The following is a 57,671-nucleotide window of genomic DNA, read 5'->3' as shown; positions in this document are numbered from 1 at the left end:
TACCTGAAATTATCTTCTCCAAACTTCTGTATCATTACAATCCCCTCTCCGAGATGCAATGCTGTAGACAGAGACTTCTGAATTCTCGCTTCAGAAGCAGCCTCTCCTATAATCAGGCGGTCCACAACAATTTCTATATCGTGAGTTTTATATCTGTCCAGTTTTAGATCAGGTTCTATATCGATTAATTCACCATCTACTCTGGCCTGTAGATATCCTTTTTTGGAATATTGAGCAAAAAGCTCACGGTAATGCCCTTTTCGGGATCTTACAACCGGAGATAGTAACAGTATTTTTTGACCGTTATAGCTTTCACGGATAGCTTCCAGAATTTGTTCTTCGGAGTAACCAATCATTTTATCTCCTGAATCTGCCGAATAAGCATCCGAAACTCTTGCAAAAAGCAAGCGGAGATAATCATACAGTTCGGTAACCGTACCTACTGTAGAACGCGGGTTTTTAGAAGTTGTTTTCTGTTCGATGGCAATAACCGGAGATAAACCTTCTATTTTGTCAACATCAGGTCTTTCCAATCCACCTAAAAACTGTCGGGCATAGGCCGAAAAAGTTTCGATGTATCTTCTTTGACCTTCTGCAAATATTGTATCAAAAGCCAGTGATGATTTTCCGCTACCGGAAAGCCCTGTAATAACGACTAATTCGTTACGTGGAATTTTTACGTTAATGTCTTTCAGGTTGTGCTCGCGGGCACCATACACTTCAATGAAATCTGTGTTTTCCATAAGGTTACAAAGATAATGATGATTTGTGAAATTTCAGGAAAGAGATGAATTTAATTAAAACAAAATGAAGATAAAGATTAAGGAATATTTATTTTTTTAATATAGTACTCAAATCACTGATTTGCATGATTATAATGTTGTAAAATATTATAATATTTAACATAATATTTAATATAAAGTGAGATTTTTTGATTTTTATTTTTTTATGAAATTTAAAATTTTATCTTTGCCAGAAAATTCACTAAACGGTGAAATAAAATAAAATTATGCTATAACTTACTATTCAAATAACATGAAAAAAGCATTATTCATTTTTAGTACAATTATCTTTTTAACGAGTTGCTCAGCGACTGTAAACTCTGCTTTCAGTGACTCTGGAAAGCCTTTAACAATAAATGATAAAGTTGCATTTTTAGATACAACACATAAAGTTCCTGAAGGAGCAAAAAAAATGGGGACAGCCAAATTTGGAGATTCCGGATTTTCTACAGATTGCAGCTTTAATTCTAATTTAATACAAGCTCGCCAACTTGCAAGACAGAACGGAGCCAATATTGTAAAAGTTGCAGAAAAAAGAGAACCTGGTTTATGGAGTACCTGTTATAGAATGAAGATTGAATTTTATTATTACCAGGGTGACGTAACCTCTTTACCTCAATATCAATTGCAAATTAATTAAGCTATAATTTATATGAAAAAAAATTACTTTATTTTAGCCTTTTCGGCTTTGTTTCTTACAACAACTAGTTGCGCTACAATTATTTCAGGAAGTAAGCAGGCAATTAAATTTACGAGTACTCCTAGCGAAGCAACTGTATTTATTGATGAAGTTGAAGTGGGAAAAACTCCTTTTGAAACAAAACTTGAAAGGAAAAGAGGATATAACGTAATGATAAAATTAGAGGGGTATAAACCATATGAAACTAAACTTACTAAAGAATTCAATGCTTGGTATTTAGGTAATATTTTATTTGGTGGGATCATAGGACTGGTTATAGATCCCATTACTGGAGCAATTTATAATTTAACACCTAAACAGATTAATGCTCAATTGGGAGAAGGAACGGCCTTTAAAACCTCTAAAAATGGAATTAATATTGCCGTATCTTTAAAAATTGATGAAAACTGGAAAAAAGTCGGACAAATGGTAAAACTATAATTTAAGATAATTAAGTACAATTTGTATTAAATAAAAATCCCGGACTTGCCGGGATTTCTATTTTGATTATAGATATGTTATTAATTAACAAATGTATTGTAACTGGAAATAATAGAGTCATAGTAGTTGTCCAGTGTTCTCATATCGCTATCAGATATTTTTCCGGAACCCTTAGCATCTCTCATTAACTTTCTCAGATTGTCCATATAATTTCCTACATTCTTATTAAGGTTATCATAGCTTGTACCTTTATATTTGCTTTGTGCATCACTGGTTTCAAATTTTAGAGCCTTATTGGCTTCCCATAATTTGTTTACTTCATCATATGCTTTCTGACTTTCAGCCTCGTTATATTTTCCATCAGTAAACTGCTTATTAAAGGCTTCATAGGAATTGTCGATACTGTTAAGCATTGATTTGGAAGACAGAATATATTTTTTTAGAGGATGATCTTTTAATGTGATTTCCTCAGCAGCATCAGCAGCTGGTTTTATTTTAACCAGAATTCTTTCAGCAGCATCAACAAAATCTTTTGCACCTGCTTCTATCTCTGTCTGAATTTTTTTTGCTTTAGCTCCTTTGTCATCTTTATAGTCTTCAGCAGACATATAAGACTTTAATTCTTCATACTTACTTTTGATAGAAGCACTAGTCTCACTGAAAATTTTAAAATCTTTTTCGATATCACCTTTCACTTTACCAAAGCCAGCAGGAACAGCATCAATCTTATCCATTGCACTTTCGAATGATGGAGATACCATAGACATAATTAATACATCTCCACCACTTGATTTTTTCACAGCATCATTAGCGTATTTTATAATACTTTCTATGCTACTTGTACGGCTTTTATACTGCTTAAGAAACTTATTGTTAAAGTCTATTACAGCATTGGCATCATCCTCTTTTACTTCAACCGTACTGTTTTTAGAGCCCGTAGCGTCTTTTTTACAACTTGTCATAAACAAAGGTAATGCAGCTAAAACAGCTATGGTTATGGTCTTTTTCATAATGGAATTTGTTTTGTGAGAGCCAATCTACAAAAAAACTTCGTCAAAAGAAAATTTACACAGATAAAGAAAAATGAAAATAAAATAAAAAAGTTGTAACCTTTTTGTTATTCCATACGTATATATAATTGTAGCCCATAATTCGTGGGTGAGTATTTATACTATGAGACAACTTAAAATTACCAAGCAGGTTACCAACAGGGAAACTGCATCGTTGGACAAGTACCTTCAGGAAATCGGAAAAGTAGAATTGATTACAGCTGATGAAGAGGTAGATTTAGCACAGAAAATTCGCGCAGGAGACAGAGTAGCTTTAGAAAAACTAATTAAAGCTAACCTTCGTTTCGTGGTTTCTGTATCTAAGCAATACCAGAATCAGGGTCTTTCTCTTCCCGATTTGATTAACGAAGGGAATCTTGGTTTAATGAAAGCTGCGAAACGTTATGACGAGACCAGAGGGTTTAAGTTTATTTCTTATGCAGTATGGTGGATTCGTCAGTCTATTCTTCAGGCATTGGCAGAACAGTCAAGAATTGTTCGTCTTCCTTTAAACAAGATTGGTTCTATTAATAAAATTAATAAGGCCTACGCTCACTTAGAACAGGAAAATGAAAGACCGCCTTCACCAGAAGAATTGGCAGAAGTACTGGATATGAGTGAAGAGGATATTAAAGAATCCATGAAGAACTCGGGTCGTCACCTTTCTATGGATGCTCCATTAGTTGAGGGTGAAGATTCTAACCTTTACGACGTTCTTCGCTCAGGTGAATCTCCTTCTCCGGATAAAGATTTGATGCTTGAATCTCTACAGATTGAAATAGAAAGAGCATTGAATACTTTAACACCAAGAGAAGCAGATTTAGTAAGATTGTACTTCGGGTTAAACGGTAAACACCCTATGACTCTTGAAGAGATCGGAGAAACATTTGATCTGACCAGAGAACGTGTGCGTCAGATTAAAGAAAAAGCTATTAAGAGATTAAAGCATAACAGCAGAAGCAAAATTCTTAAATCTTATTTAGGAAAGTAATTCTGGCTGAAACAATGACAAGATTGTAAATTTAATATGGGACAAAGTTTTTAATAAGCTTTGTCCTCTTTTTTATCTAAGAATATAAATAAGTAATAAGTAAAAATGAAAAACAAACTAATTGCTCCGTCGGTACTTTCAGCAGACTTCGGAAATCTGCAGAGAGATATTGAAATGATTAACAACAGCGAGGCAGACTGGTTTCATGTGGATGTAATGGACGGACGTTTTGTACCTAACATTTCTTTTGGTTTTCCTGTAATGAAGGCTATTAAAAAGCATGCTAAAAAGTTTATCGATGTGCATTTAATGATCGTAGAGCCTGAAAAGTATGTAGAAGAGTTTGTGAAAGAAGGTGCAGATTTGGTTACTGTTCATTATGAGGCATGCACTCATCTGCACCGAGTAATTCACCAGATTAAAGATTTAGGAGCAAAAGCTGGTGTCGTATTAAATCCTGCTACTCCGGTATCTGTTTTGGAAGATATTATTGTGGATGTAGATTTAGTACTTTTAATGAGTGTAAACCCTGGTTTCGGAGGGCAAAAGTTTATAGAAAATACTTACAAAAAGATCCATCAGACAAAAGCATTGATTGAGAAATATAATTCTAAGGCTTTAATTGAAATTGATGGCGGTGTAAACAAAGATAATGCAGCTAAGCTTTTTGAAGCCGGAGCTGATGTATTGGTTGCCGGAAATGCTGTATTCTCTGCGGAGAACCCTGCAGCTATGATTGAAGAGCTGAAGAAGTAATTGTTGACAGTATATATGTCTTTATGACATAAAAAAACCGGAAGAGAACATTTCTTCCGGTTTTTTTTATACTTTTAAATACTACCAGTCGTTGCTTACAAAGTTTCCGTTAGCATCAAAGCTTAACTTGATGTTGGTTGTAAGTTTAACAAAGTAACCTTTTACATTTTTGTTAATGTACATAATGTCCTTAGAAGGATAATTTGTTTTTACATAAGAAGAAATATTTGCAGGTACAGCAGTTGCAGGAACTGCTTTTACTCTGCTATCAATTGTTACCCAGTCTCCGTTTGTATCGAAGTCCAGTCTGCTGCCATCTGCTAATTCAACGGCGTAGAAAAACTTGTTATCCCCCAAATCAGCTCTTCTTACCTCTTTAACCTGAACATCCGAATAAGATGTATTAATAAGCGCCTGAGCCTTTGCTGGCAGATCAGTTGTTTTTACCACCTGAGTTTCGATAGCAATATCTCCGCCATCATTGCAGGAAATAAATGCTGTACTTAGGGTAAAAACGCTTAAAAGGGTCAAAAATACTTTTTTCATAATTCTAATTTTAATGCTTTTTTATACAGATATAACATTATTTAATGCTTTTTATTGTGCAGAATATTGAAAGAGTATTAAAATAAACGACAAAAAATTAAAGAAATAAAAAAAACGACCTCATAATGAGATCGTTATTTTATTTTTTCTGAAAGAAATTAATTAGAAAATTTCTCTTCCAGCAAAGTGGAAAGAAGCTTCAATTAAAGCATTCTCATCAGAATCTGATCCGTGTACTGCATTTTCACCAACTGATCTTGCAAACATTTTTCTGATTGTTCCTTCAGCAGCTTCAGCAGGGTTTGTAGCACCGATAAGTTTTCTGAAGTCTTCTACAGCGTTTTCTTTTTCAAGAACAGCAGCAACGATAGGTCCAGAAGACATGAAGTCTACTAATTCTCCGTAAAAAGGTCTTTCTGCGTGTACTTCATAGAATTTTTTAGCATCAGCAATAGTAAGTTGAGTTAACTTCATTGCTTTGATCTTAAATCCTGCTTCTGTAATTTTTCCTAAAATTGCTCCGATGTGGCCGTCTGCTACTGCATCTGGCTTAATCATCGTAAAGGTAATTTGTCCTGACATTGTGTATTAAATTTTACAGGGCAAAAATACAAAAATCATTTATTTTTTGGCGAATAAAATTCTATTAGGGAAAGAATAATAAATTTTTTGAAAATTATTTTTTTATTGGCACAAATTTTGTTAATTTGTACTCGATTCTCATGTTTAATTTGAGTTTTCATGGTTATTAGTTTTTACCCTGGCTTCGGCCAGGGTTTTTTGTTTTTATAAGGCATTAAAAAAGAGCCTTTTAAAGGCTCTCTCTTATTATTTTATCTTTATATTTTTCTTATTTCTTTGTTTTTAGCTTCAGAAAACGGATAAATATTAACCCAATTCCAAAGAAGATTGTCATAGAAAGAGCCGCAAATCTCATATTATTATACTTTTCTATAAGCGTAGCAAATATAAAAGTACCTAAAATGATCGCCACTTTTTCCAGTACATCATAAAAACTGAAGTAAGTTGTATTCTCCATACTATCCTGTGGCAATAGCTTACTGAATGTAGAACGGGACATTGCCTGTAGACCTCCCATTACAAGCCCTACAATTCCGGCAACGCCATAGAACTGATATTCCACATTTGGGTTTTCTTTGTTCAGATAATAAGCAGATAAACATGCTACCATCCATAATATAACAGCAATACTGATTACATTCTTATTTCCTATTTTTCTGGACAGCCATGAGAAGAATATAGCTCCTATAATGGCTTCAATCTGTATAACAATAAGGGTAAGAATTAATTTTTCCTGAGAAAGGTTAATTTCGCTTTTACCAAATAATGTTGCCATTAAAAAGATTGTCTGCATTCCTACACTATAAAAGAAGAAACTTATAAGGAAGTATTTCAGGTTGGGTGTTGTGAACAGCTTATTCCCTGCTCTGAACAATTCTCTGAAGCTTTCTTTTGTAATCTCTTTATAGAAAAGAATATTTTCCTTTACAACATGGGCATAACCCCCGTTATCTTTATGGGTCTTAAAGAAGTTTTTGATATTAAGCAATACTATATCTTTTGGCAGCTTGTCTGTTAGTTTCCCAAATTTTGGAAGATGCTTAAAAGTGTATTGAGAGAAACCAAACCACCATGCTCCGGTTAGAAGGAAGCTGATCCGTGTAAGTATCATCGCCTGTTTCGGCGTCTGTGCTACTACCATAATTAGTAATAAACAGATTACAACAAGGATTACTGAACCTATATAACCATAGATATATCCTTTAGCGGAAAGTGCATCCTGCTGATCAGGTGTTGCAATATCCGGTAAGAATGAATTATAAAATACCAAGCTTCCCCAGAAACCTACACTGGCTGTAATACTGAATAGTAATCCAAGAAAAACAGTGTGCATACTGGTAAACAATGCCAATCCCATACATGATGTTGCTCCCAGATAACAGAAGAACTGCAGGAAAGATTTTTTATTCCCTATAGTATCGGCTAAAGCTGATAAAATAGGTGATAACAATACCACGATCAGAAATGATATGGTAAGAGAATAGCCGTAAACAGCATCCGGGTGGTATTCATTGCCGAAAAGTTTAATGGTATTCCTTACCGGAACTTTTATCCATTTATGGCTGGCTGCAACATATTCATTTTTCTCATATGCTGTTGTAAGAATAGCATAATAAATGGGAAAAATAGTTGATGTTATAACTAATGAATATACTGAATTTGCCCAATCATAGAAGGCCCAGGCCTTCATTACCTTTTTGTTGTTTTTGGTATTCTCTGTTATCATGGAATAGTTTATAATTTGATAATTTTAGATGTTCTCTATAACAATAGCAGATGCTCCGCCTCCACCGTTGCAAATAGCAGCAGCTCCATACTTAGCATTGTTTTGTTTAAGTACATTGATAAGGGTTACAATAATTCTGGAACCTGAACTTCCCAGCGGGTGTCCTAGTGCTACTGCTCCGCCATTTACGTTTACTTTAGCAGCATCCAGACCTAAGATTTTATTATTGGCCAAGCCTACGACAGAAAACGCTTCATTGAATTCGAAGAAATCGATATCATTAATTGTTAAGTTAGCTTTTGCTAAGGCAATTGGTAAAGCTTTTGCAGGCGCTGTAGTAAACCATTCAGGCGCCTGTGCGGCATCAGCATAAGAAACTATTTTTGCCAAAGGCTTAAGACCTAAGCTTTCCATTTTTTCCTTGGACATTAATACTAAAGCTGAAGCACCATCATTTAATGTAGAAGCATTAGCTGCTGTAACGGTACCGTTTTCTTTTTGGAATACAGTCGGTAATGTAGGAATTCTGTCAAATTTTACATTTTTATATTCTTCATCTTCAGCGAAGATTATCGGCTCTCCTTTTCTTTGCGGAATACTAACCGGAACAACTTCTTCTTTGAACTTCCCTTCTGACCATGCTTTTGCAGAACGCTCATAAGACTGAATAGCAAATGCATCTTGTTCTTCACGGGTAATATTGTATTCTTTAGCACACAATTCGGCACAGTTACCCATATGTTGTTTGCTGTATACATCGGTAAGACCATCTTTCAGAAGGCCATCCTGTAGTTTGATATCCCCCAGTTTTACACCATTTCTTCCGTCGATATAATGTGGAACCTGAGACATATTCTCCATACCTCCTGCTACGATAGCCTCAACGTCTCCAGCTTTTACAGCCTGCGCAGCCATCATAACTGCTTTCATACCAGAAGCACAAACTTTATTTACTGCTGTAGTTGGTGTTGTATTCGGAAGACCTGCTCCTAATGCAGCCTGTTTTGCAGGTGCCTGTCCCTCTCCTGCCTGTAATACATTTCCCATGTATACATCCTGAATTTCTGCAGGATTTAAATTTATTTTATCTAAAGCTCCTTTTATGGCTACTGCTCCCAATTGAGTGGCAGGAACACCTGAAAGGCTCCCCATAAAACTTCCCATAGGAGTTCTTACTGCAGATACGATGAATACTTCTTTCATTACTATTTTATTTTTAGGGTTTATAAATTTTGATTTTATATCTTGTTATTTTTCGCTAAAAGCATAAGCACGGCTCCTGAGAATTCAAAAAGCCATCCCCATGACAATTTTACAATTCCTGCCATAGTATTTTGGAGTCCTTTAAAAGGAATAAAGCTGAAAAAATTCAGTGATTTGGCTTTTATAGCAAATAATGTGATAGCGAAAAGGAATAATAAAATTATTGCCAGAATGCGGGGAAGTTTTACCTTATTGAATATTATACTTGCAAGTGCAATAGATGAAACAGACCATACCATAATGGCCATGGTGTGATCCAACTTCCAGTAACCCCAGTTGCCTACGAGAGGGATATGAACCAAGGGAAGAAAACTACCTGCAAATACTAATAAACAACCTACTAAAGGCACATTCTTCATAGCTAAATTTATCCCACTAAAATACAAAAAATACTTATTTGTCAGGTATAGTGTTTCTGTCCGGATTAAATGGTATGTTATAAAGAAAGCATTGCGCTATTGCACAATGCTTTCCGTGGTAGATAAATTAAACTTAAATTTTATTTTGAATGAATCAGAGTTTATACAAAGACACCAAATATATTCATCACGCTACCGAATGATTATGCTCCGGAAAAATGATTCATTTTTAGTTTGGTCTTTGGAAGCAGTCATCTCTTTATTCTAATGTTGTTTGATAAATGCTTTTACCTGCTGAAAATCTACAGGGAACAGGTCTGCTACTTTTTCCTTTTTTCCAAAAGCTGAAAGCTTTTCCGGTACTTCAATCCTTTCCAAAATGCTTTCTTCCACAGTTTCTATAAATTTTGCAGGATGAGCAGTTTCTAGTAAAATACCATTAAAATCTTCCTGTTGTTCTTTTTGGTATTGTACTAATCCAAGATAGGCAACAGCGCCGTGCGGATCTAAAAGATAACCGGATTCTTTATATACTTTCTGAACTGTAGTTTTTGTCTCTTCATCGGTAAAGTAATAGCCAGATATAATCTTTCTGAATTTAGCAACATCTTCCTGAAACAAATCTTTCATTCTTTCAAAATTGCTTGGATTCCCTACATCCATAGCGTTGCTGACAGTAGAAAGAGATGGTCTGGCTTCGTATGTGCCACTCTCCAGATACTGAGGCACAACATTGTTGATATTGGTAGAAGCGATAAAGCGATCCACCGGCAATCCCATTCTATAAGCGAGTAGTCCCGCTGTAAGATTCCCGAAGTTTCCGCTTGGTACACTAAAGACAATCTTTTTATTCTCTTTTTTTAGTTGTGCATAAGCCCAGAAATAGTAAAAGCTCTGTGGGATAAGCCTTGCAATATTAATACTATTGGCAGAAGTTACCTGATGTTGCTGTAATTCTTCATCGGCTAAAAGTTGTTTGGCAAGCGCCTGACAATCGTCGAAAGTTCCCTCGATTTCCAATGCTTTTATATTACCCCCCCATGTTGTAAGCTGCTTTTCCTGCAATGGACTTACCTTACCTTTAGGGTACAGAATATATACATTAATTCCTGGTACATTATAGAAACCTGCTGCAACAGCACTACCCGTATCTCCGGAAGTTGCTGCAATTACCTTCATAACGTTTCCATTTGCATAATAGGACATCAGTCGCGCCATAAACCTTGCCCCCACATCTTTAAATGCTAACGTAGGACCATGGAAAAGCTCTAAACTGTAAATGTTATGATGAACCGGCACTACCGGAATATCAAAGTTGAGAACCTCATCGATCATTTCTTTTAAAACTTCATCCGGAACGGAATCTTCCAAAAATAACTTTGCTACTTCAAAGCCAATTTCCGGTAAAGATTTATTCCCGATGTTTTCAAAAAAAGATGCAGGTAACTGCGGGATATATGCCGGCATATAGAGCCCGCCATCATCTGCCAAGCCATTGAGTACGGCTTGTTGTATAGTGACACTGTGTTTTCCTCTTGTGGAATAATATTTCATTGTTATTTAGTTTGGTGGTTATAGTATTACAGCTCCTTCATTGTTGATTTTAGTAACCAGAGATTCACAGCTGATATTCTGAGCAGAAAGAAGTTTGTGAAGTTCGATAGCAATTTTTTCCGCTTCATCTTTATTCTTACATAAAGCAAATACAGAAGGGCCTGAGCCTGAAATTCCAAATCCAATTGCATTATGATTAAGCGCTGTTTGCTTCATTTCAGCAAAATAAGGAATCAGCATAGAGCGAATCGGCTCTATAATTACATCTTTCATGCTGCGGCCGATAAGATCAGCATCATTTGTGCAAAAACCTGCCACGAGACCTGCTACATTTCCCCACTGTTCCACGGCTTTCTTCAAAGGAACCTGTTGGCGGATAATTTTTCTGGCTTCTCCTGTTGGTACATCGACATGCGGATGTACAGACACAACATGCAGATCCATTTCGACAGGAAGTTTTACAACATCCAGAGGATCATAACTGCGAATAAGAACCAAGCCTCCTAATAAAGAGGGTGCAACATTGTCTGCATGAGCATTTCCTGAAGCAAGCCGCTCTCCTTCCATAGCCAACGGCAGAAGTTCCTGTCGGGATAAAGGATTGTCAAATAATTCGTTCACGGCTACTAATGCTCCTACACTACTGGCAGCGCTGGAACCAAGACCACTGTTCAGAGGCATCTTTTTGTATAATTCTATATCAACACCCTGATTGGAGTTTATTTTTTCTAAGAACAGATTCACCACGTGTCCAACCACATTTTTTTCGGCATCAAGCGGTAACTTTCCCTGGTCGCCTTCTATTTTTGTAATTACCGTTTTATTATTGTTATTGAATGATACAATAACTTCATCTCCCGGATTATCTATAGCAAAGCCTAATATATCGTAGCCACATACTACATTGGCTACAGTTGCAGGGGCATAACATTTTATTTTTTTCATTTGAATAGTCTGTTTTATTTAAACCACATAGGACCTATGCAGAGTATTTTGTTATATTTTCTATATGCTTATAATGTGGTAACTCTTACTAAATCTGCAAAAACGCCAGCCGCTGTAACCGAAGCTCCTGCACCCGGACCTTTAACTACTAAAGGAGTATTCTGGTATCTGGCAGTTGTAAACGATATAATATTGTCACTACCGGAAAGATTGAAGAACGGATGAGTATTGTCTACCAACATCACTTCAACTTTTATTTCATTATTTTCCAAAATACCAATCAGCCTTAGTTTTTTATTCTCTTTAGCAGCCTGCTCTTTGTATGCTGCAAAATGTGGCTCACTATTTTTAAGCTCTTTATAAAAGTCTTCTACAGAATCTGCTTTTAGACAAGCCTCCGGAAGAAAGCTACTGATGTTGACATCGGAAAGTTCCAATGGTAATCCATTTTCTCTGGCAAGGATCAGCATTTTTCTGGAAAAGTCCAGCCCATTAAGATCATCTCTTGGATCCGGTTCTGTATAGCCTAGCTCCTGAGCTTCTCTTACAACCTCTTCAAAAGTCCTGTCACCAACATAATTATTGAATATATAAGATATAGTTCCGGAAAGTATAGCCTCTATTTTTACAACCTCATCTCCGCTTATCACCAGGTCATTAAGTGTTTTTATAATAGGTAATCCTGCTCCAACATTGGTTTCATATAAAAAGCTGACACCATTTTTAGCAGCCAGATGTTTCAGATTTAGATACTGAGCATAGCTTTCGGAATTACTGATCTTGTTACAGGTAACCACCGATATATTATTCCTAAAAAGATTTTCGTATTCTTCTACTACAAACTTGCTGGAAGTATTATCTATAAATACAGTATTGGGTAATTCGTATTTTTTTACTTCCTGTATAAAGGTTTTTAAATCGGCCTGCAATCCTTTTTCTTCAAGCTGGTCTTTCCATCCGGCAATATTAACAGGACTGCCATTTGCTAAAAGCATTTTTCGGGTATTGGCTATTCCCAATACTTTGATTTCTATTTTATGCTTTTCAATCAGATTATCTGCTTCCTGACAGATCTGTCCCAGGAATTCCTGACCAATATTCCCTGTACCTGCACAGAAGACGTGGTAAGTTTTAACAGGTGATAGTAAAAAGGCATCGTGAATTACATTCAAAGCTTTTGTAAGATCATCTTTAGAAATAACCGTAGATATATTAAGCTCCGAAGAACCTTGTGCTATTGCTATAATATTGATGCTGTTTTTCCCAAGAGTACTGAATAACTTGCCACTAATACCTTTTGTTTTTTTCATACGCTCCCCTACAATAGCCACAATACTGATATTGGTATCGATTTCCGGATGCTGCAGCTTCTCAGTTGTAATTTCAGAATGGAACTCTTCTTCTATTGCCAATCGGGCTTTGGCAACATCTTCTGATGCAACTACAAACGAAATACTATGTTCAGAACTTGCCTGTGTAATCAGGATAATATTGATGTCATGACGGGATAAAGTACCAAATAATCTGGCACTGAAGCCTTTCAGACGAATCATGGTTCCCACAACATTAACAAGTGCCACATTATTGATGGAAGAGATCCCGGTAATCAATGCTTTGTCATGAGCTTCTCTTTCTACATGGATCATAGTACCCTGATGTTCTGGCTCGAAAGTATTTTTAATCCATATCGGAATTTCTTTGGAGATAACAGGTACTAATGAAGGCGGATAGATTACTTTAGCACCAAAATATGAAAGTTCCATAGCTTCCTGATAGCTTAAATACTCCAGAGAATAAGCATTTCTTACCAATCTTGGATCAGCGGTCATAAAACCATTGACATCTGTCCATATCTGTACCTCCTGAACATTGAGTGCTGCACCAAGAATAGCCGCAGTATAATCTGAACCCCCTCTTCCCAGTGTAGTTGTTATTTTATCTTTATCAGTGGCTATAAAACCAGTGACAACATATACTTTGTTTTCCAGATTTTGCGCCCATTGCTGAATATTCCGATTGGTTGCATCAAAATTAACCTCAGCTTTCAGATAGTTGGAATTGGTATGGATTAAGTCTCTTGAATCTTTAAATTCTGCAGGCATAGAGGTATTGAGGTATGCAGCTATAATTGGACAGGATAGCTGCTCGCCCAATGAAACAATTTTTGCTTTTGTTCTGTCGGAAAGCTCCCCTAAATGTGCAACACTGGAAAGTAAGTCTTCCAGAATATTAAAATTGCCTTTAACGAGCATAAGTAAAGGATTTTGAACCGATACAGGCAGTGTTTCTTTTATCATGTCATAATGACGCTGCTCTATACCATCCAGAATACTTTGATAGTCACGGTTGTATAATGCTTCTTCAGTTGCTTCCAGTAAGGAGTTGGTAGTCCCTGAGAATGCTGAGCATACAACAAACAAAGGTTTATCATTTTCCTTTTCTCTTTCAACAATAAACCTGAGGTTTTTTACGGCTTCTGTACTTCCGACTGAAGTACCTCCAAATTTTAAAACTTTCATATCAATATCTATGGTTATCAGGAATAAAAAAAGGCCTTTCTGAATCTCAGAAAGGCCTTGTGTAATTTATATTTTTTGTCGTCAAATACTAATACAACCCTTCTGCGGCAATTGAATAATTGTCGTTGTGGAAGTGGATGTAATAATAGTATTTACTCTCATTTGTTCTCTAAAAACAGTGTAAATGTATAGACAAAAAATTAATCCGCAAAATATTTATCTGAAAAAAATAAAAATTTAATGTTTTTTAATTTTTCAGTATATAACTCAATATTAGTTATATCCGGGGTTTTGAACCAGTTTGGAATTCACCTGCATTTCTCTTAATGGTATGGGGAAAACTAGTTTGTCACTACTCCATGGTAAAGAGCCTACACTACCTGCTGTTCTCTTTATATCATGCAAAAGAAAACCTTCAAAAGCTAATTCTTTCCTTCTCTCCATTAGGATATCATCTAATGATACTGAACTTAATATTGAAGCTTTGGCCCTGTTTCTTATCGTATTGATATCATCTAAAGATGTTGCCCCTAAAGAAGTATTTTCTCTGAAATTAGATTCGGCTCTTATAAGGTATATTTCAGCAAGTCTTATTACATGGAGATTCCCAAACCTATTAGTGTATTTACTGGTAAGTTTATCATCGTAGGGATTAATATAATAAAATGATCCTCGTACATCATTTGCTTCAAACAGATTGAGGAATTCATCTTTCAGGGCAATATCTCCCCCACGCCCACCATTGGCTTCAGATGCATAAAATGTTATAAGATCATTTGTCCCCGACTGTGATGTGACTTGTATGGCAAATAAATCTTCGGGTGTATTCTGAGAAGTATTGAATACATCGTTGTAGTCAGGCATCAGGCTTTTTCCGCTGTTAGTGATTACATCATTGGCCATATCCCGGGCTTTTTTATAATCTCCTTTTTGTAGGTATACTCTGGTAAGCAACGCTTTTGCAGAATAAACATCGGCGTAATAAGAATTATTTATAGGTAGCACAGTAATAGCCTCTGTAAGGTCTTTTATAACCTGAGTGTATATTTCTTCTACTGTATTTCTGGCAACCGACAGATTTCCGTTATAATTAATTTTACCGGACAGAATCAAAGGTACACCTGGTTGTGTATTATTGGCTCCGTTTATATATGCTTTACTATAGCAGCGCACCAGTTCGAAATAATTTAAGGCGCGAAGGAGCTTTGCTTCACCTTCTGTTCTTTTTTTATCATTTTCGATAGTTATTATATTCAGATTTTCCAGGATCAGATTCGTTTCAAATATAACTTTGTAAGCAGTACGCCATGTATCTCTTACATAAACATTATCAGATACTATATTTTTACTATAAATAGTACGCAGATCCGGATAAGTTCCGAACCACGAAACATAACCGGAATCTCCCAATAAGTCCGCATACATTTGCAAATTACCACCCAACAGATCCGACTTGCCGGTATTGGCATATGCACCTATCAGGATATTGTTTATATTTTCCGGAGTAGAGACCGCCTTTTCAGTTGTTATGCTTTGTTCGGGGTTTATTTCCAGCTCCTTATCGCATGAGATTACTGATAATAGTCCGCATAAACCTAATATGATATATTTAATTTTCATTTTTTTTGTTTTTAGAAGTTAACATTAAGACCAAAAGTAAATGTTCTGGCAGGCGGAGCTGAATAAAAGGTAGCGCCACCTCCGCCTCTTCCTGTATCTGCTAAAGCTTCAGGATCATAGCCGCTGTATTTAGTAAATGTCAGAAGGTTAATTGCAGATACATATATTCGCAGCTTACTTACACCCAATGATTTCATTAAATCTTTATTAAGGGTATAACCCAGGCTAAGATTTCTTAGCCTTACAAAGTCTCTTTTTTCAAGGTATCGGGTAGATTCCTGTGTGCCATTTTCTTCACCCAACCTTGCCTGAGGTACATTGGTAATATCCCCGGGTTTTTGCCATCTGTTCATCTGATCAGCGGTCTGATTATCGAACCAGCTGCCCGCTGTAGACATAAATTTTCCTCCGGAATTATACATACTGGCTCCAAATTCTCCGTATAAGGTAAAGGATAAGTCAAAGTTTTTATATTCCAGTGTATTGGTAAGACCACCAATCCAGAGCGGGGTAAAAGTACCGGCAACAATTCTGTTCGCCTGGCTGTATTGATTGGTAGTAGTTTTATCTAACGTACCATCAGGCTTTAATGTGTTTTTATAATACAAAGCATCTCCGTTTGCAGGATCTACACCTGCGTATTCTGTCAGATAAAAAGAGGCTGATCTTTCTCCTACTCTCAGGATAGTATTTCCTATAATCTGATCGGCATTGTTGTCTGGTAATGCTGTTATTTTATTATCATTTCTTGCAATATTAAAGCTTGTGTTCCATGTAAAGTTCTCTTTTCTGAAATTTTGAGTATTCAGTACAATTTCAAAACCTTTATTGCTCATATCCCCTATATTTCTGTATATATTGGCATAGCCTGAGGTATATGGAATATTCTGCTGAAATAGCAGTCCATTTGTCTTTTTGTTATACAGGTCTATTTCTCCGGATATTCTGTTACTAAATAGACCAAAATCTAAACCTATATCGGTCTGATTAGATTTCTCCCAGGTTAAGTCTGGATTAGCAGGTTGTAAAGGTTCTATCCCCGGTAACTGTTTATATTTAGTGGCCTGCCACTGGTCTCTTGCAGCAAAATCTCCTATCTCGGCATTTCCGGTTTTTCCCCAGCTTGCTCTTATCTTTAATAAAGAAATAGTATTAGATTCTGACAGAAAGTTTTCTTTGGAAATTACCCATCCGGCGGAGAAGGCTGGAAATACACCATAACGATTTGCCTGCCCGAATCTGGATGAGCCATCTCGGCGTATAGAGCCTTTTAATAAATATTTACCTTTATAATCATAATTTACTCTGGCAAAATATGAGAAGAATGTATATTCACTGGTTTCACCTTTTCCCTCTGTAATCTCTCCTGCGCTATTTATATTCTGAAAATCATCTGAGGGGAATCTTATGCCGGTTACACTCCCGAATTCTCTTCTGTTTTTATTGTATTCGGTACCTGCTACTGCAATGATGTTATTGGAACCTAATCTAAGATTATAGCTAAGATAATTGGTGAAAACTAAATTTTCTGTATCTACCCAGGAATTATAAGCATAACCATCTGTAGACATTTGCGGGACTTTCCTTCCTCTGTAGTTCTTCTCCTTCTGATTGTAATAATCATAGCCCAAGTCTGAATTAAAAGTCAGATTTTTCAGAATTTTATATTCCGCAGATAACTTACCCGTTAATCTTTTTATTAATGTATTATAATTCGCATATTTATCTTCTAACAAAAAGTTGGCATAAGGCGTTCCTGCGAAAGGTTCTCCATCTATAAAAGCAGGCGATATTGGAGCCTGTGCTACAGCCTGCATAGGGGTGACAAAAGCATTATCATTTGCAACCCTATCTATGCTGGTTCTGGAGAAACCCAGATTCATACCCAGTTTTAGTCTGTCAGTAACCTTAGCACTTATATTAAGTCTTGCAGTATTCCTTCCTAAATCATTTCCTCTGATAATACCTTTACTGTCATTGTTGGATGCAGTGAACATATAGTTGTAATTATCATCTCCACCCGAAACAGAGAAGTCCGCATCCCTTACAGAGCCTTGCCGGAAAATATATTTCTGCCAATCGGTATCTATGGCTCCGTTTCTCCAGTCAGTATTATTTGAATATCTGTTGAATCTGCGGATTACAAAATCTTCATCGTTTACATTTCTACCGGCTTCCAGTAATAATTCTACATATTCTTTGGCATTTAGAAATTTCACTTTATTGGTAGGACTGCTAAATCCTTGTGAGATGTTAAAACTAAGTCTGGGTTTTCCCTTTTTCCCGGTTTTAGTAGTAATAAGTACAACACCATTGCTTCCGCGGGAACCATATATAGCGGCTGAGGAAGCATCTTTCAGAATTTCTACTGACTCAATCTCTGAGGCGCTTAGGGTAATTAATGGATTGACCGGAGCACTATTTGTAGATTCATCGCGGTTAATCATGGGAATTCCGTCTATTACATACAAAGGACCAGTACCTGCGCTTATACTTGCCGATCCACGGATATTAACATTGAACCCAGCTTCCAGTTTGCCGTTGGTTTGGCTAATTTGTACACCAGCAGCTTTACCTACCAATGCATTCTGAAAGTTAGCATTAGGAATTTCTTTAATAGATTCTGCGCTTATCTTAGCAACATTATCTGTCATTCTGGATTTGGTTGACTTTCCATAGCCAACAACTATTACTTCATCAATTTTATTTTCTTTAGGCAGGGTGTCTTTTTTCTGGCTATAGACACACACTCCCATAAAAAATAATGATGCAGTAAATACTTTGTAATTTACTTTCATATCAAGTGATTTTTATTGTGTTAATTAGTATACAAACAACAAACAGCCGGATAACGGCTATGAAATAAGTATGCAGTTACCTTCTATACAATTAATATCTTCTGTAGTCACACAGAAAATATTGGTCAAAATGTTATAAAACAGTGATTATAACTTAAATCGTTCTCCGTTCAGGTAAATGTCTAATGTGATAGCTCTTGCTCCGGGTTTATCTTTTAAGCTGGTCTTGTATTGTCCGGGATTTTTAAAGACAATTACCTGTGCTTTTCCTACAACTTCAGCTTCTCTGTTTTTTATAAGTATTGCAGTAGACTCATCTATACCAATTCCTTTTAATTTAGGATGGTCTATAATCAGAGATAGCAGTCTGTTGTATCTGCTTCTTATAATAAAGTGCTGATCGATCACAGCAGAAGTAATAAATCCAAGTCCTTTTTGAGTCTCGATATTATTGTTTTCAATATTATCGAAAGTACTGTTGTATTCTTTGTGTTTGAGCTGATTTCCGGTGATCATAATGTCACTCATTACAGCTGCTCCGGCACTGGTTCCTGCAATCATGTTTCCGTTGAAGTAAGATGTCTTTATTATGTCCTTTACTTCCGGATATGAATTAATAAGTTCCATGAATTTAGTCTGATCGCCGCCACTAATGAAGATAAGCTTCGCTTTCTTCAGGGAATCTAGTCTGGGCTTTGGAAGCTTCTCACCCTTATTAAAATAACAATTAAGGGTTTTCAGGTTTCTTTTTTCAAAATCTTCGGAAGTATAAATAAATGAAGAATCAGGAATGGAGCTGGCCTGTGGGAAAATGGCTACATATTCTCCCTTTTTTAGCCCTGCTTCTTTTACCATTCTGTCGATAAGGAAATCCGGACTGTCTCCACCGCCAATTATTAGCAGCTTACCCTTAGGAATCTGAGCTGATACGAATCCGAAAATTACAATAAGCATTAAAATAAATGTATTTTTCATAGTGTGTTTATTTATAAATTTCCACTTCGATTTCACCATTACTGGTTATAGCGCCTCTGTACATTCCTTCGGTATTAAAGCTCATTGCCATATTTCCGTTTTTATCCAAGGCTATTATACCGCCATCACCACCCATATTTTCTATTTCAGACATTACTTCCTGCGTGGCAGTTTTTACGTCTTTATTCTGATACTCATATTTTGCAGATACAGTTCTGGCTGCTGAGGTTCGAATATAGAACTCGCCCCAACCAGTCCCTGATATTCCAATATTTTTGTCAGCGTATGTACCAGCCCCTATAATCGGTGAATCACCTACTCTTCCATATTTTTTATTAGTCATACCTCCGGTTGAGGTACCAGCTGCCAGGTTACCATCTTTATCTAATGCTACACAGCCTACAGTACCAAACTTTTTGTCAGTCAGATAATAGGCAGGATATCGTTGATTAACAGCATTTGGCTGATTGGCTTTTAGTTCCGCTTTTTTTACCTTTTGCAAAGCATCCCATCTGTGCTGTGTCCAGAAATATTTGGGATTTACAATTTCTAATCCCTGTGCCTTTGCAAAGTATTCTGCACCTTTACCAATCAATATCACATGTTCGGATTTCTGCATAACAGCAACAGCAGCCTTTATAGGATTTTTAATTGTAGTAACTCCGGCTACAGCACCTGCGGTCCTATCTTTACCATACATAATGGAAGCATCCAATTCATTTCTTCCTTCGCTGGTGAAAACAGCACCTTTGCCAGCATTAAAGAGCGGGCTATTTTCCATTACAACAATTGCTGCTTCTACGGCTTCGATGGCGGTTTGCCCTTGCTGTACTTTTTCATAAGCTTTGTATAAAGCTTCTTTTAGTTTTTCTTTGTATTGCCGCTCTAGTTCAGGTGGCATGTCTTTTTTTAGAAGAGTGCCGGCACCACCATGAATGACGACAATGTATCTTTTTTGTGCATGAGAAAGCAGTGAAAGATAACACACAAATAGTAATGTAACTTTTTTCATTAGTATAGTTTAAGTTATGTTTATAAATAATTCTATTGACTTAAATAGAATATGTTTTTATTCTCATTACTTGTTTGTGCTTAATAAATATAGTTACAAAAAATGAACTGTGAAAATTTTGATATAAACATTTCTTTTACATGAATAGTTTATATAATAAAAAAGCCTTTCTGAATCTCAGAAAAGCTTTTATTATTTTTAATGTTTGTTATAAATTAATGTCCTGCATCTTTTATTTCCTGCGGATCATGTTTATGCTTGAAGAAAATAGCAAACAATACAGCAATTACAAGAGAATAAGCCGCAAAAGTCAACCAGATATCATGCCAGTCACGCAGCATAACAGGCTGAGACAATATGCCATCAGCTAATACATCTATTTTTTGTTTAGATAAGAAACTTAAAAAATGAGAATTATCTGCGGTTGTATCCAGATGTTGAGCCAGATCAGAAACCTTATTGTAGCTCTGAGTAAAGTATTTGTCAATTAGCCATCCTGAGGTTAAGCTTCCGAATACAGCACCAAAACCATTAGTCATCATCATAAACAGGCCTTGTGCAGACGAACGCATTTTAGCATCTGTATTGGTTTCTACGAATAAAGATCCTGAAATATTGAAGAAGTCAAATGCCATTCCGTATACGATACATGATAATATAATCATCCATAGTCCTGTAGATGGATCTCCTAATCCAAATAGGCCGAAACGCAATACCCATGCAAGCATAGAAATTAGCATAACCTTTTTAATACCATATTTTTTCAGGAAGAAAGGAATTGCAAGGATAAAAAGCGTTTCCGAAACCTGAGAAATAGACATGATAATGGTAGAATATTTCACGACGAAAGATTCAGCAAATTTTGGATAGTGCTTGAATTCATCCAGGAAAACATCTCCATAAGCATTGGTTAGCTGTAATGCGCCACCTAGAAACATAGAGAAAAAGAAGAATAAAGCCATTTTGTAATTTGCAAATAGCTTAAAAGCATCTAATCCTAATGTCTGGAAAATATTAGCGTTCTTATCCAGAAGCTTTTTAGGAGGACATTTAGGCAGGGAAAAAGCATAAAGTCCTAAAAGAAGAGCCGATGCACCAGCTATATAGAATTGGTATTCATTTGCCTTGCTTCCTGTAAGGTTGGTAATCCACATTGCTGCGATAAAACCGATTGTACCCCATACACGAATTGGTGGGAAATCCTTAACAACATCTTTTCCTTCATTTTTTAGAATAGTATAAGATATAGAGTTGTTCAGGGCAATTGTAGGCATGTAAAAACACATAGCTATAAGCATTACCCAGAAGAAAGTTCCCGGATCCGCTACCTGAGGCAGAAAAAATAATACTGCTGCATACAGTATTTGTAATATTCCGTAAAGACGTTCTGCATTAATCCATCTGTCGGCAATGATACCGGAAAGTGTCGGCATAAAAATAGAGGCAAATCCCATAGTACTGAAGACAGCGCCAAACTTGGTTCCGTCCCATTGTTTTGTACCGAACCAATAATTGGCAATGGTAATTAACCAGGCACCCCAAACAAAAAATTGGAAAAAATTGAGTAGGGTTAATCGTAATTTTATATTCATAAGTTTATTAATAGGGCAGAATATTGAAATTAATCAATATTCTTTTTTCGTTTCTTTATTTCTTGCTGAAGTTCAAGAGCTGTATCGAAGTCCTCTTCCTGAACTGCTTTGTCTAGCATTTCCTGGATTTCTTCAAGCGTGTATACTTCATAACCTTTTATCTCAGGAGCCTCTTCTTCGTCTTCAGCTTTGTATTCTGTTTTATCGTCATTGTCTGACAATTCCAACATAATACCTGCTTCTGTAAGAACTTCGTCTGTGGTATAAATAGGTGCATCAAAACGAACTGCCATAGCAACTGCATCGGATGTACGCGCATCCAGAATCAGTTTTTCGTTCTGATCGTTTTTAAGAATTAAATTGGAGAAGAATACTCCGTCTATGATCTGATAAATGATAATACTCTCCAATGCATAACCTACAGTGGTGATAAATTTTGAAAAGAGATCATGGGTTAAAGGTCTTGGTGGCTGAATGTCTTTTTCTAGCCCCAAAGAAATAGATTGTGCTTCATAATTACCTATAACAACAGGCAGTTTTATTCCTGTTTCTTCCTGTTCCAGGATCAGTGCATAAGCTCCCATTTGGGTTTGGCTGTATGAAATGCCTCTTATGATTAGTTTCTTATAATCCATAGCTACAAATATAAAAACATCGTAGCAATAAGCCACGATGTTTTATATGATTTTGAAATTTTTACCTCAAAATTATTATCCTTTGAAAGCTTTTAACTTTTCAGTTAAAGCTGGAACAATCTGGAAAGCATCTCCAACTACCCCGTAATCAGCAGCTTTGAAGAAAGGTGCTTCAGGATCGTTGTTAATAACTACAATTGTTTTAGAACCATTAACACCCGCTAAGTGTTGGATTGCACCAGAAATACCTACAGCAATGTAAAGATTTGGAGAAATTGCCTTTCCTGTTTGTCCAACGTGTTCAGCGTGAGGTCTCCAGCCAATATCTGCTACAGGCTTAGAACTTGCAGTAGCTGCTCCAAGAACATTAGCAAGGTCTTCAATCATTCCCCAGTTTTCTGGTCCTTTCATACCACGACCTGCAGAAACAACGATTTCAGCTTCTTTAAGGTCTAGTTTACCTGAAGACTGTTCGTGGTTAATTACTTTAGTATCTTCATTAGCTACTGAAAGGTTTTTAACCTCCTCAGAACCTGAAGCAGGATTTTCTTTTATACCGAATGCATTCTGAGAAACAGTAATTACAACATTTGAAGCATCTGCTTTTGCATGCATATAACCTTTACCAGAGAAAGCTTTTCTTTTTACCTGGAAAGGAGAAATGGATTCTGGTGCTGCAATTACATTGGTAATTAATGAAGCTCCTTTAGAAATTGCCAGCATTGGTGCAACTGAAGAAGCATCTGTAGTGTGAGGGAAAACAATAACGTTACCATCCAAAACTTCGCCAACAGCTTGTGCATAAGCTTTAGCACTGAAGTTTTTAAGACCTTCATCTTTTACATTGATTACTTTATCTGCTCCGTACTTGTAAAGAACATCTGAAGAATCTGTAGGGTTAATTGCAATAACAGTTACGCTGTCACCAGCCTTATCTGCAACCGCTTTAGCGTAAGAAACTGCTTCGAAAGCTGCTTTCTTGTAAACGCCATTTATATTTTCTGCATATACGAATATTGCCATTTTCTTAAATTTTTAAAATTATAAATTTTGAATTTTAGATGAAAAATGAATAATTAGATAACTTTTGCTTCTTCGTGAAGTAATCTTACCAATTCATCTAAGTTGTCCGGAGAAACTAATTTTACAGCAGCTCTTGGCGGAACACTGTCAAATGAAACAGCTTCAACCTTAACTTCTGTAGAAGAAGGTTCAACAACTTGCAAAGGCTTTGTTCTTGCAGACATAATACCTCTCATATTCGGGATAATAAGATCTTTCTCTTCTACCATTCCTTTTTGTCCGGCAATAACCGCAGGAAGTTTTACAGAGATAGTTTCTTTACCACCTTCAATTTCTCTTACAGCAGTAGCTTCGCCACCATTAACGTCTAGACCAACGCAAGCGTTAACAAATGGCTGGTTAAGGATTTGTGCAACCATTCCAGGTACTGCTCCACCATTATAGTCGATAGACTCTTTACCAGCTATCACCAAATCGTAACCGCCTTCCTGAGCAATCTTAGCAATTTCTTTTGCTGTAGAATAACTATCTTTAGCTTCGATATTTACTCTTACTGCATCATTGGCTCCAATAGCTAATGCTTTTCTTATAACAGGTTCTGTCCCTGCATCTCCTACATTGATCACAGTAACTGTAGCGCCCTGAGATTCTTGTAATTTTATAGCTTTTGTTAAAGCAAATTCATCAAGTGGATTAATTACCCACTGAATTCCGTTTTTATCGAATGCAGATTTATCTGCTGTGAAGTTTATTTTTGCAGTTGTATCTGGTACACTGCTGATACATACTAATATTTTCATAATTAGAAATTGTGTATTGAATTTTGGCTAAGTTAATAAAAAAATGTTATGCATGCATACTAAATTTATCAAAATATATACATAGCATATTAATTATCATTTAGTTCACAGATTACAATGACTTGCTTTTAATTAATGATTAATATTGCGTTTTACAGCTATTAATGTGTAGTTTTTGTAATCCTGAATCAGGCTCTGCAATTACTTTGGAAGTGTAGGTCTGATTTCGATTTTAGATGGCAATGTTCTCGGGTTCATTTTCATCATATCAACAATCAGTTCCCCAATATCTTCCGGCTGAATTTTCCATTCATCATTGTCTCCCGGGCTATGATTGTTAAAGTGTGATTTTACAGACCCCGGCATTATGGTAGAAACTTTTACATTATACTTTCTAAGATCCAGCATTGCTGCTTGTGTAAAGCCTACAACACCAAATTTGGAAGCGTTATACCCTGAGCCGTTAGCAAAGAAATTGGTCCCTGCCAGGCTGGCGATAGAAATAAAATAACCTTCAGATTTTTTCAGCGCTTCTACAGATGCTTTTAGGGTGTAAAAAACGCCTGTAAGATTTGTATCTATCATATCCTGCCACGCTTCAACAGAAAGTTCATCTACGGGGGCGAAATGACCTAGCCCTGCATTTGCTACTACAAGGTCAACTTGTCCGAAGTGATTTTTAATTTCCTGAAGTGCTTTGTCTTCATCTTCAAAGTTGCGTACATTGGATTGTATCGCTAAGACTTTTGAAGGATCACTGGAAAGTTGCATTGCCGCAGCTTTTGCATCATCCAGATTTCTGCCACTAATGGCCACTCTCATTCCTGCATTTAACAAAACACTGGCGATACCCAAGCCTATGCCTTTGGTACCGCCAGTGATGTATGCTACTTTATTGTTTAGCATAAATTTCATTATTTTTTTAAATCCGTATAGTATTCAAAGAAATATGGAATAGACTCAATGCCCTTGTAGAAGTTAAATAGTCCGTAGTGCTCATTTGGAGAGTGGATTGCATCTGAATCCAATCCGAAGCCCATTAATACAGATTTACTTCCCAATACCTGTTCGAATAACGCTGTGATAGGAATACTACCACCGCTTCTGTAAGGTAACACTTCTTTTCCGAAAGCTTTTTCCATTGCTTTTTTTGCTGCCTGGAATTCTTCTGAATCACTTGGTAAAACATATGGCATACCACCATGGTGTGGAGTCACTTTTACTTTTACATTTTCAGGAGCAATTTTATGGAAATATTTGGTAAATTTCTCAGTAATCTCCTCAGGTGTTTGATATGGAACCAAACGCATAGAAATTTTAGCGAAGGCTTTTGATGGAATTACCGTTTTAGCACCTTCACCAGTATAACCTCCCCAGATTCCGTTTGCATCCAAAGTTGGTCTGATAGATGTTCTTTCTAAAGTTGTATAACCTTTCTCGCCTTCTACTCCATTTAAACCAATAGATTTTTTGAACCCTTCCGGATCATCTTTCAGTTTATTCATTTCTGCTCTTTCCTCCAAAGAAACTTCTTCTACATTGTCGTAGAATCCGTCTATTGTAATTCTCCCATCTTCGTCGATCAGTTGAGCCACCATTCTTGAAAGAACATGGATAGGATTTGGTACTGCTCCGCCATAAAGTCCGGAATGCAAATCTCTGTTAGGTCCTTCAACTTCAACCTCTACATAGCTAAGACCTCTTAGCCCTGTAGTTACAGTTGGCTGTTCGTTTGAATAGATATGAGTATCTGAAATTAAGATTACATCATTTTTCAGCTTCTCTTTATTCTCAGAAATCCAGTCTCCAAGGCTTTCAGATCCTACTTCTTCCTCTCCTTCGATAATGAATTTTACATTACAAGGCAAAGAATTAGTCTTCATCATTGCTTCAAAAGCTTTTACATGCATAAAGAACTGACCTTTGTCGTCCGCAGAACCTCTTGCAAATACAGCTCCTTCGGGGTGTAAAGGTGTAGTTTTTATAACTGGTTCGAATGGACCACTCTCCCATAACTCTAACGGATCCGGTGGCTGTACATCGTAATGACCGTATACTAATACAGTTGGAAGTTTAGGATCAATGATCTTTTCACCATAAACGATCGGGTAACCTTTGGTTTCACAAACTTCAACCTGATCCGCTCCTGCTTCTTTTAAATGCTTGGCTACAGCATCTGCGCAGTTAAGAACATCTTTACTGTATGCAGGGTCAGCGCTGATAGAAGCTATTTTTAATAGATCACAAAGTTCATCCAGAAAACGTTGTTTATTCTCCTGAATGTAATTTTGGGTTTCTGACATAATAATTTTTAATTTAGGTAAATATAAAAAATGTCCTGCGAAGCGCAAGACATTTTGATATGATAAATGTTATCTGATTATTTTTTAGCTTCCGCTATAGGCTTAGCTGTAGCAGAGTCTTTCACTGCTTTTACTTCTGCAGTTTTAGCAACTTTAGTACTGTCAGTCATTGCTGGCTTTTCAGCTTGTGAAGGTGCAAAGTTTGGTTCTGTTTCAGAAGGCTCCATATTATCTGAATAACGAGCAACATCCTCTGTTCTCTTTATCGTGTTTTTGTTTCCTCCTTGTGGAGCGCTACAAGATGCTATGGCAACAATTGCTACTGCAGATAAAATATATTTTTTCATATATCTATTTTTTATTATTCTTTATCGTTATAGAATCAGCATAGCTGATTTTATGCTCTTTTATTAACCGGTGTCAAAATTAACAATTCTACATTTCTAAGCCAAATAATGAAGCAATTTAAATTGATTTTAAAATAATTTTTCCTTTTTGGCTTTGTGTGAAGATTAGATACTGATTTCCACCATCTTTTATTTTGTATTTCTTCTTAATTTCATCCGGAGTCAATGGATAGTTTTTAGAAATGATATTAAAACGCGCCCCTTTTTCTATTTTCTTTGCTTCTACAGGTACTACTTTTAATACCCGGCCCGGAAAATCTTCAATAAAATCTATTGATGTGTATAGGTGGGTGTTAGGGTGAAGTTTCGACAGATTATAGTATTCAGAGATAAAGTTAAATGCTCCGGATTTTAATACAGCATTATTTGGAATGTATATATATTCAGATGTTTCACCAAAAATAGGTTTTGATTGCTGAATAGTGCTGAAAGCAACTTCCAATGAAGGTTCATTGCTTTCCAGATTATGAATTTTTACTGCGGGACTTTGATTAAAGTCTTTCTCAATAACAATTAAAAGTTCTTTAACTTCATTCTTTACAGCAATAATATAGATTTCTGAAATGCCCGATACCTGAGATACAAGCATAGAAATATCCATAAGTGGAGATAGCTTTACCACTACTTTATCCGTGAACTCAAATAATTTATTTTGGATTTCAGTAATGTCGGGAGACAGATCTTCCAGTAAAAACTTCTTTCGATTGTGTGTATCTCTTCTGGCTGGATCCAGATAAATCAGAGAAAATTTTTGATCATTATTTTCTAAAAAAACACCTAAATCTGAGTTTATGTAATCTATATTAATTTTATTTAGAATCAACCAGTTATGTGATACTATTTCAAGTAAATTTTTATTCTGTTCTACAAGAGTTGTTTTACTGAAATTTGTTGAAAGATAATAGGCATCTATACCATAACCACTGGTAAGATCTAATAAGCTTTCACCAGAAAATAAACTTGCCTTGAAGGCTGCAGTTGTTTCGGAGGAGGCTTGCTCCAGGTTTAATTGTGGCGGGAAAATAATACCATCCTGTAATAAGAATGGAAATTTCTTTTCCGCAGCTTGTCTGCCTTTTATCTGTTGGGCTATTTCCTGAATACTAACATCACTGAAAGGTGAACCAGATAGTAATAATTTTGTAAGATCCTGCCGGCTATTGTCTTTAATGAATCGTTGTACTTCAGGACGAAGGATATGGCTAAACTCCATAACGTTCGGCTAACCGGACAGGTTTTATCACAGATCGATTATAGAGTTCTTCCGGTGCTGTTTTAGCTTCTAATGCCGGATAAAGATTAACGCCTAAAAGCTTTATTTTACCCTCATCTAACCAGTTTTGCTCTTTAATTGCTTGATCATATACCAGTTTCTGAATTTTTCCAGATTCCAGATTACTAATATAGCCTCCTGATTTCTCAAGTTCAAGGAAAAGTTCCCATGCTCTTTCAGCGATGTCTTTAGTTGCATCTTCTACAAAGAAGCTTCCGGAGGTTGCATCTTCAAAAACATTGATAATACTTTCATAAGCCAGTACAATCTGTTGTTTGAAAGATATTTCCTCAGATACTGAATTTGTTTCCGAAAGTTTGTAGTCGTTTGCATAAACTGCATCTGCTCCACCAATCATTGCCGAAGCTAACTCTAATGTACTTCGGATAAGATTGTTCTCGGGATCGTTAAGACTTTTATTTCGCAAAGATGTTTCTGCAAAAATGTAGGGAGTATTCTCTTTGCTATATTCTTTGGATAGCTGATTTATTAAAATTTTCAGGGCACGGATCTTTGCGATTTCCAGAAAATACTGACTGCCAACTGCCACTCTGAATATTACTTGTTCAAATACTTCCTCTCCATATAATTCTGTAAGTTCCTTAGTCTTCAAAAGAGCAATAGCAAGTTGTTGAACTATTGAGGCTCCTGCATTCTGATAAATTGAAATGTCTATTCCTATTTTCCTTTTTGCCTCTGCGTTTAGAAGTGCTTTTCCTGTTTCAGGGCTAAAAGTCTCTCCATGTTCTATCCCTTTAAAGATATCCTGAAGACAAAAATAATTATTGTTTTTATCTTTTGCAGCAGCTGTATTTAAAGTAGCATCTTCATAAAAGAATGCTTTGTCCTGTAATTGTAAAGGTTCTTCTTTGATAAGAAATGCATAAGCATCTTCCAATAAGTAATCATTGTAAGGTGCAACCAAATGCATATTTTCTTCCAGACGGGGAAGTTTTACAGGTACAATATTCTCTAAAGTATAAAAAGGCTTGATTTCCAAGCCTTCAATATTTTCTTTTTCCAATACTTTATAGATATCTTCAGTTTTTAACTGTTTAGCAACCAGTTTTTCCCAATCCTGAAGATTCGTTTTTGCAAAAGACATATTTTATTTTTTTACACTGTTAGCGCTGTCAACTACCAAAATAAAGATTTCTTCATTTTTTTTCTTCATGAAATAGTTCTCGCGGGCAAATTTTTCACGTTCAGATTTGTTGAACATTAGCTTCTTATAAAAATTATCATTTTTCTGATATTCCTTTTTATAATAATCCAATTGTTCTTCATATTTCTTGATCTCTCCGTTTAGTTCATTAATAACTAAAAAAGATGTACTGTCGAAAAAAGTCATCCATACCAGAAATACAGTTATAGTAATGACATATTTGTTCAGAACATATTTCCGGAGAAATCTGAATCCTGAAGATGGTTTTTTGATATCTTTAATAAGATTATCCATTTTTATACACTTTGTTTCTTTAACGAGTTATTGATAACAGTTGTTAAAAAATCAATTGCAACAGTATTGTGTCGCATATTTGGTACGATAAGGTCTGCTTCGTTTTTAGATGGCTCTATAAACTCATTGTGCATAGGTTTCAGAGTTGTCTGATAACGATGTAGTACCTCTTCCAGATCGCGGCCTCTCTCCTGGGTGTCACGCTTAATTCTTCTGATTAATCTCTCATCTGAATCTGCATGAACAAATACCTTAAGGTCGAATTCCTTTAATAATTCCTTATTCGTAAGAACCAGAATACCTTCTACAATAAGAACATTTTTTGGTTCTATAAGAATATGATCTCCTGTTCTGGAATGAGTTACAAAAGAATAAACCGGCTGATCTATCTCCTCATGATTTTTTAACTTCTTTACATGATCTAAAAGTAAGTCAAAATCTATAGACTTTGGATGATCATAGTTAAGTTTTTCTCTTTCCGCTAAATTAAGATGTTGATTGTCTAGATAATAATTGTCCTGAGAAAGAACATTTACACCTTCAATATTAAGTTGCTGAAGGATTTTGTTGACTACAGTTGTTTTTCCTGAGCCTGTACCACCTGCGATACCTATTACGAGCATTTACTTTGATTTTGGCAAAGATAGAAAAAATGTCAATTACGATGAAAGTAATATGTGTGAAATCATTTTAGCAAATCCAGTTCGATAATGTTGTTGTCCTTTTTTAGCTTGTTTTTTAACAAAATTTCGTGGTCTCTTAGTTTTTGTTGTGGGGTTTTAATATTCCCATTGTCGTCCTGACTGTCGAATATATTTCCTTTCATTACCTCTATTCTATAGTCTTTAGCAGGATCTCTTCGATATTCTTTATAAATCTCAATATATTTTTCCTGTGATATCTCTATTTGGGGACTTCTTGTATTTACTACCGGATAATTATTGTAGTCAGGAATATTATTCTTTATCCCTGTTAAGTTAAATTTATGACTACCGATAGTATCTTCAAGCTTTAATATAAGCCCGGGCAAACCATAAAATTTATAAGGGCCATCTGGAATCGGAATGTCAGCAGTGAACCATGCAATCCATCTTCGACCGGCAAAATCAGTAATGGCTTTTTGTACATTAAACCCTTTGTATTTATCAGTTATCTTTTCTATATGCCATATCTGCTTTCTAAGATCAGTGACAGACAATCTCTTATTATAGGTACTAACAAGGAAAGTTAATTTGTAAGAAGGATGTTCTTTTATTATTCTGTAATCAATAAATTTAGAGTCTCTTGGAGGCATTATAAACTGATTTTTTTTGGCCATGCTTACTAGTGTGGAATCCGATATATACTTCTGCCCATCAAAAAAACCGGAACCTTTTTGGGTAATATCCAAATACATTATATTAATTTCTTTGTTTGCGACATCTGTAGAGTCCGGAACCGTAATGTATTCATATATAAAGCGTTTTACCTGTGCATTGGAAGTACAGTAAATGCAGATTGGTATAATAATAAAGAATATGTTTTTCATGATTGATATAGATTTGGAAAATAACAATGCTGACTGGATTTATTTTACGGTTTGTATTTTATGTTGTAGTTGATTTCTATAGGGTTATTATTTTCTCTTATTCTTTCTCTAATGACTTGGGTCATTTCTCTAAAATCTAATTTTTTAGTTCCTCCCATTCCGTCGTCAGTTACAGTTTTAAATTTTGAGATTTAACAAAAGCAAAAGGATCATTGTAATAATCAATTTGTATTTTTTCATATTCATTCTGGGTTATTTCTTTACCCATTTTGGTTGTATATAATTCTTTGTGATAGTATTTTTTGATTTTGATCAGTTGAAATACATATTCTTTATTTTTGTCAGAAATTTGAATTATTAATCCGGGTAGGTTATTGAATATATACGGTCCTTCAGGTATGCTAATTTCTTCAGTGAACCAAGCAATCCATCGTCTTCCTCCATATTCAACTTCAGCTTTCTGACATCTGAACTTTTCAATTACTTTTGTATCAGAAGAAAGCTTCCAGTTCAGTGGCTCAGTCATTTTAATATTAAATTTATCGGTACTTAAAGGCACAGATATAAACCTATAAACTGAATTATTATTCATGTTTTTCTTTATGTAGAAATAATCATTAAAAATTGTTGATCCGCTGCCACTGTAACCTGTTTTATTTTGTATTGAATCAGAATCTCTTGATTTTTCAGATCGAAATAATGATTCATTATTCAGAATATCCAAAAAGTATAACTGAGAATTTTTTTATTATTTTCTAATGAAGATTTATAAGTCATTATATACTCAATGGAATGACCTTGTCCATATGTGATTAATATTCGTAATAATAATACCTGAACCATTATTTTTTTTATAGGAATATTCATGTTCAGTATAGATTAAAAATAAATAAGGTCAAATAATTACTTAACCTTATTTATATTACCCGTTAACATTTTTTTAGTTCGACTCCGCTAACACAAGTTAGACTTCCGGTTCCGGGAGTGTGATCATGATTTACCGAAGTACTACAATTGTTAGTTCCTTCCCAACAGCATACATAACAGCCGCTTGGACTAAGTTCTTGCAAAAATCCTCCTGTAGCACACTTAAGATCTGCTCTTGAAAGCTTTTTTAAGGTTTTCATTTTTAAATTATTATAGATTCTCCTACTCTATAAGCTTTTCGGATTCCGCTACTTACATAAACATTTTTATGAATTAAGTTTTGTAAGTAGTTTAAAATTAAATATCTATTTTAGTATAAATTACTTTAATTTGAATAAAATAATTAAAAATATGCATAAAAGTATCTAGAATATGAATATTGTTGGATCTAGGATAAAAAGAATCCGTGAAGAAAAAGGAATTAAACAAGAATATATGGCTTATGAACTCGATATTTCTCAAAGCAATTATGGGAGATTAGAAAAACAGGACAGCAGACTTACTGTTCCTAAAATTCAAAAAATTGCCAGAGTATTAGGTGTTTCTGTAGCTTTATTGTTTGGTGAAGAAAATACTAATGTTGTAAATGAGGGTTATAATGCTTCCAATGAAAATGAAAAGCATATTGAATCTTTGAAAGAAGAAATAGATTTTTTAAGGAAAATGTTAAAAGATCAGGGAAAGTAAATTATTTGAAAATTAATCTATTTTCACCTTTTCTCCTGAAATCTCCGGAGAGATATTAAATACATAAAGAACGACAGCTTTTACACGTGCTAAAAACTCACGTGCATGGTTCCGGTAAAAGCTCTCATTACTATTTATATCCTGAGCATCAAAAGCATAGGCGTTCATTCCTTCATTTCGTGCCATAAATAAAGCTCTTAAATTATGGAATCCCTGAGACACAATGATAACATTGTTTTCCTGATAAATATACTTACATCTGAAAATACTGGCCTGAGTATTAAAACCTTTAGGATCTTCAATAATTGCCGATTGTGGTATCCCCCCATTAAAGATAAGATAGTTTCTCATAGCTTTAGGCTCGTCGTAATTCTTACTTTTTTCTCCGCTTACAATAATACGTTTTACTTTCCCGATATTATACAAAGCTGTAACAGCATCCATACGTGTTATAAAGTATGGATTTGCCCTGCCACCGATAGTTTTTGGGGAAGTACCAAGTACTAGAGCACACTTCTGGGCTGGAACTTTGCTCAGTTTTGTAAAGGTACGCCCGTCAGTAAGCGCAACAACCCATATGTTGGCTAAAAACATTAGCAAAATAAGGATTTCTGAACTGCGGATAACCGCCTTTATTAATATGTAAATCTTTCTTCTCAGATATTATCGAAGTTTAAATTAATTTCTCTGGATAAAGCTACACCAACGCAGGGTAAAATCAAACCGGAATCTGTTTCTTTTTCTGTTAGATATTCATTTTCTACCATATAAACTTCTCCTTCTTCCAAATGACATCTGCATGATCCGCATAATCCGGATTTACAGGAATAAGGGATGTCAAATCCTGCTTCTAAAAGAGCGCTTAGTATTCTGGTTTCATTAGAGGGAATATGATGTTCATATTTTTTACCAAAAAGAGTGAATTTTACTTCAATATCTTTTACTACAGGTAATTCCTCCTCTATTTCATATATATCTTCATTAAACTCATCAAAAAGTTCAAAATGAATATTTTGTTTTCTTATACCATGCTGATAGCAGGCATTGGCAATAGATTTAATCATTTCGCCGGGACCGCAGATAAGGACTTCATCGGTAGCGTCCCATATTGTAGATTCTTCATCTTCCTCATCCTGATCAAGAATTTGGTTGATAATAAGACTTACCTTTTTTGCATCCAGCCTTCCTTGGAACATCAGGTTTTGAGCTTTTTCTCTGGAGAAAAAGAAAAACGAATGAAATCTGTCTGGATATTGTGTTTGCAAGTCGGACAGTTCGTCTATAAATGCAATATTTTCTTTATCTCTGTTTCCATAAAACAGGAATAATCTTGTATTAACTTCATTATGAAGAATGTTCTTCATGTGACTAAGAATAGGTGTGATTCCTATTCCTGAAGCAAAACAAAGAATAGTTCTTTTCTCATTTGGTCTGGATCTTATCGTAAAACGCCCTTGTGGTTCCGAAATTTCAACAACATCTCCAGATTCCAGACTCTTATAAAGGTGATATGCAAAGCTCTCTTCGCTACTGTATTTAATTCCAAAGCTTAGCTCATTTTCATAAGGTGCCGAGGTATAAGAATAATCATTTTGTCTGTTTCCTAGTTTTATAGCAGAATATTGTCCTGATTCATATCGGAAAATATCTTTTAAATGTTCCGGAATTTCGAAGGTCAGGGAAAAGCTCGTTTTTGTCAATCGCTTTTTTTTGACTATTTTTAGCCAATGAAATTGAACTGTGTTTCTTATGGTAACGTTTTCTAACATTAACACAAAAATATATAAAAAAAGATGAAAAAGCTATTCTTTGGGATTACAATACTGTCAGCAATTGTTGCTTGTAAAAAAACAGATTCCCCTGTAACAGGAAATAAAAATAACGACAGAACTGAAATGGTTCCGAATCCGGAAGGGGAAGTTAAAGATTCCGGAAAAGCATTGCAGATCTTTGGAGAGGATAAAGTAGCGGAGCTTTTAAAGACTAAAGATAATGATACACTGTATGTTACTAATTTCTTTGCAACATGGTGCGGACCTTGTATGATTGAGATTCCGTATTTTAAAACTGAAATGGAAAAACTAAAAGGTGAGAAAGTTAAATTCACTTTTGTAAGTGTAGACCAGCCGGAAGATTGGAATACTAAAGTTAAAGAATTTGGAAATATCCAGGGACTAAGTAGTAATATAGTATTGTTTGATATGGTAAATGCAGCTCCTGGATTTGCTAAAAGCAATACCAATACATGGGATGGTGGTGCCATACCATTTACCAGAATGTCTAAAGGAAATAAAGTATTCGAGAAAGTTGGTACACTTTCCGAAGAGGAAATGCAGAGTAAACTTAACGAGTTTAAATAACCGACTGAATGTCAGTGAAATTTAGAAATATAAGTATAGGGCTTCTGGCCCTATTCTTTATCTTAGCCTTTATCAATCTGAATATAGGCTTTACTGATTTGAATTTTACTGATTTCTTTTCTTCTGATGAAAGCACTTCATTAATAGCTCAGTTACGTATTAACAGAGTTATTATAATATTTCTGGCAGGAATATCAATTCCTACAAGTGGCTTTCTTATGCAGGAGTATTTTCAGAATCCATTGGCGGGGCCTGAAGTTTTAGGAATAACCTCTGTGGCTTCTCTGGCTGTTGCCAGCTATATTTTTCTTACTAAAGATTTTACATTGCCAGAAGTTTTGCAAAGTGGCCTTATCAGTATGGCTGCATTTGCCGGCAGTCTTTTGTTAATGCTTATATTACTGGCATATTCCAAAGCCTTTACCGATAAAACCTACCTTATTATTTTTGGTTTTCTTATATCTGCCTTAGCCAGTGCTATTGTAAGTCTTATGCAGGTATATGCACAAAGCGAATCTTTAAAGAGCTATGTTTTATGGTCATTTGGTGCCAACAATCAGGTAACACTTTCTCAGATTGCTATTGTAGGTACTTTGGTCGCAGTCGGAATGTTTTTATGTTTCAGATCAATAAAACCTTTAATGGGAAATGCACTGGGGGAAAGCTATGCTAAATCTTTTGGAGTAAATCTGGAAAGACTAAAATACCTTGTTATTATTTGCTCTTCTCTGTTATCAGCAAGTATTACCGCATTTTTGGGACCTGTTCTGTTTATCGGAATTGTAGTTCCTCATTTTTGCAGAATGCTATGGAATCCTGCGCAGTTATGGCAGCAATGGATTCTCAATATATTATTTGGTGCCTGTTTGTTAGAGTTGTTTTCCATTATCTCGGAATTGGCTCATTGGCCTATTAATATTATATCTTCTTTGTTTGGAGTTCCTGTTATTCTGACCATGCTTGTTAAAATGAACCGTCGTGCAGTCTGAAGTTATTTTAAAATTAGAACATCTTGATATTGGTTACCAGAAAGCTTTGGTAAAAGATATCTGTGCGGAGTTAAAGCTGGGAGAAGTTTGTCTATTGATGGGAAATAACGGACAGGGGAAAACAACGCTTATAAAAAGTATCCTTGGTGAAAACAAATTGCTGAACGGTGATATTCTACTCGCTGAAAAGTCAATAAATACTTTGTCTGCACTACAAATTGCTAAAAAGATTTCAGTAGTATTTTCCAAAGCAACTATTCCAAACGGATTTAAAGTAAAGGATTTGGTAAGTTTAGGAAAGTACATACATTACCCATATTATTTTTCTCTTAACAAGAAAGATGAAGAAGAGGTTGTTGATATTATTAATAAGATTGGACTGCAGGAATATACAGATATGCCTCTTCAGCAGCTGTCGGACGGGAACCTGCAAAAAGCTTTTATTGGTCGTGCATTAGTGCAAAACACCTCTGTTATTATTCTTGATGAGCCTACAACGCATTTGGATGAGAAGAACAAAACTATTGTTCTTACCACACTTCGTATGCTGGCAAAAGAATATCATAAAACAATTCTGTTCTCTTCTCATGATTGGAGACTGGCAAAAGAATTTTCTGATAAGATCTGGTATATTAAAGAAGGAGGATTATATTCTGGTATTGCGGAGGATATACTGTCCACCCATCCGGAGCTGACAGCTCCTGCCCTTTTTCATTTCAATAAAGCATTTGTAACTCCTCATATTGAAGCACCTCAGTTACAGAAAGAAATGCTCTTCTCAGTGCTTCAAAAAAACTTCAAAAAAGACCTTTCCCAGTTCAATTTTATCTTTCAGGATGGTATTTGGGATATTTCTTCGGATACATTTCAAAAAAAAGCTGAAAGCTTTGAAGAAATTGTTCAATTAATCAGAAACCTTTAATAATCTGATAGTTCGGAAGCTTTAAATTAATATTATGCATGCATAGTATTATGCTTTTCATAGTTTTTAAAGTGTTGGTTTCGAATATTTTAACAAAAATTAACTTTCCTATGATATTATGCATGCATAATAATTATTAAATTTGAGAAGACCAGAATTTAATATTGATATGGATAATAACAAAGGAAGAGTTGATAACATTGATCTTGTTCTGAAACAGACCTGGCTGGCCGTTTCCAAAATGTACTCGGAGCGCGCTCAGGAATATGATTCAACAGCTGTTCAGGCTTTAACACTTTTAAAGATCGATCCTAAAGAAGGAACAAGGAGCACTAACCTTGGACCAAAGATGGCTATCGAGCCAACATCACTTACAAGAATCATAAAACTTCTTGAAGACAACGGTTATATCTACAAAGAAAAAACAACTACAGATAAAAGGGAGGTTATAATAAAGCTTACCGATAAAGGGCTTAATTCCAGGAACCTTTCAAAAGAAGTAGTGGTTAATTTCAACAAAAGAGTAATCGAAACCATTAACCCTGAAAAATTGGAAACTTTCAAGGAAGTAATGCGTGATATTTTGAATATAGCAAACGATTTAAATAACAAGAAATAAAATTCCAAATCTTTATGAAAAGAAGAATAAAACATGTTACCGTTCTTGGTTCTGGGATTATGGGGTCCGGTATTGCTGCACATTTTGCCAACATTGGTGTAGAAGTGTTGCTGCTGGATATTGTACCCAACCAGCTTACTGATGCGGAAACAGCTAAAGGTCTTACATTAGAAGACAAAGCGGTTCGTAACAGAATTGCTTCCGAAAGTTTACAAAAACTTCCTAAAGCAAGTCCTGCACTACTCTATTCTCCAAAGTTTGTAAGCAGAATTACTGCAGGAAACTTCGATGACGATTTAGAGAAAATAAAAAATACTGACTGGATTATAGAGGTTGTTGTAGAACGCCTTGATATTAAGAAGTCTGTATACGAAAAGATTGAGAAATACAGAAAACCGGGAACTTTAGTATCTTCTAATACTTCTGGTATTCCTATTCATTTCCTTATTGAAGGAAGAAGTGATGATTTTAAAAAATACTTCGCAGGAACACACTTCTTTAATCCTGTAAGATATTTACCACTTTTAGAAATTATTCCTACTCCGGAAACCGATCCTGAGATTGTGAATTTCTATATGGAATACGGTGCTAAATTCTTAGGTAAAACTACAGTTTTAGCAAAAGATACTCCAGCATTTATCGCCAACAGAATTGGTACTTTTGGTATTATGAATTTATTCCACGCTGTGAAAAAGCTTGGCTTAACAGTTGGTGAAATTGATAAATTAACAGGACCGGTTATCGGCCGTCCAAAATCTGCAACATTCCGTACTGCGGATGTAGTGGGTCTGGATACATTAGTACACGTAGCTAACGGAATCTATGGCAGCGGTGCAGAATCAGATACTTTCAAAGATCAATTTGTTCTACCTGATTTTGTACAATACATGATTGACAACAAGCTATTGGGATCTAAAACCGATGCTGGTTTCTTTAAAAAAGTGAAAAATGCTGATGGTAAATCCGAAATCTTAGGCCTTAATCTTGAAACTCTTCAATACGAACCACAAGGAAAAGCAAGCTTCCCTACTCTGGAGTTAACAAAAACTATTGACCGTCCTATCGATCGTTTCAAAGTACTGATTGGCGGAAAAGATAAGGCTGGTGAATTCTACAGACAAATGCTGGGAGCCCTATTTGCTTATGCATCTAATAAAGTTCCGGAAATTTCTGATGAAATTTATAAAATTGATGATGCTCTACGCGCAGGATTCGGATGGGAAAACGGTCCTTTCGAAATCTGGGATGCAGTAGGTGTTCAGAAAGGTATAGAACTGGCTAAAGAAGCCGGATATGAAGTATCTGACTGGGTGAAAAATATGGCTGAAGGTACAAGCTTCTATAAAATCAATGAAGAAGGACAAAAAACTTTCTTTAATGAGAAAGCTAACCAGTATGCTAATATTCCTGGACAAGATGCCTTCATTATCCTGGATAATATCAGAAAGAATAAAACGCTTTGGAGTAATTCCGGTTCTGCAATTGAGGATCTTGGAAATGGTATTATCAATTTTGAGATTCGTTCTAAAATGAACTCTCTTGGAGGTGAAGTATTAGACGGGTTAAACAGAGCAATTGATTTAGCTGAAAAAGAATACGATGGATTAGTAATCGGTAACCAGGCTGCTAACTTCTCGGTTGGAGCTAACCTTGCTATGATCCTTATGATGGCTGTAGACCAGGATTGGGATGATCTGAATATGGCTATTAACTATTTCCAACAATCTATGATGAGAGTTCGCTACTCCTCTATTCCGGTTGTTGTAGCACCTCATGGTATGACTTTGGGTGGTGGATGCGAAATGACGATGCATGCAGACCGAGTTGTTGCAGCGGCAGAAACTTATATCGGACTTGTTGAGTTTGGTGTTGGTGTAATCCCTGGAGGCGGTGGTTCCAAAGAACTTACTGTAAGGACAATGAAAGAAGTAATTGCGGATGATGTAAAAACAAACAGATTGCGTGATGCTTTTATGAATATCGCCATGGCTAAAGTAGCAACTTCTGCATACGAAGCTTATGATATGGGTATTTTACAGAAACACAAAGACATCGTTGTTGTAAATAAAAACCGTCAGATTGCTGAAGCAAAACAAGTTGCTTTACAATTAGCTGAACAAGGGTATACACAACCAATCAAAGAGAAAGTAAAAGTACTTGGACAGGATGCTTTGGGGATGTTCTATGTAGGAACTGACCAAATGCTTGCCGGAAGATATATTTCTGAACACGATAAAAAAATAGCTGATAAGCTAGGTTTTGTAATGGCCGGAGGTAATCTTTCTGAAGCTACAGATGTATCCGAACAATACTTACTGAATCTTGAAAGAGAAGCTTTCTTATCGCTTTGTGGTGAAAGAAAAACTCTGGAAAGAATTCAGTATATGTTACAAAACGGAAAACCTCTTCGTAATTAGAAGTTAGAAATTAATTTGTACACAATACCAAAAAATATGAAACAAGCATATATAGTTGCAGGATACAGAACAGCAGTTGGTAAAGCTCCGAAGGGCTCACTTCGCTTTACAAGACCAGATGTAATGGCTGCGACAGTTATTGAAAAATTAGTGGGTGATTTCCCACAATTAGATAAAGACAGAATAGATGACCTTATCGTTGGTAATGCAATGCCGGAGGCAGAGCAAGGACTTAACGTAGCGCGTCTTATTTCCCTTATGGGACTTAATACAGACAAAGTACCGGGTGTTACCGTAAACAGATATTGTGCATCAGGATCTGAAGCTATTGCATTAGCATCGGCAAAAATCCAGACTGGTATGGCAGATTGTATTATTGCCGGAGGTACTGAATCTATGAGTTATATTCCTATGGGTGGATATAAGCCGGTTCCGGAATCTCATATGGCAAAAGATCATCCTGATTACTATTGGGGAATGGGTTATACTGCGGAAGCTGTAGCAAAAGAATACAATATTTCCAGAGAAGAACAAGATCAGTTTGCATTCGAATCTCATCAGAAAGCTTTAAAAGCAATTGCTGAAGGCAGATTTGCAAATCAAATCGCTTCCGTTCCTGTAGAGTACACTTTCCTGGATGAAAACCAAAAAACGCAGACTAAGAAATTTGATTTCTCTGTGGATGAGGGACCAAGAAAAGATACCTCTTTGGAAGGTCTTGCAAAATTAAGACCTGTTTTTGCTAATGGAGGATCTGTTACTGCAGGTAACTCTTCACAGATGTCGGATGGGGCTGCTTTTGTTTTGGTAGTATCGGAAGAATTCCTGAAAGAATTCAATCTGACTCCAATTGCGAGATTAGCATCTTATGCAGCCGCTGGAGTTCCGCCAAGAATTATGGGGATAGGACCTATTTATGCTATTCCTAAAGCGTTGAAACAGGCAGGACTTTCTCTCAATGATATTGATTTGATAGAGCTTAATGAAGCTTTTGCTTCTCAGTCTGTGGCTATTAAGAAAGAATTAGGACTGAACCCTGATATTCTTAATGTAAACGGAGGTGCTATTGCACTAGGACACCCGCTAGGTTGTACAGGAACAAAACTGACAGTACAGCTTTTGGATGAAATGAGAAAAAGAGGTAATAAATATGGTTTAGTTTCTATGTGTGTAGGTACAGGACAAGGAGCTGCCTCAGTTTTTGAATTACTATAATTAAAAAAGTCACAATATATATGAGCACAATTAAAGGAGGAGAATTCCTAATAAAAGATATTGAAGCAAAAGATATTTTCAGTATCGAAGAATTAAACGAGGATCAAAAGATGATGCGTGATTCCGCTAAGGAATTTATCGATCGTGAAGTAGTTCCAAACAGAGAACGTTTCGAGAAAAAAGATTATGCATATACTGAAGAAGTAATGCGTAAGATTGGTGAGATGGGCTTTTTAGGAATTGCTGTTCCTGAAGCTTATGGTGGTATCGGAATGGGCTTTGTAACAACAGTAATGGCTTGTGACTATCTTTCAGGAGCTACAGGTTCATTGGCTACAGCTTATGGTGCACACACTGGTATTGGTACATTGCCGGTAGTTCTTTACGGAACCGAAGCGCAAAAACAAAAATATCTTCCGGATCTGGCAACGGGTAATCACTTTGGTGCTTACTGCCTTACTGAGCCAGATGCTGGTTCAGATGCTAACTCAGGGAAAACTAAAGCAAAACTTTCTGAAGATGGTAAGCATTACATCATCAACGGACAGAAAATGTGGATTTCTAACGCGGGATTTGCTGAGACCTTCACATTATTTGCAAAAATAGACGATGACAAAAATATTACAGGTTTCGTTATTAACAAATCTGAATTAGAAAATCCGGATAGCTTAACCTTTGGTGAAGAAGAGCACAAATTAGGTATCCGCGCCTCTTCTACTCGTCAGGTATTCTTCAATGATATGAAAGTTCCTGTAGAGAACTTATTAGGAGAAAGAAATAACGGATTCAAAATTGCCTTAAATGCATTGAACGTTGGGCGTATTAAGCTTGCGGCTGCATGTCTGGATGCACAAAGACGTATAATGAATCATTCTGTTAACTATGCTAACGAAAGAAAGCAGTTCGGTGTTTCGATCTCTACTTTTGGAGCAATCAGAAAGAAAATTGCTGAAATGGCAACTGGTACTTTCGTGAGTGAGGCTGGTACTTACCGTGCTGCTAAAGACATCGAAGATAAAGTTGAAGAGTTGGTAGCAGGTGGGTTGGATCATCAACAAGCTGAACTAAAAGGTGTAGAAGAATTTGCAGTAGAATGCTCAATCCTTAAAACTTATGTATCTGATCTTGCACAGCATACTGCGGATGAAGGTATCCAGGTTTACGGAGGTATGGGATTCTCTGAAGATACACCAATGGAAGCTGCTTGGAGAGACTCCAGAATTTCCAGAATCTATGAAGGAACTAACGAAATTAACCGTCTTCTTTCTGTAGGGATGCTTATTAAGCGTGCTATGAAAGGTGAATTAGATTTGCTTTCTCCTGCAATGGCTGTAGGAAAAGAATTGATGGGAATTCCTTCATTCGAAACGCCAGACTTTTCAGCTTATATGTCTGAAGAAAAAGCAATTATCCATAATCTTAAGAAAGTATTCTTAATGGTTTCAGGATCTGCACTTCAAAAATATATGACTGAGATTGAGAAGCAACAGCACTTATTACTAAATGCTTCTGAAATTCTGAATCAGATTTATATGGCAGAATCAGCAATCCTAAGAGCTGAGAAACATTTTGCTGAAGGGAGCGTAGAAGCTGCAATGGCAAGACTAAACTTATACAAGGCTGTAGAAAAAATTAATGTTGCTGCTAAGGAAGGAATTATTTCTTTCGCAGAAGGCGACGAGCAGCGTATGATGCTTTCAGGTCTGAGAAGATTTACAAAGTATACAAACCATCCAAACGTAGTGAAGTTAACTGAAGAAGTTGCTGCACACTTCGTTAATAAAGGATCATACTAGGATTTAATAATCACAAATAGTTTTTTTAGCGCCTCACTTTTGTGAGGCGTTTTTCTGTTTTTAGTTACAAAAGCACAACATTTTTATTATCAGTATTACCATAGACCAATTTTTTTAAACGCAAAGTTTCATTTTCCTTTATGTTACTTTTAAAACCGCAGAGCCGTAAATGCTTAGCAATGATCGTTGCTTAATTACCTTAATGTCTAAGAGCCTGTTTAAATTTTGATTAAAAAAATATTAGACTTCGACAGGCTCAGCCTGACACTCCTAAAAGAAAGCTATTTTGGACAGGCAATGTCACTCTGAGCTTGTCGAAGAGTATTAACAATAAAATTTAAACAGGCTCTAAATGGTGTAAAAAAATTACCATCAGGTGAAATCTTTGTGCCTTAATGTTTTACTTATTGATATAATAACTTGTCGCCCAGTGTTAATCAATTTTTTCAACTTAAAGTTGTTAATACTTAGCAATGATTAGTGAAAAATTAATTGTTTTAGTAGCTAAATGTTTAATTCACGTTTAATAATTATCTTTGGATACAAATTTTAGTTTTTATGATCTCAAAAATCCGAACTGTTGCAATATTGAGTATAGCCATCACCCTACAGACATTTTCTGCTCAGGAAAAGCAACCTCAATCCCCGCAGGAATGGGAAATTTATAAGAATTATTATTTGACATATGCATTCCGGAATAATCCTTCCTTGGTACAGGAGTTATATAAAGACCCTGCTGTACAAACAATGCTAAATGATAGAAATAAGAGATTCGATGATGGAAAAGACTGCCCTACTACAGATTGTCTTATTAATGCTCTAAAATGGAAAGATTCTGAAATTACAGTTCTGAATAATAAATTTCAGGATTTATATGTGAAAAATAAAAATTTTCTGAATTTTATAGAAAATACACTCTTCAGATCAGAGAAATACAAAAAACAGGAATCCCAGAATCCAAAAGAAATGCTGCAAAAAGCATTGTTGCAGGACTTAACAGCGATGAATGATGTTATTGATATTTATGGAGCAGGTAAAAAACCTAATTATCCGGAGATAGATTCTATTTCTTTTAATGTAAAGGATAAAAATTACATTGAACTGCTGAGAAATGTTCGGTTTGATGTAGCTGCAGATACAGAAAAGAGAGCTTTCGATCAGACATTGTTATCTGCGATCCGATTGCTGGAGTCAAATGAGCGTTGGGATGCAGCTCAGTTAGAACCTTTGACTAAAACAGAAAATAAAGAAGCTTTCGAAAGGATAAAGAAAACTGATTTTTCAAAATATCCATATGCATCTTTACTTATTTTGGGAGCAGGTCCGCAAATCTATGGACAAAAGATAAGTCCATTGGGAATACTTAGATCCAGACAGGCATTAAGAGCTTATCAAAAAGGATTAGTACCATTTATTATCGTTTCCGGGGGTAGAGTTCATCCTTTTAAAACACAATATATAGAGGCTGTGGAAATGAAGCGTTATATGATTGATGTTTTAGGAATTCCTGCCTCTGCAATTATCATTGATCCATTTGCAAGACATACAACAACTAATGTAAGAAATGCAGGACGTATGATACTGGATTATGGCTTTCCAAAAGATAAATGGTCTCTGGTATCCAGCAGCAAAACCCATATCGATTATGTAGAGAAAGCAATGGACAAGCGCAGTTTAAAAGAACTGGGTACTGTTCCTTATATCATAGGTAAACGGATCAGCGACTTACTGTTGGAATACAAACCTACACCAGAAGCTTTTATAATTAATCCGGCAGAACCTTTGGATCCGTAATTTTGGCAAAAGTTAATCTTAGTTAAAGTGCAGATAGTCAATGTTGTTTTTTATAATTTTGGCTAAAACAAAAGTTATGAAAAAGTTTTTTATTACAGCTGCTGTCTTATTAACAGGTTTAGTATTTTCACAAACAAAAAAGAACGATTCTCTTCTTTCAAAAAATAAAACATCTACGACAAAGGAATCAAAAAGCTTTTATAAGAATGTGGACTCTGCATCTGCCAGCAAATATAAAATTCTGAACTCTAAGCCTAAAGAACAGAATAAATATCATATTCTGAAAAAAGAAGAAAAGCCAGCTTATAAATTTACCCCTACACCACAAACACGATTATTGCCTCAGCCTGAAAAAAAAGAAAATAAATAAAAATTCATTTTCAAAAAAAAAGCCGATTTATTACATTTGCCCTCTACTTTCTAAATAATTTATGACAAAAGAGGAACAGTTGCATCGTGCTATTAAAATTGCTGTAAAAGCACATAAAGGGCAAAAAGACAAGTACGATGCTCCATATATCGATCATGTTTTAAGAGTTTCTAATCTGGGTAAAACACTGGATGAAAAAATTGTAGGAGCTCTTCACGATGTTATTGAAGATTCGGATTTTACATTGGCAGACTTAGCATATGAAGGTTTTCCCCCTCATATTGTTGAGGCTGTAAGATGCATTACCAAGACTGATGATGAAGAAGATTATGACATTTTGATTCAACGTATAGAAACAAGCCCCCTTGCAATAGCCGTCAAAATTAATGATCTGACGGATAATATGGATCTGAAAAGAATGCCAAGGCTGCTTACAGAGAGAGATCTGAAAAGATTCAATAAGTACATTAAGTATTATCGGTATTTAACGGATAAATATTAATATTTATTGATCATTATTTGATCAATAATATATTGAACAAACATAAAAGAGGCCATTAACTGGTCTCTTTTGTTATTTATAAACTCAAAAATGAATTTATTTTGTAAAGATCTTTTCTTTCTTAGCTATCCTCTATTTAGAACAATTTTTTAATAAATATATTTTTTGGTATTTGAATATTTTTTACATTTGCATAACTAGTTATATAATTAGTTATTTTAATACTTTAATGAAATGAAAATATTTGAGAAAACAGGAAAGATGGCTTTAGGGAGCAGACTACGTCTTTTAACTGCAAGAATGGCTGATGATGCAGATAAAATCTATGAAATCTATAAAAATGACTTTTCGGCAAAGTGGCTGCCAGCCTTTTATACACTGGTTGAAGAAGGTCCTCTGACTATTACAGAAATTGCTGAATATATAGGCCACTCCCAACCTTCTGCAACTAAGACAATTAAAGAAATGATAAAGGCGGGTTTGTGTGAAAATTTGAAAACTGAAGACAAGCGCAGAAACTTAGTAGGGCTTACAAATAAAGGCAAATCTCTTTCCTCTCAGCTTCAGGATCAGTATACAGATATAGATGCAGCTGTAGAGAATATGATTAATGAGGCCAATTATAATCTTTGGGAAGCAGTGAAAGAATGGGAATACCTATTAGAAAAAAGAACTTTGCTGCAAAGAGTTCTGGATCAAAAAAAAGCCAGAGAAGCTAAAGATGTACAGGTTATTCCTTATGAGAAGAAGTATAAAACAGTTTTTAGAGCGCTGAATGAAGAATGGATTTCCAATTATTTTATAATGGAAGAAGCAGATTATAAGGCTTTAGATAATCCTGAGGAATATATTTTGGATAAGGGTGGGCAAATATTTGTTGCATTATACAAAGGTGAGCCTGTTGGTGTTTGTGCTCTTATTAAAATGTTTGATGATGAGTATGATTATGAAATGGCAAAAATGGCCGTATCTCCAAAAGCACAGGGAAAACATATTGGCTTATTACTCGGGAAAGCTATCATAAATGCGGCAAGAAATGCCGGAGCTAAAAATCTTTATCTTGAGAGCAACACAATCCTGAAACCCGCCATCACTTTATATGAAAAATTAGGCTTCAAGAGAATTGTTGGGCGTCCAAGTCCTTATGAGCGTGCTAATATTCAGATGGCGCTTGATTTGGTAAATCTTCCTGAAAGTCAGGACTAAAATGTAATACCTCTACCCTTTTATAACTTTACCATATAAAAAACTGCATCAACATATTGATGCAGTTTTTTATGGCTAATTTTAAAAATATATCAACAATGTTTGAATAATATATTGACATAGAGTATATTGCTGTCCAATGATCTACTTTTGAGGTAGTTACTTTTTATTTTTCTTGAAATTATTATTATCTTAACAGCAAAGTTAAAAGTATGATGCAGTCTTTACCACAGATTTCAGACACTTATAAAAAAGAAGTCCGGAAATCAGTATTTTCCATTATTCTCTTTTTTACCGTTTATTTTATCCTGATTCTGGTGTCTCTGGCTATTTTATTAGCTGTCATCTCTTTAGCTATTTCATTTCTGAAGAGTTTTAAAATTGGATTCTGGACTATTCTTATTGCAGGGGCAATGATTGGTATGGGGGGAATTGTTTTTGTGTTTCTAATCAAGTTTTTATTCTCTGTCTCTAAAGACAATTATGAGAAGATTAGAATTACAAAGGAAAAAGAACCTGCACTATTTCAACTGATAGAAGAAACCTACCAACAAGTTGGAGCACCGGCACCTAAGCATGTCTTCCTTACCACAGATGTTAATGCTTTTGTAAGTTATGACTCCAGTTTCTGGAGTATGTTTTTGCCTGTAAAGAAAAATCTTACAATAGGTCTGGGACTTATAAATTCAACAACAGTAAGCGAACTGAAATCTATTCTGGCTCATGAATTCGGTCATTTCTCTCAAAGGAGTATGAAAGTTGGAAGCTATACCAATCAGGCACAGAAAATGTTATATGATATGCTCTATAACAACGAGAAATTTTTCAAGAATATAAGTGGGTTTGCCGGGGTTCATGCTATTTTCTACTTATTTGTGATGATAGCTGTTTATTTTATCCGTGGTATACAATGGATATTAGCCAGATTATTTGACCTGTTATTTTCCAAGCATTTATCGTTAAGCCGCCAGATGGAATTCAATGCGGATGCTATTGCAGCCCATGTTGTTGGATCCAGGGTTTCAGCAGAGTCATTACTTAGACTCAGTCTTTCAGAAATGGCTTTCTCAAAACCGCTCAACTTCTTTTATGCTCACAATAAGACCTATTATACTGATAATCTGTATGCAGACCAAACATTATTAATGGACTTTTATGCCGAGGAATACAGCCATAAAGTTGTTAATCAGCTTCCATTGGTCACATTAGAGGAATCTGAAAAGTACAATCTGTCTAAGTTGGAAATAGAAGATAAATGGTCGTCGCACCCCTCTATAAAAGATCGTGTGCAGGCTATTGAGAAAGAGAATATTCCTTCTGTAAATACTAATAATGATCTGGCGAAAACATTGTTAAATAACTTTGACAGTTATGCTGAAGCTCTTACAAATAAATTATACAGCATTAACGGAATGGATAAAAAAGCTGAGAAAATCAATGCTGAAGGCTTTTTGGAACTCTTTCGCAAAGAGCATCAGAATTACAGCTTCCCCAAAATATTTAACGGCTATTATACCAATCACAATCCAATAGATATTAATATTGATGATACTGCTGAAAACAATACTCCAGTTGAAGAATTGTATAGTGATAAGAAAGTCGCTTTAGTATATGAGAAAATAGCTTTAGAGAAAGATATCAATACCCTGAAATCAATAGTTGATAAAAGTATTAAAGTTAAACTCTTCGACTATGACGGACAAAAGTATGAAAGAAAAGAGGCTAAAAACTTTATTCCGCGCCTTGAAGGCAGACTTAAAGAAATTAGTGATTCTATTAAAGAAAACGATCAGTCTGTTTATCAGCATTTCTATAACAAAGCCAGCAATGAAAATAGACAGGACCAGTATATTCATTCCTATAAAGATTTGCTGTCAGCCGAACAACAGTTTGAGCAATATATAAAGAGTCTTAATGAGTTTCTGCCATTTATACATTTTATGTCGCAGACATTGGAAATGGATGTTATTAAAGTGCATTGTTCAAAATTATTGGAAGTTCAGAAAACTTTCAAAGAAGAAATACGAAAGCTGAAAGAAGAATCAGTATTTAGTAAACATTTGGAGGATAAAGACCTGGAAGCATTAACTAAATTTAATGACAATAACCAGACTTATTTTGAGTTTAATACCTATCAGTCGGATCACATTACCCAACTAAATACTGCAATAGATGCTTATTACAATAGCTTATATGATGGCTATTTTAAAATTAAAAAATATTTACTGGATTTGCAGGGAGAAATTGAAGCTTAGCTTTTCATCATATAATATTTAATCAAATATGGCAATACCAAATTTCCCAAAGAATTTTTCTCAGAAGGTTATCTTAACCCCCAAAGATCATTTCGAAGCAGACAGAGATGTTTTCCCGGATAATAAAACTCCGAAAGCTGTTATTTTCTGTTATGAAGAATATATTATGGAGTATGTGAAGTCTAATTATAAAGTTAGTTCAGGGCGATTCTGGACAGCTGAAATTATAATACTCCAAGATGAATATGATGGTATAGCAATTGTTGGGAATTTTGGTATAGGAGGTCCGGCAAGCACTCATTTATTTGAAATACTTATTGCACAGGGAATAGAAAATTATATTATGATTGGACACGCAGGAGGATTACAAAGAAATAATCCTGCAGGTACTGTTATTCTCTGTCAAAAAGCAGTTCGTGATGAAGGTGTTTCTTATCACTATCTCCCGGAAGAAATGTATGCTTACGCATCCGATAAAATGACGAATGCTATACGAGTATCATTAGATAACATGAACATTCCTTATGAAAATGGCAGTACATGGACTATCGATTCCATGTATCGTGAAACAATCGACGAAATTAAATATTATAGTGGGCTGGGTATAGATACTGTTGAAATGGAGGCTGCATCTATGTTTGCTGTTGCTCAGTTTAGAAAAGTTTCTATCGGGGCTTTGTTTGTTATCAGTGATATTGTTGCATTAGAAGAATGGGATGAGCATCTCTATTCTGACAATACACAGCAATCAATCATACAAACCTTTGTTGTTGCTGTAGACACACTTAGGGGAAGAACCAAGACTTTTTTATAAACCAAAATAATTTTCAGCGAAAAAAGAGAATTTGTATACAACTAACCTTTTTTTGTATTAATTGAAGCGCTTGTATTCTGCTGACATTTGTATTGTAATTTTAAAACAATAAAAATGAACAAGACAATATTAATCACAGGTGCTAGTAGTGGTATAGGAAAAGAGACAGCTAAATTATTTCATGTTAAAGGCTGGAATGTTATTGCTACAATGCGTAACCCAGAAAATGAAACTGAGCTTACACAGTTACAGAATGTATTGGTAAGCAGATTAGATGTGCTGGATTTGCAATCTATTGAAAGTACAGTAGCTGAAGGTCAACAAAAATTTGGAAAGATAGATGTGTTGCTGAATAATGCAGGTTATGGTGCATACGGGCCGTTAGAGTCTTTTTCACGTGAGAAAATTGTACGTCAGTTTAATACTAATGTCATTGGTCTTTTAGATGTTACTAAAGCTGTACTACCCCATTTTAGACAAAATAAAAGCGGAATTATTATCAATGTATCTTCTATTGGTGGTAAGATGACATTTCCTCTAGGAGCGCTTTATCACGGAACAAAATTCGCTGTCGAAGGAATTTCTGAAGCTCTTAATTATGAAGTAGAACAATTTGGAGGTAAAGTGAAAATTGTAGAACCTGGTATGATTGCCACAGATTTCGGAGGCCGTTCTTTTGACTTCAGTAATGATGAAACTCTTTTAGAATATCAGCCTTTAGTAGAAAGCTTAATGTCTGCTCTGCCGGTAATGAGCGCAAATGCTTCTCCTGCAGGATTGGTGGCAGATGTAATTTATGAAGCAGCTACTGACGGAAAAAATCAAATCAGATATACAGCCGGTGAAGATGCCAGAATGCTTGTAGAGAACAGAAAGCAGCTTGATGACAATACATTTATTAATGGTATTAAAACACAATTTGGACTAATCTAACAGAATTAATCACAATATTTTAGTATTTAGGAAGTTATTGCCAAAGCAATAACTTTCTATCTTTGCTGTATTGGTTGAAATAAAATACGGGAGAATATGAAACCTATCCTGCATATAAATAGTATATCCGAAGCCTTTGATTATTTTATTGGCTCCAAGATTAAGCATCCGCTGGTCGCAGTTATTGACTTCAGTAAAGTAGAAGATAAAATTGACGAAGGAACACGTATTACCAGCGATTTTTATGTTGTAATGTTTAAAAATTACAGTTGTAATAAAATTCGTTATGGCAGAAAAATTTATGATTTTCAGGAAGGAAGCTTAATGTGTCTTGCTCCAAAGCAAATGATGATAATGGATACTGAGGTGGAACAAAGGGATGATAAGTTAGGTTGGGGTCTGTTTTTTCATCCTGATTTAATCCGGGGTACATCATTAGGTAAAGCGATAAAAGAATACACTTTTTTTTCATATGAGACTAATGAAGCGCTTCATTTATCGGATAAAGAAAAGCAAACGCTTTATGATATTGTACAAAAGATAGATATGGAACTGTCTGAAAATATAGACAGACACAGCCAAAAGCTTATTGTATCCAATATCGAATTATTACTGAATTATTGCACCAGGTATTATGACAGGCAGTTTATTACGCGGAAAGCTGCAAACAGTGATATTCTGTCAAAAACAGAGGATATTTTAACAGAATATTTTCAGTCAGCAGATCTGAATAAAAAAGGATTGCCTACAGTTAAATACTTAGCAGAAAAAGTACATTTATCAGCAAATTACCTCAGTGATCTTTTAAAAAGAGAAACCGGTATGAATGCTCAGGATCATATTCATTACTATCTGATTGAAGAAGCTAAAAATATGTTACTGAATTCAGATCAATCGGTTGGTGAACTTTCATTTGCTCTTGGCTTTGAGTATCCACAGTATTTCTCACGACTTTTTAAAGCTAAAACAGGAATGACACCACTGGAATACAGAAGCATGAATTAGTATTCTGCACAACTTAATAATTTTGGTATAAAAACAAACACCTCATAGATGATTAAAGTCAATGAGGTGTTTTCGTTTATAAAAGACACAAGGAAATTTTTATTCCTCTGTATCCCCGAATCTGTATTCGTTTTCTAAATAATCAGCAGTAGCATTTTCTATAGTATGTTCACCTATTTTAGTTCTGCGAAGCTGTGTTAAATATGCACCAACACCAAGCTCCTGCCCTATATCGTGTGCCAGAGAACGGATATAAGTTCCTTTGGAACATCCGACATAGAAAGAAACGTAAGGCAGATTGATCTCTACTCTGTCTATATAATGAATAGTGGTTTTTCTGACTTTTATATCTACTTCCTGACCTGCACGGGCAAGATCATAGGCTCTTTTACCATCAACTTTTAAAGCTGAAAAAATAGGCGGTTTCTGATCGATTTCGCCAAGGAACTTTTTCAAAGCATCATGAATATTTGTTTCATTGATTTCCGAAATATCTTGAGGCAGAATTTCCGGCTTCTCGGTATCGTAAGATTCCGTTTGTACACCAATCTTTATTTCAGCCCAATACTCTTTAGAAGCATCCTGAATTTGTGGAATTTGTTTTGTCGCTTTTCCGGTACATATAACCAATAGCCCTGTCGCTCTTGGGTCAAGAGTTCCGGCATGTCCTACTTTTACTTTCTTAAGATTAAACTCACGCCTTAGCTTCCATTTTATTTTATTTACAGCATTAAAGGACGTCCAGTCCAATGGTTTGTCTACTAATAATATCTGTCCTGCCTGTATGTCTTCTGCTGTAAATTTCATTTGTTGGTATAATATAAAAAATAAAAGGAAAATTGACATTTTCCTTTTAATATGATGTTTGCAAAAATAGTAATTATTTTACGGAGTAAAAATAGATCAGTAAAGCTAAACCGATTACGATACGGTAAATACCCCAGAATCTGAATCCATATTTATTCAGTAATGCTATAAAAGATTTGATAGCAATAAGTGCTGTAACGAAAGCGATAACATTTCCTATAAGGAAAAGAATAAGATTATCATGTGAGCTAAGCAGCATTTCGTATCCTTTAGTTGCCTGTGCAGTTCCTTCTCCCCATGTTTTTACAAAAATAGAGTAAACCGTTACAGCAAGCATTGTTGGTACAGCTAAGAAAAAAGAAAACTCAGCAGCAGCTTTTCTGGAAAGCCCCTGTGTCATACCTCCAATAATAGAAGCTGCACTACGGCTGGTTCCCGGCATCATTGCCAGACACTGCCAAAAGCCAATAGTTAATGCCTTTTTTATAGTTACTTCTTTCTCATCCAATACTGTAGGATTTTTGAACCAGTTATCTACAAAAAGCAATACGACCCCGCCTAATACCAATACTGTAGATATAGCTATTTGATTGCCCAAAACAGCTTCAATTTTATCATCGAATAACTTACCTAATATTAGTGCCGGAATAACGGCAATGGCTAGTTTAATATAAAAATTAAGATTTTTGAAGTCAAAAAACTTTTTCCAGTAAGCTACAACAACTGCTAAAATAGCACCGAATTGAATTGAAACCTGAAACATTTTAAGGAATTCCGTTTCCTCCATTCCCATAAGGTTTGCTGCAAACCCCATGTGTGCTGTAGATGAAATCGGTAAAAATTCGGTAAGTCCTTCTACAATAGCTAAAATAATCGCCTGAATAGTATCCATTAGTCTTTTTTACGAATTAAGATGGCATAAATTTCAATAACAAAACCTGCAATAACAAGGAATGGTGCAATTCTGATTCTGCGAATCGAATTGATCCCCTCATTCCAGTAATTAGGATCGTATTTACCATCAGGTGTTGTATTAGCATCTGGTCCCATCATCAAAAAGAAACCTACAATAATACAAGCCAACCCGATAAGCATAAATTTGAAATTTTTCTTACCAAAGTAAAAAGTGTTCTCCTGTGTTGAATCAGTTGATACGATATTTTGATTTTTTTTGCTCATTCTTAAGAATAATATAAAGTGTCGATTCTACTTCTTAGGAATCTCCAGGTTGCAAAAATAGTACTTAAAACAGTAATTAATACTCCTACTCCCAAAACTAAGATAACAAGATAAACGAATTTGGTCTGATCGGTAATAAATACAGATCCAATCTCAGTAGTGAAATAATACCATCCTGCGAAAAGAACAGTTAAACCAATTACCGCTCCTATAAGGCCAAGGATAATAGCTTCCTTAATAAAAGGCATCAGGATAAAGCGACGTTGCGCACCTACCAGCTGCATGGTTTTAATGGTAAATCTCTTAGAGAATATTTTCAGACGGATAGAGTTATTAATAAGTACAATTGCAACAATTAAGAAAATAATAGAGAATGCAAGAATCCATGTTAAGATTCTGTTCAGGTTATTGTAAACATCAATTGTAAGACTGCTGTCGTTCTTAACCTCTTTAATGCCTTGTACCTGAGATAATTGCTTAACAACGCCATTAATCTTAGCAGGATCTACAAATTCAGGCTTTAAAGCAACTTCTACAGATGCAGGGAAAATATTCTCTTCAAAAAGAGCATCACTGTCGATCCCTAAACTTTTTTTAGCCTCTTTTGCTGCCTGATCCTGAGTGATAAATGTAGCTTTCTTTACAAATGGCAACTTCTGAACAGCTTCAAAAGTTTCCTGATTTAATTTTGCAATTTTAGCACTGTCTTTAACATCCAGATGTTCGTCGAAATAAGCATTTACTACCAATTGCTCTTTAATATAGTCAGAGTATTTCTGGGCATTAATTAAGATTAAACCAAAAAGACCAATTAAAAATAAAACCAGCGCAATACTAATTACAACAGTTATATTGCTGGATCTGAGTCTTTTCTTATTAAAATCGTCTACACTTTTTGCCATTCAAGATTAATTTTCTGCTAAAATAGAAAAAAACTTCCGAAATTTGCACCTGACAAAGGAAAAATGAATGTTAATTAAATCCTAAAACTCAATTGAAAGTAACCGCTAAAAAACACCTTGGACAACATTTTTTAACCGATGAAAACATCGCATCCAAAATTGCAAATGGTTTATCCGGAGACGGATACGATGCCGTTCTGGAAGTTGGTCCGGGTATGGGAGTACTGACCAAATATTTACTAGATAAGGAACAGGAAACTTTTGTTGCCGAAATTGATCAGGAATCGGTAGCCTACCTAAAGCTTCATTATCCAAAACTTGAAAATCATATCCTGAATGATTTTTTAAAGCTTGATATTCCGCAGCAATTTGAAGGGCAGGTTGCTGTGATCGGTAATTTCCCATACAATATCTCTTCTCAGATTTTATTTAAGATTATTGACAATTACGAACGTATTCCGGAAATGACAGGTATGTTTCAGAAAGAAGTTGCAGAACGTACTGCAGCTGTACCCAGAACAAAAGATTACGGAATATTGTCGGTAATGGTTCAGGCATATTATGATGTGAAATATCTTTTCACAGTGCATGAAAACGTCTTTAATCCCCCACCAAAGGTAAAATCAGGAGTTATTAGTCTTGTCAGAAATCCTAAAGAAGGACTGGAAGGAAATGAAGTATTGTTTAAACAGATCGTAAAAGCAGGATTCAATCAGCGCCGAAAGACACTTCGTAATTCATGGAAAGTTTTGGGAATCCCGGAAGCTCTGGCAGATCATGAATTCATGAGTAAACGTGCTGAAGAACTTAGTGTACAGGATTTCATTTATATCACAAAACTCTGGAAAGAGAATAAGTAATTTTTGAAGCAGGTATTCTATCTGTATTTATCATTTAATAAAATAGAACTCTGGTGAAATTTTGGATTTACCAGAGTTTTTTATTGCAGGCATAGGTTAATAATTGAAATAAAACTTTTATCTTTAATCTTTGTTAATTCTTTAATGGATGTAATGATAAATAAGGAGAAACGTAGTAATCCTGCTTTTTGGATAACAAGTTTATATTTCGCTATGGGGTTGCCCTTTGTTGCTATTTCGGTAGCATCGTCTATAATGTACAAGAGTATGGGAATCCCTGATAAAAGCATTGCTTTCTGGACTTCTCTTATTATGCTTCCCTGGACGATAAAGCCACTCTGGAGCCCTGTATTGGAAATGTTTAAAACCAAAAAGTATTTTGTCGTCTTTACAGAAATATTTACAGCTGTTTGTTTTGGTTTGGTCTGTATTTCTTTATCGCTACCCCATTATTTTGCTTATTCTATAGCTATATTTTCATTAATGGCTTTCAGCGGAGCTACACACGATATTGCAGGTGACGGACTTTATATGGACACACTGGATTCTGCGAAACAATCCCGTTATATTGGTTGGCAGGGTGCTGCCTACAATGTGGCAAAAGTTTTTACCAGTGGACTTATTATTTACTTAGCCGGTATTCTGGAAAAAACAATGGGAGTAACTCCGGGATGGACTGTTATTATGCTTATTTATGGCGGAATTATGCTGCTTATTGGTCTGTTCAATATAAGACAGCTTCCATCCGGAAAGGTTCGTGAATTTACAGATGTTACACTGAAAGACCGTTTTAAGGAACTCCTTTTTATCTTTAAAAACTTTTTTACAAAGAAGCATATATTCTACTATATCTGTTTTATTATTCTGTACCGCTTTGCAGAAGGATTTGCCGTTAAAATTGTACCGCTTTTTCTAAAGGCAAATCGTAATGAAGGCGGATTAGGACTTTCTACAGAAGAAATAGGCCTTGTATATGGAACTGCCGGAGCTATAGCATTTATTGCAGGATCTCTTATCTCTGGTCTGTACGTATCTAAAAGAGGGCTTAAAAAGTCTTTATTTACCCTATGCTGCGTATTCAATTTTCCCTATGTTGTTTATGTGTTTTTAGCCTGCTGGCAGCCTGAAAATGTTTACCTGATTACATTGGGAATTGTAGTTGAATATTTTGGTTATGGGTTCGGATTTGTGGGCATTATGCTGTTTATGATGCAGCAAATTGCTCCGGAAAAATATAAAATGGCTAATTATGCTTTTGGTACAGGGATTATGAATCTCGGAGTGATGCTGCCAGGAATGCTGAGTGGTTATATCAGTGATATGGTTGGATATAAACATTTCTTTATTTTTGTACTGATTGCTACAATACCGGCACTATTGATTACTTATTTTGTGCCTTTTACTTATGATGAAACTTCTAAAAATATAACAAATTAAAATATAGATAATTATATGTCGACAAAAATAGAAATTCCGTGGCAGGAAAGACCTGAAA

57 protein-coding genes (2 of these 57 running past the window's edge) are annotated in these 57,671 nt (G+C 35.4%); 23 read left to right on the top strand and 34 right to left on the bottom strand.

The window, feature by feature from the left end; all coding sequences use genetic code 11:
• On the bottom strand, positions 1-743 hold the 5' end (the start) of the coding sequence (gene uvrA, locus ATE49_RS13750) for an excinuclease ABC subunit UvrA (RefSeq protein WP_065082647.1). Its footprint begins 2,083 nt before the window's first position; only the first 743 of its 2,826 coding nucleotides appear in the window; its start codon is at positions 741-743; its stop codon lies off the left edge, out of view.
• Between the two features lie 292 nt (positions 744-1,035).
• Between uvrA and ATE49_RS13745 the strand changes: the two genes are divergently transcribed.
• Positions 1,036-1,422, top strand: a complete 387-nt coding sequence (locus tag ATE49_RS13745; RefSeq protein ID WP_065082646.1) for a hypothetical protein — start codon at positions 1,036-1,038, stop codon at positions 1,420-1,422.
• A gap of 12 nt (positions 1,423-1,434) precedes the next feature.
• A complete protein-coding gene (locus tag ATE49_RS13740; protein ID WP_065082645.1) occupies positions 1,435-1,902 on the top strand; it encodes a PEGA domain-containing protein in 468 nt (155 codons plus the stop codon).
• A gap of 80 nt (positions 1,903-1,982) precedes the next feature.
• Here the strand turns inward: ATE49_RS13740 and ATE49_RS13735 are convergent, their stop codons facing one another.
• Entirely contained in the window at positions 1,983-2,912 is a 930-nt protein-coding gene (locus tag ATE49_RS13735; protein WP_065082644.1) for a DUF6845 domain-containing protein, read from the bottom strand.
• Between the two features lie 163 nt (positions 2,913-3,075).
• Between ATE49_RS13735 and ATE49_RS13730 the strand changes: the two genes are divergently transcribed.
• Positions 3,076-3,942, top strand: coding sequence for a sigma-70 family RNA polymerase sigma factor (locus tag ATE49_RS13730; RefSeq protein ID WP_009088483.1), 867 nt, complete (start codon positions 3,076-3,078; stop codon positions 3,940-3,942).
• 105 nt (positions 3,943-4,047) lie between these two features.
• Positions 4,048-4,698, top strand: coding sequence for a ribulose-phosphate 3-epimerase (rpe, locus tag ATE49_RS13725; RefSeq protein WP_059153983.1), 651 nt, complete (start codon positions 4,048-4,050; stop codon positions 4,696-4,698).
• Between the two features lie 81 nt (positions 4,699-4,779).
• On the opposite strand, the gene ATE49_RS13720 is transcribed toward rpe, so the two are convergent.
• The 26 genes from ATE49_RS13720 to ATE49_RS20255 form a co-directional block, all read right to left on the bottom strand.
• The gene (locus ATE49_RS13720; RefSeq protein WP_065082643.1) at positions 4,780-5,244 is read right to left on the bottom strand and encodes a PepSY-like domain-containing protein; all 465 of its coding nucleotides are present in this window, start codon (positions 5,242-5,244) and stop codon (positions 4,780-4,782) included.
• 162 nt (positions 5,245-5,406) lie between these two features.
• Positions 5,407-5,826 (bottom strand): nucleoside-diphosphate kinase, encoded by a 420-nt coding sequence (locus tag ATE49_RS13715; RefSeq protein ID WP_034867050.1) that lies wholly within the window; start codon positions 5,824-5,826, stop codon positions 5,407-5,409.
• A gap of 268 nt (positions 5,827-6,094) precedes the next feature.
• Complete coding sequence (locus tag ATE49_RS13710) at positions 6,095-7,552, bottom strand: MFS transporter (protein ID WP_034867047.1); 1,458 nt, start codon at positions 7,550-7,552, stop codon at positions 6,095-6,097.
• 24 nt (positions 7,553-7,576) lie between these two features.
• A complete protein-coding gene (locus tag ATE49_RS13705; protein WP_021348709.1) occupies positions 7,577-8,755 on the bottom strand; it encodes an acetyl-CoA C-acyltransferase in 1,179 nt (392 codons plus the stop codon).
• 35 nt (positions 8,756-8,790) lie between these two features.
• Positions 8,791-9,174: a hypothetical protein gene (locus tag ATE49_RS13700; RefSeq protein WP_065082642.1), complete on the bottom strand. Its 384-nt coding sequence runs from the start codon at positions 9,172-9,174 to the stop codon at positions 8,791-8,793.
• Positions 9,175-9,438: 264 nt separating this feature from the next.
• A complete protein-coding gene (thrC, locus tag ATE49_RS13695) occupies positions 9,439-10,728 on the bottom strand; it encodes a threonine synthase (protein WP_065082641.1) in 1,290 nt (429 codons plus the stop codon).
• A gap of 18 nt (positions 10,729-10,746) precedes the next feature.
• On the bottom strand, positions 10,747-11,673 hold the full coding sequence (locus ATE49_RS13690; RefSeq protein ID WP_065082640.1) for a homoserine kinase: 927 nt from the start codon (positions 11,671-11,673) through the stop codon (positions 10,747-10,749).
• 68 nt (positions 11,674-11,741) lie between these two features.
• Positions 11,742-14,192 carry a bifunctional aspartate kinase/homoserine dehydrogenase I gene (thrA, locus tag ATE49_RS13685; RefSeq protein WP_065082639.1) on the bottom strand — a complete coding sequence of 817 codons (2,451 nt, stop codon included), beginning with the start codon at positions 14,190-14,192 and terminating at the stop codon, positions 11,742-11,744.
• 273 nt (positions 14,193-14,465) lie between these two features.
• Positions 14,466-15,812 (bottom strand): RagB/SusD family nutrient uptake outer membrane protein, encoded by a 1,347-nt coding sequence (locus tag ATE49_RS13680; RefSeq protein WP_065082638.1) that lies wholly within the window; start codon positions 15,810-15,812, stop codon positions 14,466-14,468.
• An 11-nt stretch (positions 15,813-15,823) separates the two neighbouring features.
• The gene (locus tag ATE49_RS13675; RefSeq protein WP_065082637.1) at positions 15,824-18,610 is read right to left on the bottom strand and encodes a SusC/RagA family TonB-linked outer membrane protein; all 2,787 of its coding nucleotides are present in this window, start codon (positions 18,608-18,610) and stop codon (positions 15,824-15,826) included.
• A gap of 147 nt (positions 18,611-18,757) precedes the next feature.
• Positions 18,758-19,585: a cyanophycinase gene (locus ATE49_RS13670; protein ID WP_065082636.1), complete on the bottom strand. Its 828-nt coding sequence runs from the start codon at positions 19,583-19,585 to the stop codon at positions 18,758-18,760.
• 7 nt (positions 19,586-19,592) lie between these two features.
• Entirely contained in the window at positions 19,593-20,597 is a 1,005-nt protein-coding gene (locus tag ATE49_RS13665; protein ID WP_065082635.1) for an isoaspartyl peptidase/L-asparaginase family protein, read from the bottom strand.
• Between the two features lie 215 nt (positions 20,598-20,812).
• Positions 20,813-22,189, bottom strand: a complete 1,377-nt coding sequence (locus ATE49_RS13660) for a nucleoside permease (RefSeq protein ID WP_059344694.1) — start codon at positions 22,187-22,189, stop codon at positions 20,813-20,815.
• A gap of 29 nt (positions 22,190-22,218) precedes the next feature.
• Entirely contained in the window at positions 22,219-22,824 is a 606-nt protein-coding gene (locus ATE49_RS13655) for a bifunctional nuclease family protein (protein ID WP_059153995.1), read from the bottom strand.
• 75 nt (positions 22,825-22,899) lie between these two features.
• Positions 22,900-23,847, bottom strand: coding sequence for an electron transfer flavoprotein subunit alpha/FixB family protein (locus tag ATE49_RS13650; protein WP_059344692.1), 948 nt, complete (start codon positions 23,845-23,847; stop codon positions 22,900-22,902).
• A 53-nt stretch (positions 23,848-23,900) separates the two neighbouring features.
• Entirely contained in the window at positions 23,901-24,647 is a 747-nt protein-coding gene (locus ATE49_RS13645; RefSeq protein ID WP_065082634.1) for an electron transfer flavoprotein subunit beta/FixA family protein, read from the bottom strand.
• Between the two features lie 201 nt (positions 24,648-24,848).
• The gene (locus ATE49_RS13640) at positions 24,849-25,553 is read right to left on the bottom strand and encodes an SDR family oxidoreductase (protein ID WP_065082659.1); all 705 of its coding nucleotides are present in this window, start codon (positions 25,551-25,553) and stop codon (positions 24,849-24,851) included.
• An 8-nt stretch (positions 25,554-25,561) separates the two neighbouring features.
• Positions 25,562-26,950 (bottom strand): dipeptidase, encoded by a 1,389-nt coding sequence (locus ATE49_RS13635; protein WP_034867022.1) that lies wholly within the window; start codon positions 26,948-26,950, stop codon positions 25,562-25,564.
• Between the two features lie 77 nt (positions 26,951-27,027).
• Positions 27,028-27,297: a hypothetical protein gene (locus ATE49_RS13630; RefSeq protein ID WP_065082633.1), complete on the bottom strand. Its 270-nt coding sequence runs from the start codon at positions 27,295-27,297 to the stop codon at positions 27,028-27,030.
• Positions 27,298-27,415: 118 nt separating this feature from the next.
• The gene (locus ATE49_RS13625) at positions 27,416-28,570 is read right to left on the bottom strand and encodes a class I SAM-dependent methyltransferase (protein ID WP_065082632.1); all 1,155 of its coding nucleotides are present in this window, start codon (positions 28,568-28,570) and stop codon (positions 27,416-27,418) included.
• Positions 28,560-29,735: a methylmalonyl-CoA mutase family protein gene (locus tag ATE49_RS13620; protein WP_065082631.1), complete on the bottom strand. Its 1,176-nt coding sequence runs from the start codon at positions 29,733-29,735 to the stop codon at positions 28,560-28,562. Before ATE49_RS13620 ends, ATE49_RS13625 begins: the two co-directional genes overlap by 11 nt.
• 3 nt (positions 29,736-29,738) lie before the next feature.
• Positions 29,739-30,089, bottom strand: a complete 351-nt coding sequence (locus ATE49_RS13615; RefSeq protein ID WP_034867016.1) for an FtsB family cell division protein — start codon at positions 30,087-30,089, stop codon at positions 29,739-29,741.
• 2 nt (positions 30,090-30,091) lie between these two features.
• On the bottom strand, positions 30,092-30,712 hold the full coding sequence (udk, locus tag ATE49_RS13610; protein WP_009088536.1) for a uridine kinase: 621 nt from the start codon (positions 30,710-30,712) through the stop codon (positions 30,092-30,094).
• Positions 30,713-30,774: 62 nt separating this feature from the next.
• Positions 30,775-31,617, bottom strand: coding sequence for a GLPGLI family protein (locus tag ATE49_RS13605; RefSeq protein ID WP_081278482.1), 843 nt, complete (start codon positions 31,615-31,617; stop codon positions 30,775-30,777).
• 169 nt (positions 31,618-31,786) lie between these two features.
• Positions 31,787-32,341 carry a GLPGLI family protein gene (locus tag ATE49_RS13600; RefSeq protein WP_065082630.1) on the bottom strand — a complete coding sequence of 185 codons (555 nt, stop codon included), beginning with the start codon at positions 32,339-32,341 and terminating at the stop codon, positions 31,787-31,789.
• A gap of 205 nt (positions 32,342-32,546) precedes the next feature.
• A complete protein-coding gene (locus tag ATE49_RS20255; RefSeq protein WP_143349676.1) occupies positions 32,547-32,744 on the bottom strand; it encodes a hypothetical protein in 198 nt (65 codons plus the stop codon).
• Between the two features lie 172 nt (positions 32,745-32,916).
• Here ATE49_RS20255 and ATE49_RS13595 point away from each other — a divergent pair, with 172 nt between their 5' ends.
• Positions 32,917-33,231, top strand: coding sequence for a helix-turn-helix domain-containing protein (locus tag ATE49_RS13595; RefSeq protein WP_059344683.1), 315 nt, complete (start codon positions 32,917-32,919; stop codon positions 33,229-33,231).
• A gap of 12 nt (positions 33,232-33,243) precedes the next feature.
• Here ATE49_RS13595 and ATE49_RS13590 read toward each other — a convergent pair whose 3' ends face one another.
• Complete coding sequence (locus tag ATE49_RS13590; RefSeq protein ID WP_065082629.1) at positions 33,244-33,825, bottom strand: SanA/YdcF family protein; 582 nt, start codon at positions 33,823-33,825, stop codon at positions 33,244-33,246.
• A gap of 62 nt (positions 33,826-33,887) precedes the next feature.
• Positions 33,888-34,931, bottom strand: coding sequence for a 2Fe-2S iron-sulfur cluster-binding protein (locus ATE49_RS13585; protein ID WP_081278484.1), 1,044 nt, complete (start codon positions 34,929-34,931; stop codon positions 33,888-33,890).
• Positions 34,932-35,024: 93 nt separating this feature from the next.
• On the opposite strand from ATE49_RS13585, the gene ATE49_RS13580 reads away from it, so the two are divergent.
• The 15 genes from ATE49_RS13580 (at position 35,025) to ATE49_RS13510 (ending at position 52,428) form a co-directional block, all read left to right on the top strand.
• Positions 35,025-35,591, top strand: a complete 567-nt coding sequence (locus tag ATE49_RS13580) for a TlpA family protein disulfide reductase (protein WP_065082627.1) — start codon at positions 35,025-35,027, stop codon at positions 35,589-35,591.
• An 8-nt stretch (positions 35,592-35,599) separates the two neighbouring features.
• Positions 35,600-36,580, top strand: a complete 981-nt coding sequence (locus tag ATE49_RS13575; protein ID WP_059344679.1) for a FecCD family ABC transporter permease — start codon at positions 35,600-35,602, stop codon at positions 36,578-36,580.
• A complete protein-coding gene (locus ATE49_RS13570) occupies positions 36,570-37,502 on the top strand; it encodes an ABC transporter ATP-binding protein (protein ID WP_065082626.1) in 933 nt (310 codons plus the stop codon). The genes ATE49_RS13575 and ATE49_RS13570 overlap by 11 nt, the downstream gene beginning before the upstream one ends.
• A gap of 169 nt (positions 37,503-37,671) precedes the next feature.
• The gene (locus ATE49_RS13565; RefSeq protein ID WP_059154007.1) at positions 37,672-38,121 is read left to right on the top strand and encodes a MarR family winged helix-turn-helix transcriptional regulator; all 450 of its coding nucleotides are present in this window, start codon (positions 37,672-37,674) and stop codon (positions 38,119-38,121) included.
• Between the two features lie 14 nt (positions 38,122-38,135).
• Positions 38,136-40,538 carry a 3-hydroxyacyl-CoA dehydrogenase/enoyl-CoA hydratase family protein gene (locus tag ATE49_RS13560; protein WP_065082625.1) on the top strand — a complete coding sequence of 801 codons (2,403 nt, stop codon included), beginning with the start codon at positions 38,136-38,138 and terminating at the stop codon, positions 40,536-40,538.
• A 36-nt stretch (positions 40,539-40,574) separates the two neighbouring features.
• A complete protein-coding gene (locus ATE49_RS13555) occupies positions 40,575-41,753 on the top strand; it encodes an acetyl-CoA C-acyltransferase (RefSeq protein ID WP_065082624.1) in 1,179 nt (392 codons plus the stop codon).
• A gap of 20 nt (positions 41,754-41,773) precedes the next feature.
• Positions 41,774-43,549 carry an acyl-CoA dehydrogenase family protein gene (locus tag ATE49_RS13550; protein WP_065082623.1) on the top strand — a complete coding sequence of 592 codons (1,776 nt, stop codon included), beginning with the start codon at positions 41,774-41,776 and terminating at the stop codon, positions 43,547-43,549.
• Between the two features lie 558 nt (positions 43,550-44,107).
• Entirely contained in the window at positions 44,108-45,343 is a 1,236-nt protein-coding gene (locus ATE49_RS13545; RefSeq protein ID WP_081278481.1) for a YdcF family protein, read from the top strand.
• A 76-nt stretch (positions 45,344-45,419) separates the two neighbouring features.
• Positions 45,420-45,713: a hypothetical protein gene (locus tag ATE49_RS13540; protein ID WP_059344947.1), complete on the top strand. Its 294-nt coding sequence runs from the start codon at positions 45,420-45,422 to the stop codon at positions 45,711-45,713.
• 61 nt (positions 45,714-45,774) lie between these two features.
• The gene (locus ATE49_RS13535; protein ID WP_034866989.1) at positions 45,775-46,215 is read left to right on the top strand and encodes an HD domain-containing protein; all 441 of its coding nucleotides are present in this window, start codon (positions 45,775-45,777) and stop codon (positions 46,213-46,215) included.
• 234 nt (positions 46,216-46,449) lie between these two features.
• Positions 46,450-47,421 (top strand): bifunctional helix-turn-helix transcriptional regulator/GNAT family N-acetyltransferase, encoded by a 972-nt coding sequence (locus tag ATE49_RS13530; RefSeq protein WP_065082622.1) that lies wholly within the window; start codon positions 46,450-46,452, stop codon positions 47,419-47,421.
• Between the two features lie 212 nt (positions 47,422-47,633).
• Positions 47,634-49,676 carry a M48 family metallopeptidase gene (locus ATE49_RS13525; protein ID WP_065082621.1) on the top strand — a complete coding sequence of 681 codons (2,043 nt, stop codon included), beginning with the start codon at positions 47,634-47,636 and terminating at the stop codon, positions 49,674-49,676.
• 28 nt (positions 49,677-49,704) lie between these two features.
• Positions 49,705-50,490: a nucleoside phosphorylase gene (locus tag ATE49_RS13520; RefSeq protein WP_065082620.1), complete on the top strand. Its 786-nt coding sequence runs from the start codon at positions 49,705-49,707 to the stop codon at positions 50,488-50,490.
• Positions 50,491-50,604: 114 nt separating this feature from the next.
• Positions 50,605-51,423, top strand: a complete 819-nt coding sequence (locus tag ATE49_RS13515; protein WP_065082619.1) for an SDR family oxidoreductase — start codon at positions 50,605-50,607, stop codon at positions 51,421-51,423.
• 96 nt (positions 51,424-51,519) lie between these two features.
• On the top strand, positions 51,520-52,428 hold the full coding sequence (locus ATE49_RS13510; protein ID WP_059344663.1) for a helix-turn-helix domain-containing protein: 909 nt from the start codon (positions 51,520-51,522) through the stop codon (positions 52,426-52,428).
• A gap of 99 nt (positions 52,429-52,527) precedes the next feature.
• Here ATE49_RS13510 and truB read toward each other — a convergent pair whose 3' ends face one another.
• From truB to ATE49_RS13490, 4 genes are all read right to left on the bottom strand, one after another.
• Complete coding sequence (gene truB, locus ATE49_RS13505) at positions 52,528-53,235, bottom strand: tRNA pseudouridine(55) synthase TruB (RefSeq protein WP_065082656.1); 708 nt, start codon at positions 53,233-53,235, stop codon at positions 52,528-52,530.
• A 73-nt stretch (positions 53,236-53,308) separates the two neighbouring features.
• Positions 53,309-54,127 (bottom strand): undecaprenyl-diphosphate phosphatase, encoded by an 819-nt coding sequence (locus ATE49_RS13500; RefSeq protein ID WP_065082618.1) that lies wholly within the window; start codon positions 54,125-54,127, stop codon positions 53,309-53,311.
• Positions 54,127-54,414 (bottom strand): DUF3098 domain-containing protein, encoded by a 288-nt coding sequence (locus tag ATE49_RS13495; RefSeq protein WP_059154016.1) that lies wholly within the window; start codon positions 54,412-54,414, stop codon positions 54,127-54,129. Before ATE49_RS13495 ends, ATE49_RS13500 begins: the two co-directional genes overlap by 1 nt.
• Positions 54,415-54,416: 2 nt before the next feature.
• Complete coding sequence (locus tag ATE49_RS13490; protein ID WP_065082617.1) at positions 54,417-55,316, bottom strand: cell division protein FtsX; 900 nt, start codon at positions 55,314-55,316, stop codon at positions 54,417-54,419.
• Positions 55,317-55,408: 92 nt separating this feature from the next.
• On the opposite strand from ATE49_RS13490, the gene rsmA reads away from it, so the two are divergent.
• The 3 genes from rsmA to ATE49_RS13475 form a co-directional block, all read left to right on the top strand.
• The gene (gene rsmA / locus ATE49_RS13485) at positions 55,409-56,176 is read left to right on the top strand and encodes a 16S rRNA (adenine(1518)-N(6)/adenine(1519)-N(6))-dimethyltransferase RsmA (RefSeq protein WP_065082616.1); all 768 of its coding nucleotides are present in this window, start codon (positions 55,409-55,411) and stop codon (positions 56,174-56,176) included.
• 144 nt (positions 56,177-56,320) lie between these two features.
• A complete protein-coding gene (locus ATE49_RS13480) occupies positions 56,321-57,613 on the top strand; it encodes an MFS transporter (RefSeq protein ID WP_065082615.1) in 1,293 nt (430 codons plus the stop codon).
• 15 nt (positions 57,614-57,628) lie between these two features.
• Positions 57,629-57,671, top strand: the start of a protein-coding gene (locus ATE49_RS13475) for a glycoside hydrolase family 130 protein (RefSeq protein WP_065082614.1). The gene runs 926 nt beyond the window's last position; the window shows 43 of its 969 coding nt (coding positions 1-43); it begins with the start codon at positions 57,629-57,631; its stop codon lies beyond the right edge, outside the window.

This window comes from Elizabethkingia miricola, assembly GCF_001675285.1.
Taxonomy (GTDB): Bacteria; Bacteroidota; Bacteroidia; order Flavobacteriales; family Weeksellaceae; genus Elizabethkingia; species Elizabethkingia miricola.
This window is presented reverse-complemented; position numbering and strand designations above follow the sequence as displayed.

Excerpts from the sequence above, each read along its gene's own strand:
- ATE49_RS13555 (WP_065082624.1), top strand. The coding sequence starts at position 40,575 with ATGAAACAAGCATATATAGTTGCAGGATACAGAACAGCAGTTGGTAAA.
- ATE49_RS13715 (WP_034867050.1), bottom strand. The coding sequence starts at position 5,826 with ATGTCAGGACAAATTACCTTTACGATGATTAAGCCAGATGCAGTAGCA.
- ATE49_RS13720 (WP_065082643.1), bottom strand. The coding sequence starts at position 5,244 with ATGAAAAAAGTATTTTTGACCCTTTTAAGCGTTTTTACCCTAAGTACA.
- ATE49_RS13490 (WP_065082617.1), bottom strand. The coding sequence starts at position 55,316 with ATGGCAAAAAGTGTAGACGATTTTAATAAGAAAAGACTCAGATCCAGC.
- ATE49_RS13550 (WP_065082623.1), top strand. The coding sequence starts at position 41,774 with ATGAGCACAATTAAAGGAGGAGAATTCCTAATAAAAGATATTGAAGCA.
- ATE49_RS13595 (WP_059344683.1), top strand. The coding sequence starts at position 32,917 with ATGAATATTGTTGGATCTAGGATAAAAAGAATCCGTGAAGAAAAAGGA.
- ATE49_RS13590 (WP_065082629.1), bottom strand. The coding sequence starts at position 33,825 with ATGTTTTTAGCCAACATATGGGTTGTTGCGCTTACTGACGGGCGTACC.
- ATE49_RS13745 (WP_065082646.1), top strand. The coding sequence starts at position 1,036 with ATGAAAAAAGCATTATTCATTTTTAGTACAATTATCTTTTTAACGAGT.
- ATE49_RS13615 (WP_034867016.1), bottom strand. The coding sequence starts at position 30,089 with ATGGATAATCTTATTAAAGATATCAAAAAACCATCTTCAGGATTCAGA.
- ATE49_RS20255 (WP_143349676.1), bottom strand. The coding sequence starts at position 32,744 with ATGAAAACCTTAAAAAAGCTTTCAAGAGCAGATCTTAAGTGTGCTACA.
- ATE49_RS13630 (WP_065082633.1), bottom strand. The coding sequence starts at position 27,297 with ATGAAAAAATATATTTTATCTGCAGTAGCAATTGTTGCCATAGCATCT.
- ATE49_RS13565 (WP_059154007.1), top strand. The coding sequence starts at position 37,672 with ATGGATAATAACAAAGGAAGAGTTGATAACATTGATCTTGTTCTGAAA.
- ATE49_RS13500 (WP_065082618.1), bottom strand. The coding sequence starts at position 54,127 with ATGGATACTATTCAGGCGATTATTTTAGCTATTGTAGAAGGACTTACC.
- ATE49_RS13640 (WP_065082659.1), bottom strand. The coding sequence starts at position 25,553 with ATGCTAAACAATAAAGTAGCATACATCACTGGCGGTACCAAAGGCATA.
- ATE49_RS13665 (WP_065082635.1), bottom strand. The coding sequence starts at position 20,597 with ATGAAAAAAGTTACATTACTATTTGTGTGTTATCTTTCACTGCTTTCT.
- ATE49_RS13495 (WP_059154016.1), bottom strand. The coding sequence starts at position 54,414 with ATGAGCAAAAAAAATCAAAATATCGTATCAACTGATTCAACACAGGAG.
- ATE49_RS13730 (WP_009088483.1), top strand. The coding sequence starts at position 3,076 with ATGAGACAACTTAAAATTACCAAGCAGGTTACCAACAGGGAAACTGCA.
- ATE49_RS13710 (WP_034867047.1), bottom strand. The coding sequence starts at position 7,552 with ATGATAACAGAGAATACCAAAAACAACAAAAAGGTAATGAAGGCCTGG.
- ATE49_RS13510 (WP_059344663.1), top strand. The coding sequence starts at position 51,520 with ATGAAACCTATCCTGCATATAAATAGTATATCCGAAGCCTTTGATTAT.
- ATE49_RS13525 (WP_065082621.1), top strand. The coding sequence starts at position 47,634 with ATGATGCAGTCTTTACCACAGATTTCAGACACTTATAAAAAAGAAGTC.
- ATE49_RS13700 (WP_065082642.1), bottom strand. The coding sequence starts at position 9,174 with ATGAAGAATGTGCCTTTAGTAGGTTGTTTATTAGTATTTGCAGGTAGT.
- ATE49_RS13530 (WP_065082622.1), top strand. The coding sequence starts at position 46,450 with ATGAAAATATTTGAGAAAACAGGAAAGATGGCTTTAGGGAGCAGACTA.
- ATE49_RS13620 (WP_065082631.1), bottom strand. The coding sequence starts at position 29,735 with ATGTCTTTTGCAAAAACGAATCTTCAGGATTGGGAAAAACTGGTTGCT.
- ATE49_RS13735 (WP_065082644.1), bottom strand. The coding sequence starts at position 2,912 with ATGAAAAAGACCATAACCATAGCTGTTTTAGCTGCATTACCTTTGTTT.
- ATE49_RS13540 (WP_059344947.1), top strand. The coding sequence starts at position 45,420 with ATGAAAAAGTTTTTTATTACAGCTGCTGTCTTATTAACAGGTTTAGTA.
- ATE49_RS13580 (WP_065082627.1), top strand. The coding sequence starts at position 35,025 with ATGAAAAAGCTATTCTTTGGGATTACAATACTGTCAGCAATTGTTGCT.
- udk (WP_009088536.1), bottom strand. The coding sequence starts at position 30,712 with ATGCTCGTAATAGGTATCGCAGGTGGTACAGGCTCAGGAAAAACAACT.
- thrA (WP_065082639.1), bottom strand. The coding sequence starts at position 14,192 with ATGAAAGTTTTAAAATTTGGAGGTACTTCAGTCGGAAGTACAGAAGCC.
- ATE49_RS13545 (WP_081278481.1), top strand. The coding sequence starts at position 44,108 with ATGATCTCAAAAATCCGAACTGTTGCAATATTGAGTATAGCCATCACC.
- ATE49_RS13605 (WP_081278482.1), bottom strand. The coding sequence starts at position 31,617 with ATGAAAAACATATTCTTTATTATTATACCAATCTGCATTTACTGTACT.
- ATE49_RS13675 (WP_065082637.1), bottom strand. The coding sequence starts at position 18,610 with ATGAAAGTAAATTACAAAGTATTTACTGCATCATTATTTTTTATGGGA.
- ATE49_RS13660 (WP_059344694.1), bottom strand. The coding sequence starts at position 22,189 with ATGAATATAAAATTACGATTAACCCTACTCAATTTTTTCCAATTTTTT.
- ATE49_RS13705 (WP_021348709.1), bottom strand. The coding sequence starts at position 8,755 with ATGAAAGAAGTATTCATCGTATCTGCAGTAAGAACTCCTATGGGAAGT.
- ATE49_RS13655 (WP_059153995.1), bottom strand. The coding sequence starts at position 22,824 with ATGGATTATAAGAAACTAATCATAAGAGGCATTTCATACAGCCAAACC.
- ATE49_RS13645 (WP_065082634.1), bottom strand. The coding sequence starts at position 24,647 with ATGAAAATATTAGTATGTATCAGCAGTGTACCAGATACAACTGCAAAA.
- ATE49_RS13680 (WP_065082638.1), bottom strand. The coding sequence starts at position 15,812 with ATGAAAATTAAATATATCATATTAGGTTTATGCGGACTATTATCAGTA.
- ATE49_RS13520 (WP_065082620.1), top strand. The coding sequence starts at position 49,705 with ATGGCAATACCAAATTTCCCAAAGAATTTTTCTCAGAAGGTTATCTTA.
- ATE49_RS13535 (WP_034866989.1), top strand. The coding sequence starts at position 45,775 with ATGACAAAAGAGGAACAGTTGCATCGTGCTATTAAAATTGCTGTAAAA.
- ATE49_RS13575 (WP_059344679.1), top strand. The coding sequence starts at position 35,600 with ATGTCAGTGAAATTTAGAAATATAAGTATAGGGCTTCTGGCCCTATTC.
- ATE49_RS13515 (WP_065082619.1), top strand. The coding sequence starts at position 50,605 with ATGAACAAGACAATATTAATCACAGGTGCTAGTAGTGGTATAGGAAAA.
- ATE49_RS13650 (WP_059344692.1), bottom strand. The coding sequence starts at position 23,847 with ATGGCAATATTCGTATATGCAGAAAATATAAATGGCGTTTACAAGAAA.
- ATE49_RS13690 (WP_065082640.1), bottom strand. The coding sequence starts at position 11,673 with ATGAAAAAAATAAAATGTTATGCCCCTGCAACTGTAGCCAATGTAGTA.
- thrC (WP_065082641.1), bottom strand. The coding sequence starts at position 10,728 with ATGAAATATTATTCCACAAGAGGAAAACACAGTGTCACTATACAACAA.
- ATE49_RS13635 (WP_034867022.1), bottom strand. The coding sequence starts at position 26,950 with ATGTCAGAAACCCAAAATTACATTCAGGAGAATAAACAACGTTTTCTG.
- rpe (WP_059153983.1), top strand. The coding sequence starts at position 4,048 with ATGAAAAACAAACTAATTGCTCCGTCGGTACTTTCAGCAGACTTCGGA.
- ATE49_RS13560 (WP_065082625.1), top strand. The coding sequence starts at position 38,136 with ATGAAAAGAAGAATAAAACATGTTACCGTTCTTGGTTCTGGGATTATG.
- ATE49_RS13625 (WP_065082632.1), bottom strand. The coding sequence starts at position 28,570 with ATGGAGTTTAGCCATATCCTTCGTCCTGAAGTACAACGATTCATTAAA.
- ATE49_RS13670 (WP_065082636.1), bottom strand. The coding sequence starts at position 19,585 with ATGAAAAATACATTTATTTTAATGCTTATTGTAATTTTCGGATTCGTA.
- truB (WP_065082656.1), bottom strand. The coding sequence starts at position 53,235 with ATGAAATTTACAGCAGAAGACATACAGGCAGGACAGATATTATTAGTA.
- ATE49_RS13740 (WP_065082645.1), top strand. The coding sequence starts at position 1,435 with ATGAAAAAAAATTACTTTATTTTAGCCTTTTCGGCTTTGTTTCTTACA.
- ATE49_RS13480 (WP_065082615.1), top strand. The coding sequence starts at position 56,321 with ATGGATGTAATGATAAATAAGGAGAAACGTAGTAATCCTGCTTTTTGG.